The sequence below is a fragment of the Asticcacaulis sp. P4_H10 genome, from assembly GCF_056400965.1.
On the sequence record NZ_JBFUKH010000014.1, the window covers coordinates 1 to 56,674 of the forward strand.

General features: G+C 61.2%; 50 protein-coding genes, 1 tRNA gene, 1 other RNA gene and 1 pseudogene (1 of these 53 cut by a window edge). 33 read left to right on the top strand and 20 right to left on the bottom strand.

Features of this window, described 5'->3' with window-relative positions:
• Positions 1–180 (top strand): annotated as a pseudogene (locus tag AC1DON_RS21435) (IS481 family transposase); the annotation flags it as partial.
• Between the two features lie 82 nt (positions 181–262).
• On the opposite strand, the gene ybaK reads toward AC1DON_RS21435, so the two are convergent.
• The gene (ybaK, locus tag AC1DON_RS21440; RefSeq protein ID WP_476936869.1) at positions 263–736 is read right to left on the bottom strand and encodes a Cys-tRNA(Pro) deacylase; all 474 of its coding nucleotides are present in this window, start codon (positions 734–736) and stop codon (positions 263–265) included.
• A gap of 50 nt (positions 737–786) precedes the next feature.
• Here ybaK and AC1DON_RS21445 point away from each other — a divergent pair, with 50 nt between their 5' ends.
• A complete protein-coding gene (locus AC1DON_RS21445; RefSeq protein ID WP_476936870.1) occupies positions 787–1,665 on the top strand; it encodes a 2-dehydropantoate 2-reductase in 879 nt (292 codons plus the stop codon).
• A gap of 61 nt (positions 1,666–1,726) precedes the next feature.
• Here AC1DON_RS21445 and AC1DON_RS21450 read toward each other — a convergent pair whose 3' ends face one another.
• Positions 1,727–2,746, bottom strand: a complete 1,020-nt coding sequence (locus AC1DON_RS21450; RefSeq protein WP_476936871.1) for a threonine aldolase family protein — start codon at positions 2,744–2,746, stop codon at positions 1,727–1,729.
• 4 nt (positions 2,747–2,750) lie between these two features.
• Positions 2,751–3,071 (bottom strand): DMT family transporter, encoded by a 321-nt coding sequence (locus AC1DON_RS21455; RefSeq protein WP_476936872.1) that lies wholly within the window; start codon positions 3,069–3,071, stop codon positions 2,751–2,753.
• Positions 3,072–3,521: 450 nt separating this feature from the next.
• Here AC1DON_RS21455 and AC1DON_RS21460 point away from each other — a divergent pair, with 450 nt between their 5' ends.
• Genes AC1DON_RS21460 through AC1DON_RS21470 form a run of 3 tightly spaced genes read left to right on the top strand, consistent with a single transcriptional unit; the run spans position 3,522 to position 7,791 of the window.
• Positions 3,522–4,163: a cupredoxin domain-containing protein gene (locus AC1DON_RS21460; RefSeq protein ID WP_476936873.1), complete on the top strand. Its 642-nt coding sequence runs from the start codon at positions 3,522–3,524 to the stop codon at positions 4,161–4,163.
• A 9-nt stretch (positions 4,164–4,172) separates the two neighbouring features.
• Complete coding sequence (locus AC1DON_RS21465) at positions 4,173–6,545, top strand: putative bifunctional diguanylate cyclase/phosphodiesterase (protein ID WP_476936874.1); 2,373 nt, start codon at positions 4,173–4,175, stop codon at positions 6,543–6,545.
• Position 6,546: 1 nt separating this feature from the next.
• Positions 6,547–7,791: a hypothetical protein gene (locus AC1DON_RS21470; RefSeq protein ID WP_476936875.1), complete on the top strand. Its 1,245-nt coding sequence runs from the start codon at positions 6,547–6,549 to the stop codon at positions 7,789–7,791.
• On the opposite strand, the gene AC1DON_RS21475 is transcribed toward AC1DON_RS21470, so the two are convergent.
• The 3 genes from AC1DON_RS21475 to AC1DON_RS21485 are packed head-to-tail and all read right to left on the bottom strand — an operon-like array spanning position 7,781 to position 9,266.
• Positions 7,781–8,251, bottom strand: coding sequence for an SRPBCC family protein (locus AC1DON_RS21475; RefSeq protein WP_476936876.1), 471 nt, complete (start codon positions 8,249–8,251; stop codon positions 7,781–7,783). The genes AC1DON_RS21470 and AC1DON_RS21475 overlap by 11 nt on opposite strands.
• Positions 8,252–8,587 carry an ArsR/SmtB family transcription factor gene (locus AC1DON_RS21480; protein WP_476936877.1) on the bottom strand — a complete coding sequence of 112 codons (336 nt, stop codon included), beginning with the start codon at positions 8,585–8,587 and terminating at the stop codon, positions 8,252–8,254.
• Positions 8,577–9,266 (bottom strand): glutathione S-transferase family protein, encoded by a 690-nt coding sequence (locus AC1DON_RS21485; RefSeq protein WP_476936878.1) that lies wholly within the window; start codon positions 9,264–9,266, stop codon positions 8,577–8,579. The genes AC1DON_RS21480 and AC1DON_RS21485 overlap by 11 nt, the downstream gene beginning before the upstream one ends.
• A gap of 179 nt (positions 9,267–9,445) precedes the next feature.
• Between AC1DON_RS21485 and AC1DON_RS21490 the strand changes: the two genes are divergently transcribed.
• The 6 genes from AC1DON_RS21490 to AC1DON_RS21515 all read left to right on the top strand — a co-directional run bounded on the left by AC1DON_RS21490 (position 9,446) and on the right by AC1DON_RS21515 (position 16,299).
• On the top strand, positions 9,446–10,063 hold the full coding sequence (locus tag AC1DON_RS21490) for a PepSY-associated TM helix domain-containing protein (RefSeq protein ID WP_476936879.1): 618 nt from the start codon (positions 9,446–9,448) through the stop codon (positions 10,061–10,063).
• Between the two features lie 65 nt (positions 10,064–10,128).
• A complete protein-coding gene (locus AC1DON_RS21495; RefSeq protein ID WP_476936880.1) occupies positions 10,129–10,650 on the top strand; it encodes a DUF2271 domain-containing protein in 522 nt (173 codons plus the stop codon).
• A gap of 169 nt (positions 10,651–10,819) precedes the next feature.
• Positions 10,820–11,650: a DUF4198 domain-containing protein gene (locus AC1DON_RS21500; RefSeq protein WP_476936881.1), complete on the top strand. Its 831-nt coding sequence runs from the start codon at positions 10,820–10,822 to the stop codon at positions 11,648–11,650.
• A 148-nt stretch (positions 11,651–11,798) separates the two neighbouring features.
• Complete coding sequence (locus AC1DON_RS21505; protein ID WP_476936882.1) at positions 11,799–14,081, top strand: catecholate siderophore receptor Fiu; 2,283 nt, start codon at positions 11,799–11,801, stop codon at positions 14,079–14,081.
• 71 nt (positions 14,082–14,152) lie between these two features.
• Positions 14,153–14,833, top strand: a complete 681-nt coding sequence (locus AC1DON_RS21510) for a Fe2+-dependent dioxygenase (protein WP_476936883.1) — start codon at positions 14,153–14,155, stop codon at positions 14,831–14,833.
• Positions 14,834–15,030: 197 nt separating this feature from the next.
• Entirely contained in the window at positions 15,031–16,299 is a 1,269-nt protein-coding gene (locus tag AC1DON_RS21515; RefSeq protein ID WP_476936884.1) for a spinster family MFS transporter, read from the top strand.
• A 145-nt stretch (positions 16,300–16,444) separates the two neighbouring features.
• Here AC1DON_RS21515 and AC1DON_RS21520 read toward each other — a convergent pair.
• Positions 16,445–16,534 (bottom strand) — tRNA-Ser (locus AC1DON_RS21520).
• Between the two features lie 380 nt (positions 16,535–16,914).
• Between AC1DON_RS21520 and AC1DON_RS21525 the strand changes: the two genes are divergently transcribed.
• From AC1DON_RS21525 to aguB, 4 genes are all read left to right on the top strand, one after another.
• On the top strand, positions 16,915–18,153 hold the full coding sequence (locus AC1DON_RS21525; RefSeq protein ID WP_476936885.1) for an OmpA family protein: 1,239 nt from the start codon (positions 16,915–16,917) through the stop codon (positions 18,151–18,153).
• Between the two features lie 497 nt (positions 18,154–18,650).
• Complete coding sequence (locus tag AC1DON_RS21530; RefSeq protein ID WP_476936886.1) at positions 18,651–22,001, top strand: TonB-dependent receptor; 3,351 nt, start codon at positions 18,651–18,653, stop codon at positions 21,999–22,001.
• A 157-nt stretch (positions 22,002–22,158) separates the two neighbouring features.
• Positions 22,159–23,190: an agmatine deiminase family protein gene (locus AC1DON_RS21535; protein ID WP_476936887.1), complete on the top strand. Its 1,032-nt coding sequence runs from the start codon at positions 22,159–22,161 to the stop codon at positions 23,188–23,190.
• A gap of 56 nt (positions 23,191–23,246) precedes the next feature.
• The gene (gene aguB, locus AC1DON_RS21540) at positions 23,247–24,128 is read left to right on the top strand and encodes an N-carbamoylputrescine amidase (protein ID WP_476936888.1); all 882 of its coding nucleotides are present in this window, start codon (positions 23,247–23,249) and stop codon (positions 24,126–24,128) included.
• A 12-nt stretch (positions 24,129–24,140) separates the two neighbouring features.
• Here the strand turns inward: aguB and AC1DON_RS21545 are convergent, their stop codons facing one another.
• Positions 24,141–24,536 (bottom strand): hypothetical protein, encoded by a 396-nt coding sequence (locus AC1DON_RS21545; protein WP_476936889.1) that lies wholly within the window; start codon positions 24,534–24,536, stop codon positions 24,141–24,143.
• A 98-nt stretch (positions 24,537–24,634) separates the two neighbouring features.
• On the opposite strand from AC1DON_RS21545, the gene AC1DON_RS21550 reads away from it, so the two are divergent.
• Positions 24,635–25,240 carry a TetR/AcrR family transcriptional regulator gene (locus AC1DON_RS21550; RefSeq protein ID WP_476936890.1) on the top strand — a complete coding sequence of 202 codons (606 nt, stop codon included), beginning with the start codon at positions 24,635–24,637 and terminating at the stop codon, positions 25,238–25,240.
• On the opposite strand, the gene AC1DON_RS21555 is transcribed toward AC1DON_RS21550, so the two are convergent.
• The 4 genes from AC1DON_RS21555 to pelA form a co-directional block, all read right to left on the bottom strand.
• Positions 25,232–25,930 (bottom strand): pseudouridine synthase, encoded by a 699-nt coding sequence (locus AC1DON_RS21555; RefSeq protein WP_476936891.1) that lies wholly within the window; start codon positions 25,928–25,930, stop codon positions 25,232–25,234. The two genes, AC1DON_RS21550 and AC1DON_RS21555, sit on opposite strands and share 9 nt — an antisense overlap.
• Entirely contained in the window at positions 25,927–26,952 is a 1,026-nt protein-coding gene (locus AC1DON_RS21560; protein ID WP_476936892.1) for a class I SAM-dependent methyltransferase, read from the bottom strand. The genes AC1DON_RS21555 and AC1DON_RS21560 overlap by 4 nt, the downstream gene beginning before the upstream one ends.
• A 208-nt stretch (positions 26,953–27,160) precedes the next feature.
• Positions 27,161–28,792, bottom strand: coding sequence for a glycoside hydrolase family 13 protein (locus AC1DON_RS21565; RefSeq protein ID WP_476936893.1), 1,632 nt, complete (start codon positions 28,790–28,792; stop codon positions 27,161–27,163).
• Positions 28,793–28,807: 15 nt separating this feature from the next.
• Complete coding sequence (pelA, locus tag AC1DON_RS21570; protein WP_476936894.1) at positions 28,808–30,106, bottom strand: pectate lyase; 1,299 nt, start codon at positions 30,104–30,106, stop codon at positions 28,808–28,810.
• Positions 30,107–30,224: 118 nt separating this feature from the next.
• On the opposite strand from pelA, the gene ffs reads away from it, so the two are divergent.
• Positions 30,225–30,320, top strand: an RNA gene (gene ffs, locus AC1DON_RS21575) — signal recognition particle sRNA small type.
• 38 nt (positions 30,321–30,358) lie between these two features.
• On the opposite strand, the gene AC1DON_RS21580 is transcribed toward ffs, so the two are convergent.
• On the bottom strand, positions 30,359–31,084 hold the full coding sequence (locus tag AC1DON_RS21580) for a metallophosphoesterase (protein WP_476936895.1): 726 nt from the start codon (positions 31,082–31,084) through the stop codon (positions 30,359–30,361).
• A 216-nt stretch (positions 31,085–31,300) separates the two neighbouring features.
• Between AC1DON_RS21580 and AC1DON_RS21585 the strand changes: the two genes are divergently transcribed.
• Positions 31,301–33,259 carry a methyl-accepting chemotaxis protein gene (locus AC1DON_RS21585; protein ID WP_476936896.1) on the top strand — a complete coding sequence of 653 codons (1,959 nt, stop codon included), beginning with the start codon at positions 31,301–31,303 and terminating at the stop codon, positions 33,257–33,259.
• Here the strand turns inward: AC1DON_RS21585 and AC1DON_RS21590 are convergent, their stop codons facing one another.
• A complete protein-coding gene (locus AC1DON_RS21590) occupies positions 33,260–33,487 on the bottom strand; it encodes a hypothetical protein (protein WP_476936897.1) in 228 nt (75 codons plus the stop codon).
• A 140-nt stretch (positions 33,488–33,627) separates the two neighbouring features.
• Between AC1DON_RS21590 and AC1DON_RS21595 the strand changes: the two genes are divergently transcribed.
• The 4 genes from AC1DON_RS21595 (at position 33,628) to recR (ending at position 37,762) form a co-directional block, all read left to right on the top strand.
• A complete protein-coding gene (locus AC1DON_RS21595) occupies positions 33,628–34,773 on the top strand; it encodes a carbohydrate porin (RefSeq protein WP_476936898.1) in 1,146 nt (381 codons plus the stop codon).
• Between the two features lie 146 nt (positions 34,774–34,919).
• Positions 34,920–36,728 (top strand): DNA polymerase III subunit gamma/tau, encoded by a 1,809-nt coding sequence (locus tag AC1DON_RS21600; RefSeq protein ID WP_476936899.1) that lies wholly within the window; start codon positions 34,920–34,922, stop codon positions 36,726–36,728.
• The gene (locus tag AC1DON_RS21605) at positions 36,728–37,057 is read left to right on the top strand and encodes a YbaB/EbfC family nucleoid-associated protein (protein WP_476936922.1); all 330 of its coding nucleotides are present in this window, start codon (positions 36,728–36,730) and stop codon (positions 37,055–37,057) included. The genes AC1DON_RS21600 and AC1DON_RS21605 overlap by 1 nt, the downstream gene beginning before the upstream one ends.
• A 105-nt stretch (positions 37,058–37,162) precedes the next feature.
• Positions 37,163–37,762, top strand: a complete 600-nt coding sequence (recR, locus tag AC1DON_RS21610) for a recombination mediator RecR (RefSeq protein WP_476936900.1) — start codon at positions 37,163–37,165, stop codon at positions 37,760–37,762.
• A gap of 131 nt (positions 37,763–37,893) precedes the next feature.
• Here the strand turns inward: recR and AC1DON_RS21615 are convergent, their stop codons facing one another.
• On the bottom strand, positions 37,894–38,355 hold the full coding sequence (locus AC1DON_RS21615; protein ID WP_476936901.1) for a YaiI/YqxD family protein: 462 nt from the start codon (positions 38,353–38,355) through the stop codon (positions 37,894–37,896).
• Between the two features lie 104 nt (positions 38,356–38,459).
• On the opposite strand from AC1DON_RS21615, the gene AC1DON_RS21620 reads away from it, so the two are divergent.
• Both AC1DON_RS21620 and AC1DON_RS21625 read left to right on the top strand, forming a co-directional pair.
• The gene (locus AC1DON_RS21620; protein ID WP_476936902.1) at positions 38,460–38,873 is read left to right on the top strand and encodes a CopG family transcriptional regulator; all 414 of its coding nucleotides are present in this window, start codon (positions 38,460–38,462) and stop codon (positions 38,871–38,873) included.
• Positions 38,874–38,899: 26 nt separating this feature from the next.
• Positions 38,900–40,045: an extracellular catalytic domain type 1 short-chain-length polyhydroxyalkanoate depolymerase gene (locus tag AC1DON_RS21625; RefSeq protein ID WP_476936903.1), complete on the top strand. Its 1,146-nt coding sequence runs from the start codon at positions 38,900–38,902 to the stop codon at positions 40,043–40,045.
• Positions 40,046–40,055: 10 nt separating this feature from the next.
• On the opposite strand, the gene AC1DON_RS21630 is transcribed toward AC1DON_RS21625, so the two are convergent.
• On the bottom strand, positions 40,056–40,604 hold the full coding sequence (locus tag AC1DON_RS21630; protein WP_476936904.1) for a VUT family protein: 549 nt from the start codon (positions 40,602–40,604) through the stop codon (positions 40,056–40,058).
• A gap of 106 nt (positions 40,605–40,710) precedes the next feature.
• Between AC1DON_RS21630 and AC1DON_RS21635 the strand changes: the two genes are divergently transcribed.
• From AC1DON_RS21635 to truA, 4 genes are all read left to right on the top strand, one after another.
• On the top strand, positions 40,711–42,000 hold the full coding sequence (locus AC1DON_RS21635; RefSeq protein WP_476936905.1) for a DNA recombination protein RmuC: 1,290 nt from the start codon (positions 40,711–40,713) through the stop codon (positions 41,998–42,000).
• 111 nt (positions 42,001–42,111) lie between these two features.
• Positions 42,112–42,642, top strand: a complete 531-nt coding sequence (gene def / locus AC1DON_RS21640) for a peptide deformylase (RefSeq protein ID WP_476936906.1) — start codon at positions 42,112–42,114, stop codon at positions 42,640–42,642.
• A 63-nt stretch (positions 42,643–42,705) separates the two neighbouring features.
• Positions 42,706–43,635 carry a methionyl-tRNA formyltransferase gene (gene fmt, locus AC1DON_RS21645; RefSeq protein WP_476936907.1) on the top strand — a complete coding sequence of 310 codons (930 nt, stop codon included), beginning with the start codon at positions 42,706–42,708 and terminating at the stop codon, positions 43,633–43,635.
• A gap of 189 nt (positions 43,636–43,824) precedes the next feature.
• Positions 43,825–44,607: a tRNA pseudouridine(38-40) synthase TruA gene (truA, locus tag AC1DON_RS21650; protein ID WP_476936908.1), complete on the top strand. Its 783-nt coding sequence runs from the start codon at positions 43,825–43,827 to the stop codon at positions 44,605–44,607.
• Here the strand turns inward: truA and dapE are convergent.
• On the bottom strand, positions 44,556–45,713 hold the full coding sequence (gene dapE, locus AC1DON_RS21655) for a succinyl-diaminopimelate desuccinylase (protein ID WP_476936909.1): 1,158 nt from the start codon (positions 45,711–45,713) through the stop codon (positions 44,556–44,558). The two genes, truA and dapE, sit on opposite strands and share 52 nt — an antisense overlap.
• Positions 45,714–45,786: 73 nt before the next feature.
• On the opposite strand from dapE, the gene AC1DON_RS21660 reads away from it, so the two are divergent.
• Positions 45,787–47,082, top strand: a complete 1,296-nt coding sequence (locus tag AC1DON_RS21660) for an MFS transporter (RefSeq protein WP_476936910.1) — start codon at positions 45,787–45,789, stop codon at positions 47,080–47,082.
• 8 nt (positions 47,083–47,090) lie between these two features.
• Here the strand turns inward: AC1DON_RS21660 and AC1DON_RS21665 are convergent, their stop codons facing one another.
• The 3 genes from AC1DON_RS21665 to AC1DON_RS21675 all read right to left on the bottom strand — a co-directional run bounded on the left by AC1DON_RS21665 (position 47,091) and on the right by AC1DON_RS21675 (position 50,499).
• On the bottom strand, positions 47,091–48,401 hold the full coding sequence (locus AC1DON_RS21665; RefSeq protein ID WP_476936911.1) for a hypothetical protein: 1,311 nt from the start codon (positions 48,399–48,401) through the stop codon (positions 47,091–47,093).
• 127 nt (positions 48,402–48,528) lie between these two features.
• Positions 48,529–48,939 (bottom strand): DUF1801 domain-containing protein, encoded by a 411-nt coding sequence (locus AC1DON_RS21670; RefSeq protein WP_476936912.1) that lies wholly within the window; start codon positions 48,937–48,939, stop codon positions 48,529–48,531.
• A 63-nt stretch (positions 48,940–49,002) separates the two neighbouring features.
• Positions 49,003–50,499: a peptidoglycan DD-metalloendopeptidase family protein gene (locus AC1DON_RS21675; RefSeq protein ID WP_476936913.1), complete on the bottom strand. Its 1,497-nt coding sequence runs from the start codon at positions 50,497–50,499 to the stop codon at positions 49,003–49,005.
• A 663-nt stretch (positions 50,500–51,162) separates the two neighbouring features.
• Here AC1DON_RS21675 and AC1DON_RS21680 point away from each other — a divergent pair.
• From AC1DON_RS21680 to AC1DON_RS21695, 4 genes are all read left to right on the top strand, one after another.
• Positions 51,163–54,507: an intermembrane phospholipid transport protein YdbH family protein gene (locus AC1DON_RS21680; protein ID WP_476936914.1), complete on the top strand. Its 3,345-nt coding sequence runs from the start codon at positions 51,163–51,165 to the stop codon at positions 54,505–54,507.
• Positions 54,508–54,707: 200 nt separating this feature from the next.
• Positions 54,708–54,890, top strand: coding sequence for a YnbE family lipoprotein (locus AC1DON_RS21685; protein WP_192619184.1), 183 nt, complete (start codon positions 54,708–54,710; stop codon positions 54,888–54,890).
• A 10-nt stretch (positions 54,891–54,900) separates the two neighbouring features.
• The gene (locus AC1DON_RS21690) at positions 54,901–55,287 is read left to right on the top strand and encodes a YdbL family probable chaperone protein (protein WP_476936915.1); all 387 of its coding nucleotides are present in this window, start codon (positions 54,901–54,903) and stop codon (positions 55,285–55,287) included.
• A gap of 327 nt (positions 55,288–55,614) precedes the next feature.
• Positions 55,615–56,674 carry the 5' portion of an acyltransferase family protein gene (locus tag AC1DON_RS21695; RefSeq protein ID WP_476936916.1) on the top strand. The gene runs 32 nt beyond the window's last position, so 1,060 of the gene's 1,092 nt are visible here — the first part of the coding sequence; the start codon lies at positions 55,615–55,617; its stop codon lies beyond the right edge, outside the window.

The following is a 56,674-nucleotide window of genomic DNA, read 5'->3' on the forward strand; positions in this document are numbered from 1 at the left end:
TCCGACATCGTCAGGAAAGTCCCCAAAGACCTTGGCGCTATCAGTTTCAGGAACAGGCAATGGCGCGTACCGAAAGCCTTCAGAGGAGAACACGTCGCTGTAAGGCCTACCGGACAGAACACCTATGACATCTGCTTCGGAGCGAAACGCATCGCGACTATTGACCTCACATCAACATAGGCTCACCAAATGTGTAACCTATGTCTCCGAACATGTGTCACCCATGTCTCCGGTCCGTATACCCATAAAAAGGGGAGGAGGGTTACGCCATCAAACCCACAAAACCAGCATTCAGCACTTTCGCTGCATCATCTGGCGCGATGCTGAGCAGCAGTCCGCGCTGGCCAGCATTGATATAGACCGTATCGAACAACTGTGCGGTTTCGTCGATCGCGGTCGGCACCATCTTCTTCTGCCCGAACGGCGAAATGCCGCCGACCTTGAACCCGGTCAGCCGTTCCGCATCCGGCACCTTCATCATATTCGCCGACTTGCCGCCGAAATGCGCGGCCAGCTTTTTCATGCTGACCTCTTGTGGTGACGGGACGACGACACACACCGGCTTGCCGTCCAGTTCCGACATCAGCGTCTTGAACGTCTGGTCCGGATCGATGCCGAGCGCTTCCGCCGCCTGAAGTCCGACGCGTGGCGCATCCGGATCGTAAGGGTACGGATGCAGGTCGAAAGCGATGCCGGCCTGGGTCAAAAAAAGGGTCGCGGGTGTGGTCTTGGACATAGCTCGCCTTTTAAGGTTATAACGCGGCCCAATTCAACTCGTGAGTCGTCATGGCCACCATCACTCTTATCGGACCCGGCGCCATCGGCCTGACCGTCGGCATGGCCTTACTCAGCGCCGGTCACGACGTCACTTTCGTCGCGCGTGAGCCGTTCGATATGCTGAGCGTGACCATGAGTGACGGCGAGGTCCGCCAGCGCCCAGTGCGCGTGGTGACGGCGGCCCAGACGCCGTCCGCAGACTGGGTGTTTCTGTGCCTCAAGGCGCATCAGGTGGCTTCGGCCGAGGAGGCGCTCAACCGCGCCATCCAGCCCGGCACGCGTATCGCCGTGCTGCAGAACGGCGTCGAGCACGTCGAAAACACGGCGCTCTATGTGCCCATAACGACGCTGATCCTGCCGGTCATGGTCGATATTCCGGCGTCGAAACTGGGCACTGGCCGGGCAGCCTGGCGGCGCAGCGCCAACATGGTGGTCGAGGATTCGATCGACGGCCAGGCCTTCCAGGCCTTGTTCAGCGGCACCTTTGTCGATGTGGCGCTGACGAACGACATGAAGACGCGTCTGTGGCGCAAGCTGCTGGTCAATGCCGGCGGCGGCGCCATTCTGTGCCTGAGCGGCAAGCCGATGAAGGTCTTTCACGAGCCGGGCATTATCGAGCTGGCGCGCGGTATCCTGCATGAATGCGTCGATGTCGGCCGGGCCGAGGGCGCGAAACTTACCGAAGAGATGGTCGAAGAACAGATCGACGCCTGGCTGGCGGCCGGGCCCGAAGAGACCAACTCGATGTACGACGACTTCATGGCCGGCCGGATGACCGAATGGAATGCCCGTAATGGCGTCGTGGTTCGCAAGGCGGAAAAGCACGGGATCTCGACGCCTATAAGCTGGGTATTGGTGCCGCTGCTGGCAGCGCAGAGCCGGGGTTAGCCCAGCGCTTTCCCCAAAAGTGTAAAGCGGTTTTGGGTTAGAAAGCGCGAAAAGCCAAGACCTAGCGGCAGTCGTTGAGGAATTCGGAGACCTCGGCTTCTGTGGTCGAGAAGCTGGTCACAAGGCGGTAGGCATCGTCGCCTTCGTTGGGCCACGCATAGAAGCGATGCCCCTTGGCGATCAGCCGGTCGGCCAGCGGCTTAGGCAGGGTAATGAACAGCTCATTGGCTTCGACCGGATGCAGCAGGCCGGCGACGTCTTTCAACCCGTCGCGAAGGGTTTGCGCCATCGCATTGGCGTGTGCGCCGAGCTTGAGCCACAGGCCGTCGTCGAGCAGGGCCTGCAACTGCGCCGAGACGTAGCGCGCCTTGGACGGCAGTTGCCCGCCGCGTTTGTGGATATAGGCAAAGTTCTCGATCAATGAAGCATTGAAGATAACGACGGCCTCGGCCAGCATGGCGCCGTTCTTGGTGCCGCCGAAGCTCAATATGTCGATACCTGCCTCGTGCGTTGCTTCCGCCGGATGACAGCCGAGATGAGCAATAGCGTTGGCGAAACGCGCCCCATCCATGTGCATGTAAAGGCCATGCGCCCTTGCGACGTCCGACAGAGCGCGGATTTCGGCCGGGCTGTAGACCGTTCCCAGCTCGGTCGCGTTGGTCAGGCTGATAGCGCGCGGCCGCGAGGTGTGCGGCGCATGTTCCAGCGTGCGCTCTACCAGGCTGCCTATACCGTCCGGCGTCAGCTTGCCGTGCACGCCGTCCAAAGCCACGATCTTGCCGCCGGTAAAGAACTCGGGCAGGCCGCATTCGTCGTTATTGATATGGCTTTGGCGGTGGGCAAGGATCGACTCGTAAGGCCGGATCATGGCGGCCAGGGCCAGGCCGTTGCACGCCGAACCATTGAACACCGGAAAGACGCGCAAGTCCTTGTGCCGGAAGGTCTCGCGCAAGGTGTCCTGAAGCCTGGCTGTCACAGGATCATTGCCATAGGCCGGCACGGCACCGTCATTGACGGCGCCCAGGGCAGCCATGACGGCAGGGTGGACCGGGGCGGTATTGTCGCTTGCGAAACTGGCCATGGATTTAGTTCGGAGTGGCGATCTTCATCAGGATGAGACCGGAAATGATGAGAGCCGCCGCCAGGACGCGGGTAAAGCCTAAGGGCTCACCCAGCACGGCGGCGCCGACGATAAAAGCGCCCACGGCGCCGATACCCGTCCAGATGACATAGGCCGTGCCCAGCGGCAAGGTGCGCATCGACAGCGACAGCAGCCCGAAGCTGGCGATCATGGCGACCAGGGTGACGATGCTTGGGGTGAGTTTGGTAAAGCCTTCCGACGACTTCATCGCGTAGGCCCAGACGATTTCCAGAAATCCGGCGCAGACAAGATAGATCCAGGCCATACGGCCCTCCTGAAGAGAACCGGGTCGTCCCGGGGAAACGTGCCCATAATGGGCCCCAAAAAAGGGGGAGGTCGTCCTCGCCGCCTGACATAGTCGGTCGGAGCAAAAATGCCAAGGCCGCGCCGCGCAAGCCCGTCGCGGTTTTTCATACAATTGTTCGAAATTTCTCGAAAAACGCCGTTCGTCAGGTTTGCGGCCGTGCAAAAAAGCGTTCGTAAAACAACGTTTGCATACCGCACTGTTAATAAATTCCCGCTTAAGGAGAATCCGGCAAAAAGATGCGGTGTGCCTTTGATGTCATGGCTTTCCGGTAAAAACAAAAAACGGAGAACGCTGATACTTCACCGCGAATGTAAACACTCCGCACAGAGCCATTTGCACTGTGCTTGATGCCCTTTAGCAAAGGCAGGATTTACCGACTCTTATATTTGTTATGATACACGATCGGGCATGAAGATTGTTTTCACGCGTCTGTTTGTCCTTGCTGTGTGCCTGTTTGCCGCGCCTGTCTGTGCCTTTGCGGCCGACCTGGTCGTCTCGGTGACGGATGCTGCGGGCAAGCCTGTGTCTTCGGCCGTCGTGACCTTCACACCGGCCGGCGGGGCAGCGGTGCCGGCTGGGCTCAAGACAGCCGTCTATACCCTGACGCAAAAGAGTCTGAAGTTCGCGCCTTACGTCCTGGCCGTGCCGGCCGGCGCTACCGTGAACTTTCCCAACCAGGACCGCGTCAACCACCACGTCTATTCCTTCTCCAAGGTCCAGCCCTTCCAGTTTCCACTGTACGGCCAGGGCAAGACCCGCACCATGAAGTTCGACCACGCCGGCACGGTCGCCGTGGCCTGTAATATTCATGACTCGATGAGCGCCTACATCCGCGTCATCGATACGCCCTATTTCGCCATGACGGATATATCCGGCCGCGTGACGCTTAAGGGCGTTCCGGATGCAGCCGGTACGCTGTCGGTGTGGCAACCCTTGATGGATGCACCGGAACATACGGTGTCGCGCGCTCTGAACGCGGGAAAGTCCCCTGCCCAAACCTTTTCGGTCAAGGTCAGGGACGGCGGTTTCCCCATAAGTGGAGCATATTAGGTCTTGCCTATGGCTTTTAAACGTTTGAGCACCAAGCTGGCGGTAATGTACGGAGGGCTGTTTTCCGCGGCCCTGCTGGTCATTGCCGTTGCCTGCTACCTGGCGGTCATTTCCTATGCGCGCGTATCGGTGCAAAAGGAACTACAGGCCAATGCCGAAGTCTTCAAGCGCATCTGGACGCTCAATTCCGAAGCCCTGCAGACCAATGCCGGGCTGCTGTCGCGCGATTTTGGCTTCAAGCAGGCCCTGGCGACCCATGACAAGGCGACTGTCGAATCGGCCTTCCTCAATCTTCAGGGCCGCCTGAACGCCGACGCCGGCGTGATCCTGGGCGCCGATGGCCAGCCCGTGGCCGGCGATCATTCCGCCCTGTCGCAGACCGTGACCTCAGCCCTTGCCGGGCGCGATGCCTGGCAGCCGGTCTCCGGCATTGTTGCCGTCGACAACCGTCCGTGGCAGGCCGTGGCCGCGCCCGTCATGGCGCCTGACCGCCTCGGCTGGGTCATCTTCGCCTCGCGCCTTGACGAGGCCGAAATGCGTGGGATGGAAACCCTGTCAGCGATTCCTATTCGTGCCGTTGTCATGACCCAGACGCGCGGCGGCCTGTGGCAGGGACCGCAGGAACAGACGCGTGACTTCAAGACTGACTCCTTAAGCTTCGTCATCGACCAGAGTCTGCAGACCAAGGCCGCCAGCATGGTCGACAGCGCCAAGGGCTCCTTGATCGCCGTGGCCACACCGCTGCCGTCGCTGGATGGCCGCCAGACCAGCGTCCTGCTGCTCACCTATCCGCTGGGCCATGCGCTCAAGGCGTATCAGCCGCTGCTGACCGTGCTGCTCGGTATCGGGACGCTGGGCCTGATTCTGGTCGTCGTCGCCAGTCTCTATCTGTCGCGGTCGCTGGTGCGGCCAATCCTGGCGCTCAAGGACGCTGCCTTCAACCTCAAGGCCGGCCGTTCAGGCCAGGTCCGCGTCGACAGCAGTGACGAAATGGCCGATCTGGCCCGCGCCTTCAACGCTATGGCGATCTCGATCGAAGACCGCGAGCGCGACATCACGCGCCTGGCCAAGACCGACGTGGCGACCGACCTGCCCAACCGTTCGGCCTTCGAAGACTACATTACCTCGGTGCGCGACCGCTCGGGCGAAAACGGCATGGTTGTCATCGCCATCGGTATCGAACGTTTTGCGCACATCCGCGCCGTCTGGGGCGTCGCCTATGCGCACACCCTGGTGTCGCGCCTGCAGTCGATCCTGGCCAGTATATTCGACCGCGCCTATATCTCGCGTCTGTCCGCAGACACGCTGGGCATGACCCTCAACCCGTGCGCCGCCGAACAGGCCCTGCCATTGGCCCGTGCCATCCAGGCGCGTCTGGCCAAGCGCATCAAGGTCACCGACGACCAGAGCCTCGACGTAAACGTCACGCTGGGCGTCTACCATATCGGCACGTCGCGCCCGACCGCGGACGAAATGATCGAACGTTCGCTGATCGCGTTGGACCAGGCACGCGCCTCGAAGTCGTCGATCGTCCTGTTCGACCCGCGGATTTATTCGGAGCTGGCCGATAACCTGCTCCTGACCGACCAGCTCTACGCTGCGCTTCAGCAGAAGCAGATGGAGGTCTGGTATCAGCCCAAGTTCTGCTACCGCAGCGGCCGCATCACCGCCGTCGAGGCCCTGGTGCGCTGGCAGCACCCGGAACGCGGCTTCGTCTCGCCGCAGCGTTTCGTGCGCATCGCCGAGGAAACCGGCTGTATCCGCGACCTGACGCTTCAGGTCTTGCAAACCTGCCTGTCGGACCAGTCGCGTCTGAAGGCCGTGGGCATCGAACTCGATATCTCGATCAACTATTCCGGCCGCCTCCTGAGCGACGAGCAGTTCAATGCCCGCACACTTGCGATGTGCGATGACGCCGTCGGCGGTATCTGCCTGGAAATCACCGAAACGGCGGTTATCGAAGACCCGACGATCGGTCTGGCGGCGATCAACACCTTCGTCAGCCACGGCCTGGAAATCTCGATCGACGATTTCGGCACGGGCCTGTCGTCGCTGAGCTACCTCAAGCAGATCCCGGCACACGAACTGAAGATCGACCGCGCCTTCATCATGGAAATCGAAAGCGGCCAGCGCGATGCGCTGCTGGTGCGCTCGTCGATCGACCTCGCCCACGGTCTGGGTATGAAGGTGACCGCCGAAGGCGTCGAAACCGCTGCCGCCTTCGGCCTGCTGCAGGCCATGGGCTGCGATATGGCCCAGGGCTACGGCATCGCCAAGCCGATGTCCTTCGACAAACTGGTGCCGTTTATCGAGGACTTCTCGCGCAAGGGCATCACTGCCGTCCTGCCGAGCCTGGTCGCGCCGCAGAAGGCTGCCAGCTAATATGAAGGCTTTTTGCCTGGCCATACTGCTGGGGCTGGGGGCGGCGGCCGGCGCGCAAGCCGAGACGCAACTGTTCGATCGTGAAAACATAGACCTCTGGGTCGATATCCGCGCCATCACCGCCGATGGTGAACGCGGCTGGCTGGACGGCGGTTTCGGTAAGCTGCGCTACGGTAATGACAGCCGCCTTGCCGTTGCACAGGCCGCCCTTGTGTGGAAGCCGCGCCTTGGCGACACCGTCACGGGCTACATGGTCGCGCAATATACGCCGGACGCCGTGAACCTATTTGGTGTCGAAGAAGCCTTTATCAAATGGAAGCCCGTACCGGTTTCCGATCTGAAATATTCGGTGCGGATCGGCCAGATGTTTCCGCCGGTCTCCATGGAACACGACGGCGCCGGCTGGTCTGTGTCGCGGACGCTGACGCCGTCAGCGGCCAATAGCTGGATCGGCGAGGAGGTCCTGGTCGATGGCATCGAAGGTTCGGTGCAAAAGACCGTTAGAGGCCATGTGCTCGGTCTGACCGGGGCGCTCTTCACCGGCAATGACACGTCGGGCACCATCCTGACCTGGCGCGGCTGGGCAATGCACGACATGGCTTCCAACCGCGACAGCCGCCTGCCACTGGCCAAGGGACAAAAGGGCTGGGCGCAGATTTTCGATGATGGCATGCAGGCGCCGTTCACTGATATTTCGGCTGAGATCGACAGTAATACCGGCGAATATGTCCGGCTGGATTGGCGGCCGCCGGCGCCGGTCGCCGTCAATTTGGAGTACTACGCCAATGACGCCGACCCGGAAGCGATGCGCCACGACCAGTGGGGCTGGGATACGCGCTTCTGGAATCTGGGCGTGCAGGCGCGGCCAGTCGGCAATGTCGAAGTTCTGGGCCAATACATGAGCGGCACGTCGGTCATGGGTTGGCGCAGGTCTGACGGCTGGGCCTTTGACGTCGCATTCGACACGGCTTATGTGCTGGCGACGCGCGTGTTGCGTAATGGCGCCAGACTGACGGGCCGGGCGGACTACTTCGCCGTCAAGGACCGGTCGTGGCGCAACAAGGACGACAATACCGAAAAGGGCTATGCGGCAACCGTCGCCTATATGCGCCCGCTCAATGCCCATCTCGATCTGGCGGTCGAAGCACTGCACGTTGTCAGCAACCGCCCGTCGCGCAGCTATCAGTCGCTGGCGCCGCGCCAGGCGCAGACCCAGGTGCAACTTGCGCTCAAGGTCAGGCTTTAGGCGGGCCGTCCATTAATTCCAATTCCAGCCGGTCGAGCCCTTCGTCGGTGCCGCGCCGACGTTCGTCGCGATCCTCATGCCCGTCGAGATAGGCCAACTGCTCCGTCAGGATTAGCCGCGTGCCATCGCCGTCCTGATGGAATTCGACTGTCACCAGCGAGGCCGACAGTGACCTGTCATTGGCCGCCATGGCGTAGGCGAAAATGATGCGCGCATCCGGCACGATCTCGAGAAACGTCTTGTCGACCGTCATGCGTATGCCGTCGGCAAGCGTGGCGCGGTACAACTCCTGGCCTCCCGGCCGGAAGTCGAGACTGTATTCGGTCGTCCCCATCTCGGCGTGGCAGTCTGACCAGCGTTGCTTGGCGTCCGGATCGGCCCAGGCGTGGAAGACCCGCGCGGGCGATGCCTTGAAGTGGCGGTCGAGCACGAAATCGGTGTGGCTGGCGGATCGCTGCATTTACGCATCTCCTTCGAGGAATTTTTCCAGGCGGTCGAACGACTGGTTCCAGCGCGCCTTGCGGTCGGCGACCCACGCCTCAAGCCCGCCGAAGGCATTGGTAGCCATTGAATAGGTCCGGGTCCGGCCGATCTTTTCGGAGCGGATCAGCCCGCCGTCTTCGAGTATGGCCAGGTGTTTGAGCGCCGAGGGCAGGGCGATGCCCAGCCGCTGCGCCAGGTCGGACATCGAGGCCGGCCCGCCGCTCAGGTGGTCGATCATGGCGCGCCGGTTGCCATCGGCCAGGGCCGTGAACATCCGGTCCATGCTGTGAGATGACGACACTTCAGACCGCATCGCCATCCTCCGGCCGGTATTGCGCCGGCAGGGCGTGGCGCAGTGGATAGTACTGGAAGAAGGGCAAGGCCTCTTTGATCGTGCGCGCCACCGACGGCCGGGCCATCAGCCGTTCGAAATAGGTGCTGAGGCGCGTGTGCTCCGCCGCGAACGGTTCGATGGTCGCAGCGTAGAAAAGCGATGCCGCCGCGGCGCAGTCGGCCAGGGTGAAGACCTCGCCCGCAGCCCAGCTCCGCGCGCCGATCCTTGTATCGATCAGGGCGTAGGCGGATGCGAGCGAGCGCCGGGCGTTTTCGAGTTCGCGGGCATCACGCTCAGCCTCAGGGCGCAGGTGCTGGGCGACGAAGCGCTGCATCGGGTCCATGACGTAGGTGTCGAACACCCGGTCCCACAACCGCACTTCCAGCTGCGCGTCCGGCGTGCCCGGCAGCATGAGGGCCTGGCCTCGATGTTTGTGGTCGAGATATTCGATCATGATCGAGGTCTCGGGCACGACCCGGCCGTCGTCTTCCAGCAGGGGTATCTTCGCCGTCGGCCACAAGGCTTCGAAGGCTGCCCGGGCATCAGGATTGCCCAGATTTACCATGCGCGCCTCGAACGGGATGCCCTTTTCATAGAGTGCGATCAGGACCTTCCAGCAATAGGCGGCCAGGGGATGAGAGTGCAGGATCAACGACATGGCGGCCTCAATAGTTTCCGTATTGGCTAAGTATCAAAGTGTCCCAAAGGCGGCAACAGAAAACTTTCCAATTTGGCTAAGTTTTTGCGGCCGGGCAATTGCCACAACAGCGGCGACAATTTTGCTAGTTGATAATAATTCTCATTGTTATACTTCGCCGTGGATGCTAATGGGCGGACATGTCGCGCTTTCAGCTTTCTCCCAACTTCTGGCGCATCCAACTGCGTCAATGGCATTGGATCAGTTCGGCCATCTGTATGGCGGGCCTGCTGCTGTTCGCGGTGACGGGTTACACGCTCAACCATGCCGCCGATTTTGAAGCGCAGCCCAAGACGGTCCGCGTCGAGAAGGTATTGGGCGCTTCAGCCTTGAAGGCGCTGGAACGCGCGAAGGACAAGTCGCCCCTGCCGGGCGTGGTCGTGGCAGCGGTCAAGGCTGAGACCGGCGCGGATATCGCCAAGCGGCCAGCCGACGTCTCCGAGGACGAGATATTCGTCGACCTGGCCGGACCGGGCGTCGGATCATCCGTCACCATCATCCCTGAAACCGGCGAACTGATCTATGAGCGCACGACGCGCGGTACGGTTGCCGTGCTCAATGACCTGCACAAGGGCCGTCATACTGGCCTCGTCTGGTCGTGGTTCATCGACATTATTGCCGTCGCCTGTGTGGTCTTTTCGCTCACGGGCCTTGGCCTGCTCTGGGTCTATTCCAAGAACCGCGCCATCACCTGGCCGCTGATCGCGGGCGGCATCGCGCTCCCGCTTATCCTATTCCTCCTGTTCGTACATACTTGAATTTGCCGCGCAATTTTCCGGAAACCGGATTCCACTTTCCGGATTGCGCTTTAAAGGACTGCACAATGGCATCGAAATCCCTGATGTGGGGCGGCAGCGCCCTGATCCTTACCGCAGCGCCCGTAGTGGCGCAGGCCGGTCAACTGGCCGTCGAGCTGACTATTCCACAACAAAAGGTCGCCGAGTATCACAAGCCCTATATCGCCGGCTGGCTGGAAGACGCCAGTGGCAAGGCCGTTAAGACCGTGTTCGTCTGGTATGACGTCAAGAAGCGCGAAAATGCTGGCCAGAAGTGGCTGCCGGATGTGCGGACCTGGTGGCGCAAGGCTGGCCGTGAAATGACCTTGCCGGTCGATGGCGTCACGGGCGCCACGCGCGCGCCGGGCCGCCAGACCCTGACGGTCGACAGCGTGGCTTTGAAAGGGCTGTCCGCCGGCCAGTACAACTTCGTTGTCGAAGCCGCCCGCGAGAGCGGTGGCCGCGACCTGGTCCGCGTTCCTGTCGCCTATAATCCCGCCAAGGCCGTGACGGCCCAAGGCAAGGGCGAGGGCGAGCTGGGGGCGGTATCATTCGCCTACAAGCCATAATGGCAAAATAATGCAAATCATTCGCAAGAATCTTGTTGCGAATGATTTGCACGAGTGCTAACCCAACCGCAACAACGACAGGTCGCCGATTGCCGGCCTGTCACAAGAACCGGGCACACAGATGATGACCAAGGGGCTGAATTTCAAAAGGTTGCGCATGGCATGCGGCATGGCCGCGCTGGCGATCGCCGCCTTCGCGCCGATGAGCGCCGAGGCGCACCGCCAGTGGCTCAAGCCGTCGGCCGCCCAGGTCGAAGGCAAGGCGCCTTGGGTGACGGTCGATGCTGCCAGCTCCGAAGGCATTTTCGACTTCGACCACATGCCTGTTCGCCTTGATGGCCTGGCTATCACCGGGCCCGACGGCCAGCCTGTCGAAGCCCAGAACAAGTGGACCGGCAAGATGCGCTCGGCCTTCGATGTCGAGCTGAAGACGCCCGGCACCTACCGCATCGCCGTCGTCAGCGGCGCGGTCATGGGCAGCTATACGCTGAACGGTGAAACCAAGCGTTTCCGCGGTACCGAAGCTGATTATCAAAGCCAGGTGCCACAGGGCGCGGCAGATGTCCGCATTTCGCGCAACTTTAGCCGCATCGAGACCTTCGCCTCGGCGGGCAAGCCGAACGACGCTGTCCTTCAGCCGTCGGGCAAGGGGCTCGAGGTCGTGCCGCTCACCCACCCCAGCGAGCTGTTCGTCGGGGAGGCCGCCAGGTTTCGTTTCCTGCTCGATGGCAAGCCGTTGGGGGGCCTCAGCGTCACTGTCATTCCCGATGGCGGCCGTTTCCGCAACGGGCTGAAGGAAATCGTCGCCACGACCGATGCGGCCGGTGAAGTCTCCGTCACCTGGGAACTGGCCGGTTTTCACCTGCTGACCGCCAGCTATCCGCCGCGCCGCCAGGGTGGGCCGGGTGAAGGCCAGGGCCAGGCTGGTCCGGCTGGACCGCCGGACATGCCCGTAGTCCGCTATTCCTATACGGCAAGCTTCGAGGTCATGCCGAACTAACAATGCGCAGCCCGCCGCGCATCCCGGCGGGCTGTTTTCTGATCTATCGGTGCAAATGATACCTATTCGCAGCTGAGGGGGCATCCTTGGCATGCTTCCTCCCCAGGGCGCCCGAGTGGCGCCCCCATGCAACCCAAGGACTAAGACTATGAGCCATATCCGCAGCCGCAAGCACGCGGTTACTCCCTACCTCGCCGCGCTGGCCGCACTGGCTGTGGCCGTGCCCGCCGCCGCCGTCGCTAATGACGTCGCCCATGACGAGGAAGAAACCGTCATCCACGGCCAGCGCGAAGGCTATCGCGCCACCGAGGTTTCGTCGCCGAAGAAGACCCAACCCCTGCTCGACACGCCGCAGACCATGAGCGTCATCGGCCGCCAACTGCTCGACGAACAGAACGCTTTTTCGCTGACGGATGCCCTGCGCAACACGCCAGGCATCACCATGCAGCTGGGTGAAAACGGCAATACCGCCTCGGGCGACACCTTCCAGATGCGCGGCTTCTCGACCCAGACCTCGCTGTTCCTCGACGGCATCCGCGACCTGGGCGCCATCAGTCGCGACGTCTTCAATGTCGAACAGGTGGAAGTCGCCAAAGGCCCGGCAGGCGCCGACATCGGCCGCGGTGCGTCATCGGGCTATATCAACCTGGTGTCCAAGCTGCCGAACCTGTCGGGTGGCACAACCGCTGTCGTCAGCGCCTTCAGCGAAGGCGGCGCGCGCGCCACGGTCGACTCCAACATTCGCCTCAGCGGCTCCAGCGCCTTCCGCCTGAACCTGATGACACAGGACGTCGATGCGCCGGGCCGTTCGTATGTCAAGAATTCCGGCTATGGCGTAGCCCCGTCCTTCGCCGTCGGCCTTGGCACCGACACGACCTTTTACGTCTTCGGCCAGTACCTTAAGCAGGACAATGTCCCCGATGGCGGCCTGCCGTCGATTGGCCTCAAGGGATTCTATAATGCCACTTCCGCCCTGGCGGCGGGGCCGAAGGTCGATCGCGAGAACTACTATGGCAGCCCGAACGACTATGAAGACGTCGAGGCCGTCATGCTGTCGGGCAAGATCGTCCACCATTTCCGCAGCGGCGGTACGCTGACCAATACCTCGCGTTACGGCAAGACGACGATGGACCGCATCCTGACGGGTATCAATGCGCTCAACCCCGCAAACACGGGCGTGATCCTGGCGAACCCATCGACCTGGACCGTCGCCCGCACCCGCCAGCGCGTCGATCAGGAAAACACCATCCTGTTCAACCAGACGAACTACAGCTTCGCCATCGAGTCAGGTAGTGTACAGCACGATCTGTCCGTCGGTTTTGAAGTGGGTCACGAGGGCCAGAGGAACCTGACCTATGTTACGCCGACCACCGGCACGCCCCCCGTTGCCGTGACTATTCCGGCAGCGAACCTGTACGCTCCCAACGTCAACGACGTCCTGCCGACACCGGTTCACAACGGCGTCTATACAGACGGCGAGGGCACCACCCTGGCGGCCTATATCTTCGACACGGTCAAAATCGGGGAGCAATGGCGCGTCAATGGCGGTATCCGCCTCGACAGCTATACCATCGAAACCGTGGGTGCTTCGCTGTCGACCGCGATTACCCATCCGTCTCTGCCCGTTGGCACGCTGGTACCGAACACGCCGGTTGAAGGTGACGGCACGCTCGTCAGCTGGAACCTGGGCGTGATCTACAAGCCGACGCCGGCCTCAAGCCTCTATGTTGCCTATGGCAACGCGCTGACGCCTCCGGGTGGCACGAACTTCTCGCAAAGCGGCACGGCCTCCAGCGCCGCCAATCCGATCTTCGACCCGCAGGAAACGGCCAGCTTCGAAGCCGGCGGTAAATGGGACGTCAGTCGTCGCCTGTCCCTGACCGCTGCCTATTACAACACGGTCGCCAGGAACGAACTGACCCAGGAAGAGCCCGTCGGTTCGGGCCTCTACGTTCAGGTCGGCGAGCGCAAGGTCTCGGGCTTCGAGTTCAGCGCCACCGGCATCATCATCCCCAACTGGCAGATTTCGGCCGGCATCCAGACGATGAAAACCGAGATCGAAGAGGGCACGACGGGCAACAATTCGGCCGGTGCTTCCACCCGCTGGTCGCCCGAGCTGACCGGCACCTTCTGGACCAGCTACAAGTTCACACAGAAGTTCAGCGCCGGCATCGGTGGGCAGTACGTCGGCGAACAGAAGCGCGTCATCGACCCGGCGGCCAACCCGGCGGCGCAGAACATGCCAAACATCGACGGCTACTTCGTCGCCAACGCCATGGCAACCTATGACCTGACCAACCGCGTCGCCCTGCAGCTCAACGTCAACAACCTGTTCGACGAAGACTATGTCAGCACGCTCAACAACTCAGGCGCCCGCCTGGTCCTGGGCGCGCCGCGCACCGCGACCCTGACGGCGCGCATCCGCTACTAGTTCGGAACACGGTTCCGGTCAGAGTGGCCCCGGTTTCGCACCGGGGTCTTTTCATATATGGAGTGCGCATCATGATGCTCCACATCCCTCAACTTCTAACCGCTGAAGAGCTGGCCTCCGTGAACGCCGGACTGGCGTCCGCGCCGTGGCGTGACGGCGGCATGACCGCCGGCGCGCAGGCCAGCAAGCTCAAGACAGCCGAGCAACTGCCTTATGAAGCCCCGGCCAATCTACGTTTGAGTGCTGTCGTGGCAACGGCCCTGAAGCGCCATCCCATGTTCCAGTCGGCAGCCCTGCCGAAGACGATCCTGCCCCCGCGCTTCAACCGCTATTCCGGTGGCGGCGCCTTCGGCAACCATGTCGATAGCGCGGTGCATCTCGACCCATCGACCGGTTTGAGCGTTCGCACCGACATATCGACGACGGTCTTTCTCACGGCTCCCGAAGACTACGATGGCGGGGAACTGATCATCGAGGACACCTATGGCGCCCACGAGGTCAAGCTGCCGGCCGGCGACGCCATTCTTTATCCTTCGACCTCGCTGCATCGCGTCGAACCGGTGACGCGCGGCATGCGGACGGTGTCAGTGCTGTGGACGCAGAGCATGGTACGTGACGGCGTGCGCCGCCAGATGCTGTTCGACCTGGACATGACGATCCTCAGGCTGAGGGCGCGCCTGGGCGATTCGGAAGAGGTGGTGGGGCTAACCAGTCACTATCACAACCTGATACGGCAGTGGGCCGAGTTATGACACGGCTCTAGGCACCGAAAAGCCGTAAGGCCCAGTGATGATGGTGGGGTCTTACGGCTTTTGGCTAGGATCTGGTCGTTAGAAACAAGACCACTATAACCGCTTGCGCCTAAGGAACGGATCGGGTTTCTGGCGCTTCGTCTAAGGAAGCTGTAAAAGAGCTCCGGGCGATGTGTGCGACAACGGGGACAAGTGGAATGACTGACGACCGAACGGGTGAGACGGCAACGCGTGGCCGCTGGCTGATGCTGTTCATGCTGTTTGTCGTCTACGCCGTCAACTTTCTCGACCGGCAGATACTGAGCATCCTGAAAGAACCGATTGCCGCCGAACTGGGCTTGAATGACGAACAGTTGGGCCTGATGGGTGGGCTGGCCTTCGCGCTGCTTTATACCACGCTGGCTGTCCCTGCCGCCTGGCTGGCCGACCGGACATCACGCGTCTGGATCATTACAGGCGCGCTGACCCTGTGGTCGGGCTTTACGGCCCTGTGCGGCCTGGCGACAAACTTCTGGCAGCTGTTCGCGGCGCGCATGGGGGTAGGGGTTGGTGAGGCGGGCGGTGTGGCGCCTGCCTACAGCCTGATCGCTGACTATTTTCCGCCACGCCTGCGCGCCCGGGCCATGGCCATCTTCTCGTTCGGCATACCTGTCGGCAGCGCCTGCGGTGTCCTTGCCGGTGGCCTCCTGGCCGCGCATGTCGACTGGCGCTGGGCATTTTTCGCCATGGGCGCCGGCGGGCTGCTGCTAGCCCCTCTGTTCCGCCTGGTGGTAAAGGAACCGGTTCGCACCCGACCGGATGCCGCGGCGTCGGAATCGATGCGATTCGGCGCGGTCGTCCGTCTGGCGGCTTCGAAATCGTCCTTCTGGCTGATGTCCCTGGGTACGGCCTGCGCTTCGATGGTGGGCTATGGCATCATGTACTGGATGCCGACCTTTCTCGCCCGATCGCTGGGCATGGATCTGGTCAGCCGGTCGTGGCTGTTTGCCGGCATTTTGCTGATCGGCGGCGTAGTGGGCATGACCCTGGGCGGCCTCCTCGCTGACCGCCTGGGCGCAAAGCACAAATCTGCCTATGCGCTGGTTCCGGCTGTGGCCTTCCTGGCTTCGGCGGCGCTCTATCTGTTGGGGGTAATGGCGCAGACGCCGGTACAGGCTTTTCTGCTATTCCTGGCGCCGCAGGCTCTCGGGCTTGTCTGGCTGGGGCCGGTTGTAGCGGCCGTGCAACACCTCGGGCCGGCGTCGTCACGCAGCCTGATGTCGTCGCTGTTCCTGCTCGTCAACAACCTGATCGGTATTGCGCTGGGGACCTACGCCTTTGGCAAGCTGTCGGAGCTTCTGAAGCCGCATTACGGCGCCGAATCGATTCGGTACGCATTTCTGTACGCGCTGAGCTTTTACGTAGTGGCGGCGGGGCTGCTGATTCTGGCGGCTGGGCGGCTGAAGCAGGACTGGGTCGAGGAGTAGGGAGTTTTATCGTCTTCGTTCGAGCCCATTCTACGCAACTTGGAACGAGGGTGGGATTGGCTTCTCTGCGCTTCGCCGAACCCGCATTTTTGCTTTTACCGTGGGTTCTAGTCCCACCCCGAGGGGGCGGGTGTATATAAATGAATGGCGGAGAGGGTGGGATTCGAACCCACGGTAGGCTTGCACCTACGCCGCATTTCGAGTGCGGTACATTCGACCACTCTGCCACCTCTCCGTATTCAGGGGCTCCGGCCATTTCTGGCTTCGGTCAGCGGCCGGTAAGGGCCGTGGGTCGTCAGGAGGCGTGTTCCTACTCATAGGATTCGGAATTCGCAAGCCTTTTATCGGTACTTATAGGATTTTTATTCGCCTGTTGCGGCGCGGGATGGCTTTTTTACCTCGGAACACGGCCTAAATGCGGCGATGTAGAGGCATCGACGTAAGGCGTGGCTTTCAGGTGTCAGTCACAACCAAACGGTACTAAATGCGCACAAATTTAACCAAACGCGCAATTCGGTGCTATGCAAAATGGCTTCGTAAAGTTATGAAAGCCTGTTCTTTATGTATCAGCCAGGGTATCGGCTGGTCGATTGATGGCCAAGAGAGGGCAAGAAGATGAAACTCAATCTGCTAGCGGGCGCTGCGCTCGCTGCACTGGCGGTTGCGACTGGCGCATCCGCTGAACAAGCTAACGGGTGGTACGGCGCACTTGATGCCGGCCTCAACTCGATGGGTGACTACAAGGCACGCTCGGCCAACAACATGGTCGATGGCGGTCCTTTCGTTTATGACATTTCGACGGAAGATACCTGGGCCGGCTTCGCTCGCCTCGGCTATCGCTACAGCCCGAACTGGCGCGTTGAATTCGAAGGCGGCTACCGTCCTGGCGACGTCGACACCGCAATCGGCTTCCCACGTACCTATCCGGGTCTCGCCGGCACGCGCGATACCGCTCTCTGCACGCCGACGGTGATCCGTACGGCTTCGACGGAATGCGGCGGTCCGGAAGGTTCGCTGACGCAAACAAGCCTGTTCGTCAACCTGATCTATGACATCCTGCCGGAATCGACCTTCCACCCGTTCGTCGGCGTGGGCGTTGGTCTGAACCAGGTTAAGGCAAAGATGATTGGTCAATATTCGACCAACCCGGCTGGCCGCGTTGATCACCTGACCATCGAAGGCACCGACACGGTTCCGGCCGTGCAGCTGCTGGCTGGTCTGGCGTGGGAACTGTCGGAGCGTCTGAGCCTCGACCTGACCTATCGTTACGCTGCCTCGGAAAAGGCCTCGTTCGACTCAATCTCGTCCTATCCGGTCGCGTCGGTTCCGGGCACCAGCGGTGGCTGGAACCCGGGTGAATTCGAAGGCAAGCTGAACGATCAGACTCTGTCGGTCGGCCTGCGTTGGGCCTTCGGCCAGGAAGCTGCGCCTCCGCCGCCGCCTCCTCCTCCTCCGCCCCCACCGCCTCCTCCTCCTCCGCCGCCCCCTCCGCCGCCTCCTCCGCCGCCTCCGGCGTATGAAGCGCGCGAATTCACGGTCTACTTCGAATTCGACAAGTCGGACCTGACTGCTGACGCGCAAGCCGTTGTTTCGGCAGCCGCTGACTACGCTAAGGCCGGCAATGCCGCCCGTATCGTCGTCGTCGGCCACACCGACACCTCGGGCTCCGCGGCCTACAACATCCGCCTGTCGGAACGTCGCGCCAAGACTGTCGCTGACGCCCTGGCTGGCCTGGGTGTTGACGCCACGAAGCTGGCCGTTGACTGGAAGGGTGAAGCTGAGCCTGCGGTCGCTACCGGCGACGGCGTGAAGGAACCGCTGAACCGTCGTTCGACGATCGACATCACGTTCTAATCGAACGCTGTCATGCTAAAACTGAAGCCCGGTCTGGAAACAGGCCGGGCTTTTGTTTTGCAAAACGGTGCTGACGATATCTTTCGCGCTGCAATATAAAGTGACGTAATCACGGTCTTTTTTGTTTTCTTCTCGGAAGCAATCCACACTTCATGCGCTTCAGATTCATTGCAATGGAAACCATATATATGGGAAAAGGCCTTTATATCTGCATACATATGGTGGTTTATCGCCCGTTGAGCGAATTGAAATGTGGCAAAATGCGACCGTTTTCTTGCCAGATTGTGTGGCAATAAGGCAGCAACGGCCTGTTTATCGGCGCAAAGTCACAAAAGCTTCGCACTTTTCGCTCAAAAAGTGACCGAAAACCTACTAAGGGATTAACAACTTAATCCACGGACATTTGAAACGAGTTGCGCCCCCGAGTCGCAGTCTCAAACGCTTGTGCGCTGCGGTAGGTTTAGTGTGCTTTGAACCTGGAGAGGGGATACTCCCGAATGAATACCTTCCTTAAATATTGCGCCGCGGCTTCGGTGTTGGCGCTTATGTCGGCCGGAGCTGTGTACGCTCAGGAAACGACCGGTGGCATCAAGGGTTATGTGACGAACGAACAGGGCGCTCCGGTAGCCGGCGCGACCGTCACCGTCACCCACCTGTCGACCGGCAGCACCGTCACTACGACGACGGACTCGACCGGCTACTACGTTGTCGATCAACTGCGCGTCGGCGGCCCTTACCAGGTCACGATCAGCTCCACCGGCGTCGAAGCCGCACCGACCGAAGTGGGCTATGTCAACATCGGCGAACCCACCGAAGCCAATATCAACGCCACAACGGCGTCTTCCACCCAGGAAGTCGTGATCCGCGGCAACCGCCGCGAAGTCGTTGCCGGTCGTACCAAGATCAGCACCGAGCAGCTCCAGACCTTCCCGACGCTGAACCGCGACATCCGCGATTACGCGCTGAAGTCGCCGACAGCCTATATGGACCCGACGAACGCGAACGCGCTCAGCCTGGGGGGCATGAGCAACCGCTCGAACGCAATCCTGGTGGATGGTGTCCGTCAGGGCGACGACTTCGGTCTGAACGCCAACGGCATGCCGACACAGCGTTCCATGGTGTCTCCGGACGGCATCGAATCGGTCAACGTCGATATCGCCCCCTATGATGTCGTGTACTCCTTCTTCCAGGGCGGCGTCGTCAACCTGGTCACCAAGTCGGGCACCAACCAGTTCCACGGTGGCGCCTTCTACGAATACACCAATGACGACCTGCGCGGCGATGTCTTCGTGTCGCGCAACACGGCCGGCCAGATGGTCACGACCAGCGTTCCGCGCACCGTCGACGAAAAGACCTGGGGCGCCAACTTCTCGGGCCCGATCGTAAAGGACAAGCTGTTCTTCTTCGGCCTCTATGAAAAGTACGAAAGCGGCGCGGCCGTTGAATTCGGCCCAGATGGCTCTACAGCTCCGCGTCCGATCGTTGGCGTGTCGCAGGCGAATGTTGATCGTATCACCAACATCCTGAAGACGAAGTACAAGTTCGATCCGCTCGGCTGGCAAGGTGGCAATGCTCCGATCCTCGACGAGAAGATCCAGCTGAAGTTCGACTGGCAGGTCAACGACGATCACCGCGCTGTTCTGGCCTACACGGACACCAAGAGCAGCCGCGTCAGTGACGTCGGCAATTCGCAGTCCGCCACGGTCGGCCAACTGGGCCTGATGTCGAAGTGGTATACCCTTCAGTCGAACATGAAGGTCTATAAGGGCCAGCTGATTTCGCGCTGGAACGACCAACTGTCGACCGAAGTGAACTTCTCGCGCAAGGAAGTCATCAACATCTCGAACCCGTTCGGTGGCTCGGACTTTGCTGAATTCCGCGTCTATATCAATCCGGGCGCGAACAACAGCGTTGGCGGCCCCAGCGTCTGGGCTGGTCCGGACTTCTCGCGTCAAGCTAACGAGCTGACCAACGACGTCGATCACCTCGACTTCAAGGCAAAGTATCGTACCGGCAAGCACACCCTGTCGTTTGGCGCCGAATATGAAAGCGTCGACGTCTTCAACCTGTTCGTTCAGGCAGCTAATGGTTCCTACGTCTTCCGGACCATTGACGACCTGGAAGCCGGTAAGGCAGCGTCTGTGACCTACCGTAGCGCTGCGACCAACAACAAGGACGATGGCGGCGCCAAGTTCAACTATACAACGACGACCCTGTATGCTCAGGATCAATGGCGCGTCACTCCGCGCCTGACGGTCACGGGCGGTCTGCGCTACGATGCCTATGCTTCGAGTGATCTGCCGAAGTACAACCCGGCCTTTGAAGCACGTTATGGTTTCACTAATGCCAAGGGCCTCGACGGTCTGAGCGTCTGGCAGCCACGCGTCAGCTTCAACTGGCGTCCGTCGATCGACGACACCCTGACCGTCTACGGCGGTATCGGCAAGTTCCAGGGCGGCAGCGCCAATGTGTGGATTTCGAACTCCTACACCAACACGGGTAACCTGCTGGGTAACGTCACCTGCTCGCGTAACTTCGGCACCAATGTCACCGCCTGCGGTGGTGTCACGACTGCCGGAGCTTTGGATAACATCGATGGCTTCAACGTCTCGACGACTTTGAAGAACCTGAACACGGCGTCGGCCAACACCGGTGTCGGCGACAGCAACGCCCTGGCTCCTGATTTCGAAGTTCCGGCGGTATGGAAGGCGTCTTTGGGTGCGACTAAGCTTGTTGACCTCGGCAGCCTTGGCAGCGACTATCGCTTGACGGTCGAATACACCCACGCCCAGTTCGACTCGCAAGTTTACTGGCGCGACCTCTATCAGGAAAAGGCCTACTCCGGCACTGCGCCTGATGGCCGTCCCGTGTTCTTCGGCAAGGTGGATGGTGTCAACCGCGCCAACCGTTCCGACATCGTCCTGTACACCACTGACGTCGGCAAGTCCGATACCTTTACCATCGCTGCCAGCAAGGCCTGGCGCGACGGTTGGGCACAAGGCCTGAGCATCGATGCCAGCATCGCGCTCAATGACGCGACGGAAGCCAACCCGCTCGGCAGCTCGACAGCTTTGTCGAACTTCCGTGGCGTGTATACGACCGATCCGCGCGTGCCGATCGAAGCGACTTCGAAGTTCCAGATCGATCGTATCACCAAGGGTACGATCAGCTATGAGCGCAAGTTCTTCGGCGACAACGCGACCCGTATCACGCTGTATGGACAAAGCCGTAGCGGGCCGCGCTTCTCGTATGCCTTCCAGGACGTGACCTCGTCCTTTACGGGTTCGACCAACGGTGCCTCGGTCGGTATGTTCGGCGAGCAAAATGCGACTGCCGCGTTTAACCGCCAACTGCTTTACGTGCCGAAAACCGATGCCAACGGCAACGTCACGCGTACGTCGGACTCGATCGTGACCTACGCCGCGGCCTTCAACGTGGATACGTTCAATACGTTCCTGCAGGACTCTGGCCTGATCAAGTATGCCGGTGGTGTTGCGCCGCGTAACGCCTTCAAGGCTCAGGAAAATTTCCTGTTTAACCTGCACCTCGAGCAGGAGGTTCCGGCCTTCTTCCCGAGCAAGTCGAAACTGCTCGTGTATCTTGATGTTCAGAACATCTCCAACGCGATCAACGACGAATGGGGCGTATACACGAAGTACAACTTCGACGAACGCACGGTTGTAAGCGCCCGTAACTGCCAGCAGCCGGCGCTGACCGCCAACAACCAGACCTGCGTCGCTGGCGCAGGCAACTACTACCAGTACGACGCTTTCAACCTGGGCAACGACTTCGACGACTTCAACACGTCGGTCTATCAGGTCAAGGTGGGCGTGCGTTACCGCTTCTAAACCTTACGGTTTGAGGGCTAAGATAGCGGCCTCCGGAGTGATCCGGGGGCCGTTTCTTTTGCGCAAAAACATAGTCAAAACAATCCGGCCTGTGGTAAGAGCAGGCGAACGTGAAGCCCATAAGTCGACGAGGCTTCGTCAACCTCCAGGAAGTGACATGACACGATTGGTTCCCGCCGAATGGGAAGCGCACAAGGCCATGTGGCTCGGCTTTCCAAGCCACGAAATCCTCTGGCAGGAAGATCTGATCCCGGCCCAGGCTGAGGTCGCGGCCCTGGCGCGCGTGCTGGCCGAAATGGGTGATGAACACGTCAAGCTGATGGTCATGGGCGAAGACGCCCATAAGGCGGCACAGAGCCTGCTGGGCGACGTCGAACGCGTCGAAATTGTCGATGGCCGCTTCGGCGACATCTGGTTCCGTGACACCGGTCCCGTCTACGTCGCCGACGATCCCGATGAGGACGACCTGCACCAGGCCAAGCCGATTGGTTTCCGCAACAACGGCTGGGGCGGCAAGTATTCGCTGCCGCACGACGACGAGGTTTCGGCCCAAATCGGTGCGTCCGACGGCATCAAAGGCGAGCTTCAGGACTTTATCCTCGAAGGCGGCGCCATCGATCACGACGGCCACGGTACTATTCTTACGACACGTCAGTGCCTGCTCAACCCCAACCGCAATCCTGGCTGGACCGAGGAAAAGGCCGAAGCCGCGCTGAAGGCGGCTTTGGGCGCGCGTAAGGTCATCTGGCTGGGTGACGGCATGCTCAACGACCACACCGATGGCCACGTCGACAATCTGGCGCGCTTCGTGGCGCCGGGTGTCGTGGCCTGTCCGGTGGCGTTCGGCCGCGACGATCCCAATGCCGATGTCTATGACAACACCGCGCGCCTGCTGGCCAGCCAGACCGATGCGCGCGGCCAGAGCCTTCAGGTCGTGCGTATTCCGTCGCCAGGCAAGGTGACGGATGAAGATGGCGAGATTATCCCCGCCTCGCACATGAATTTCCTGATCGCCAATGACTGCGTCGTCGTGCCGATCTACAAGGAGCGGCCGGGCGAACTGGCGGTCGAGGCGCTGCAAAGCCTGTTCCCTGAACGCCAGGTCGTCGGCCTGTCGTCCAAGGCCATCCTGACCGGCGGTGGCAGCTTTCACTGCATCAGCCAGCAAGTGCCTTTGATCAAGGCTTGAGAATCTTCAAGCCGTTCCCATCTGCGAACAGCTAATTTATTTCTGGAGTACCTGCCATGACCCGCACGGTGAAGGTCGCAGCGCTGCAAACCGCCTACGGTCCGGACATGGACGCCAATATCGCCAAAACCGAAGCGCTGGTTCGCGATGCGGCGGCGCAGGGCGCGCAGGTCATTCTGCCGTCGGAGCTGTTCCAGGGCGAATATTTCTGCGTCAGCCAGGAAGAGAAGTGGTTCGCCACCGCCTATCCGTGGCGCACGCATCCGGCGGTCCTGGCCATGCAGAAGCTGGCCAAGGAACTGGACGTCGTCATTCCGACCTCGATCTATGAGTCGGAGGGGCCGCACTATTTCAACAGCCTGGTCGTCATTGACGCCGGCGGCGAGCTGCTCGGCGTCTATCGTAAGAGCCACATTCCAGACGGTCCCGGCTATCAGGAAAAGTACTATTTCCGCCCCGGCGATACCGGCTTCAAAGTGTGGGACACGAAATACGCCCGCATCGGCGTCGGCATCTGCTGGGACCAATGGTATCCGGAAGCCGCGCGCGCCATGGCGCTGCTGGGTGCTGAAATCCTGTTCTACCCGACCGCCATTGGCTCGGAGCCGCACGACGATTCGCTCGATACCGCCGCGCCCTGGCAGCGCGTCATGCAGGGCCACGCGGTCGCCAATGTCATCCCCGTCGTGGCGTCGAATCGTATCGGCACCGAAAGCCTGATCTCACCGCAGAACGGCTGCGGCCAGACCTTTTACGGTCATAGCTTCATCGCCAACCATCGTGGCGACAAGGTCCAGGAATATGGCGCGAAGGAAGAGGGCATCCTGGTCGCGGAATTCGACCTCGATTACCTGAAGACGCACCGTGCCGCCTGGGGCTTCTTCCGCGACCGCCGGCCGGAGTTTTACGCGCCGCTGAGCAATCCGCGCCCGGCGTAAAGCCTTAAGGGCTTAAACGAACCGCGCGATGACCATACAGATCAGGCAGACGCCCAGAAGGCCCGATGCGACGCGGTGCGCGCCGGCGGCGGTTTTGCGTGCCTTGGCGTCGCTGTTTTTGAGCTTACGCAGGTTCGGCGCGACCAGGACAATCTGCGTTATGGCGGCCAGCAGGGCCAGGCCCGCGCCGGCCGCCAGAGTCTGCTCATAGGTACCGAACCCACCCGCGTGGAGTTGGCTCCACAAAAACCCACCTGTCAGCACCACAATGACAATGCCTGCCAACTGCCACGGAAAGAGCACTTCCGCCATCTGCCCGCCGCTTCGGCCGAGGGTGCCAGACGATCCCATCCAGAACACCGCCGATAATACGTGCAGAATCAGGGCTATAATGATGAGGATTTGCATGGCGCTCTCTTTTGCGGCAGTCTTGAAAGGCAATTCAGTATACGCATCGTTCACTGAAATATAGATATACATAGTGTAAACTGAACTTCAAGCGGAAAATGCCCGATCTGCCCCCACGTCCCTATGTCAGCGCCAAGCGTGATGCCGCCGCTGCCGAAAAACGCCAGAAGGTGCTGGATGCGGCTGCGCGCCTGCTGGATGGCGGACCTGCCATGCTGTCAATGGAAGCGGTCGCGAGGGCTGCCGGTGTGACACGCCTGACGGTCTACAAACAGTTCGGATCGCGGCGTGGATTGCTGGAGGCGGTGTTCGACGAGAACGCCCGGCGTGGCGGTATCATGCGCATGGCCGAAGCGATGCAGGCGGAGGTGCCGCGCGAAGGGCTAAACCACGCAATAGACGTCTTGTGTGAATTCTGGGGCGACCACATGTTTTTCGCGCAGTTGCACGATGCCGCCGCCACCGACCCGGAATTTGCCGAAGCCATTGCCGAGCGTAATGCCCGTCGCCGGATGGTTTTTGATACCCTGCTTGGCCGCATTGCGGGGCCGGAGGCCGGGCGCGCTGAGTGCAGCGACCTGATCTTCGGCCTGACCAGCATGGGGATGTTCCGGTTGCTCAGCGAGAGACGCACGCCCAATCAGGTCGCCGCCACGCTCAAAGCGACGATTGCCACGCTTCTGGACGCGAATGGGCTAAACTAACAAGCCGTCGCGCTCGGCAGGTGTCAATATGCGCCACTGGCCGGGTTTAAGGTTGCCAAGCGTCAGCTCCGCCATCTGCGAACGGTGCAGGGTTTCGACGTGGTTGCCGACGGCGGCGAACATGCGCCGGACTTGGTGATAGCGGCCTTCATAGAGCGTCAGCCGGGCAGTCATCTCACCGGTTATTTCCAGAAACGCCGGTTTAAGTGCGTCCTTCTCGCTTTCGAGCACCAGGGTGCCTGCGGCGAAAATCTCTTTATATTCAAGCTGTATCGGCCGTGCGCACGTCACTTCATATATTTTGGAAACGTGGTTTCTCGGCGAGATGATGCGGTGCAGATAATCGCCATCGTCGGTAAACAGCAGCAGTCCCGACGTGTCCGAATCGAGCCGGCCGATGGTCGATAGCACCGGCTTGCGCAGGGCAAAGCGTTCGGGCAACAACTCGTAGACAAGCTGGCCGCGGTCCTTGAGCGAACAGACATAGCCGGTCGGTTTGTTGAGTATCAGCACGACGCCGAAGTCGGGGTCGAGCGGCTTGCCGCGATAACGGATATCGTCATGCGCGATCGTGCTGTCCTCATCGATCGTGGCGCCGGCGGCATCGGTGAACTTGCCCATGCGCAGGAGCTTCTGGATCTCCTTGCGGCTGCCGTAACCGAGATTGGCGAGGTGCTTGATCAGCTTCATTTGCGCTTATTTTGCGGACCGATGGCCTGGATAATCTTGTAGCCGCCGGTGTCGGCCAGCATCTTCACCGACTTGAAGACAGCCTTGAGCGTCTCTTCGTACGGCAGGTGGCGGTTAGCGACCATGAACAGCTGGCCGCCGGATTTTAGCGCGCCAGCGGCTGCGCGAATAAAGGCCTGGCCGATATCGCTGCGGTCTTCGCGGTCGACGTGGAAGGGCGGGTTTGAGAGGATGACGTCGTATTCACCGGTGACGCCGCGGGTCACGTCAGCCCAGTGGAACTGGGCGCGGTCGCCGTAACCGGCCAGGTTCTCGCGCGCCAGATCGAGCGCGCGTTGTTCGGCTTCATAGAGGTCAATGTGAGTGAGTTTCGGGCATCGCTTGAAGGCTGCGTCGGCCAGGAAGCCGAAGCCAGCGCCCAGGTCGGCGGTGCGGCCGGACAGGTCGGTGGGCAGGTGGTCGATCAGTCTTTGCGAGCCGGCGTCGATGCGATCCCAGGCGAACAGGCCCGGGCGGCTGAGATAGCCTGCGTCATTGCGGCGTGGAGCATCGTTGCTGAGCCACGTTTCCAGTAAGTCAGAATTGACCTGGCTGCGATCGATGCGCGCCCAGAAGACGCGGCACTTGTTCTTGGACAGGCTGGTGACGTTGCCAGCCAGGGCTTCCAGCTCGGTCTCGAACGTCTTGGCGCCCTGGGTATTGGACTGCGACGCCATGACGATGCCGCCATCGCGCGTCGCCTTGATGGCCTGGGCCAGCAGGGCGCGGTTTTCGTCGCGCTGGCGCTGGGGCGAGACGAGGGTCAGGCCAAAGGTGCGCGCATCACCAGGCTCGCGGACGGTGAAGCCTGAACGAACCAGGGCGTCGTGCGTCGGCCGGAAGCTTTGTTCGCAGACGATTTGGGCGACGGGCAGGGACGGGAAGCCGGTTCGCGCGCGCAGGAACAGGGCGCCGTCTTCGGGCAGGGTGATGCTGCCGTCTTCGATGGGCAACAGCAGGGTTTCATAAATCGGATCATTCATCGGCCGGGCTTGTGACACACAAGCGCGGAAAAGGCAAAGTAAGTCCTTCTCCCTGCTTGCGGGGTATAGCGCCAGCGAAAGTATAGCTTTCGCCAGCGCTGGGTGGTCCAACTCGCTGGACCGGATGAGGGGCATTCCGACTTTTCAGCGCGCGGCAACTTTGGTTGCCCCTCATCCTCGCCCTCTCCCCGCTAGCGGGGAGAGGGGATTAGAAGCGATACACTCGCGCTTCCCAGCCGCGCAAATGAGTAGTGGTGTCGTTGTAATTGCTGAACGCGACCTCATCCGGCAACTCACACACCTGCGTCTCGGCGGAGAAGTTCAGTGCCACGACAAAGCCCTTGCCGTCGATCGTCCGCTCATAGACGAACAGATGCGGATGATCCGGCATCCGGTCGCGGAAATCGCCGTAGATCAGGGCGGGCTCAGCATGGCGCAGGGCGATCAGGCGGGCGAACGCGTCATAGAGGTCGCGTGAGGTCTGCGCGTTGACCTGGCTGTAATCCGGATTGACCGCCAGCCATGGCGTGCCCGTCGTAAATCCACCGTTTGGCGCATCCGACCACTGCATCGGCGTGCGGGCATGATCGCGGCTGACCTTGTTCTGGTTGAACAGAAAAGCCTCGGGCGTCACGCGGCCGCTATCGACCTCCGCGCGCCAGGCGGCCTTGGTCCACAGGTCATCGAACTGCTCAGGCGCCGTGAATGGAAAGTTGGTCATGCCGATCTCGTCGCCCTGGTACATGAAGGGCGTACCCTTCATGGTCAGCAACAGTGTTGCCATGACCTGGGCTGATTTAATCCGCCATTGTGGGCTGTCGTCGCCATAGCGCGACACGACGCGCGGGTTGTCGTGGTTGGAAAAGAAGACGGTCGGCCAGCAATGCTTGTCGAGCGCCGCTTCATGGCGGGTAAAGATGCGTTTCAGGTCGGGCAGGGGCCACTTTTTCCACTTCCCGTCAGGCCCGCGATCGACTTCGACCGTATCGAACTGGAAGATCATGTCCAGTTCGCCGCGCCGTTCGTCGACCAGCAGGGGCGTCTGGTCCAGAGTCACGCCAAACGCCTCACCCACCGTCATGGTGTCGTAGGGCGCCAGCGCTTCCCGACGCATTTCCTGCAGATATTCATGAAGCTTCGGGCCAGTCGTATAAGCGAACTGCGGCTTGGCCTGTTGATCTGCAAGGAGATCCTTGAATTCCTGATCTTTGGAAATGAAAGGAATGACGTCCATGCGGAAACCGTCAACGCCCTTGTCGAGCCAGAAGCGCATCAGGTCGTGGACTTCATGGCGGACCGCCGGGTTCTCCCAGTTGAGATCGGGCTGCTTGCTGGCAAAGAGGTGCAGGTACCAGTCGTCGCCGTCTCGCGTCCACGCCGGGCCCAGGAAGATCGAGGCCCAGTTGTTGGGGGGCTGGTCGCCGTGTCCTGGCCGCCAGATATAGTAGTCGCGATAGGGGTTATCCCGGCCCTTGCGGCTTTCGGCGAACCAGATGTGCTCGTCGCTGGAATGGTTGACCACCAGGTCGATGATCAGCTTTATGCCGCTGGCGTGGATGGCGCCGAGCAGCGCATCGAAATCAGCCATGGTGCCGAACTCGGCCATCACGCTGCGATAATCGCGGATGTCGTAGCCATTGTCAGCATTGGGCGAGTCGAAATGCGGGCTCAGCCAGATAACATCGACGCCCAGGCCCTGGATGTGCGGCAATTTCTCAAGAATGCCGCGCAGGTCGCCTATGCCGTCGCCATTGCTGTCGCAGAAGGAGCGCGGATAGATCTGATAGACGACCGCTTCCTTCCACCAGCGCCGGCTGTAGCCGTTGAGTGTGTCGGGCACAGGTGACCTCCGCTGTTATTGCGGATGAGTCTGGCTCCATTTGGCATAGGCGTCCAGCGCCTTTTGCGGCGTCGTATTGTACCACGAATAGCCGCGGCGGCGTTCCTGGCTGATCTCACTGACCGTGTCGTGGATCGACTTGTCGCGGTCGCCGAAAATCGGCTTGCCGGTCTTGAGGTCGTAATAACGTGACCACAGAAGCGGCGCGCCCGGCTGGGCCTGCAGCACGCGGTCATCCGGAATCTTGACCCAGGCGACATCCTTGAGGGCTGCGGCCTTGAGCCAGGCGACTCCGGCGTGCACCGAGGCGACGATGGGCGGCGATGGATTTTTGATCTGCATCAGGTAGACCAGCAGACCGGCGCTCTCACTGCTCGACAGCGAGGGCGGCTCAAAATTGCGCGCCGAAGTTGGCTCGAGGGTGAGGGCGTCGTGTTGCTGCCCCCACACGGTCAGCTTGCCGTCGATGCGGACCTGGCTGGCGAGGATGCATTCGACGGCGCGTTCGACCGCCATGCCGGCGCGATCGCGAAGACCCTGTGGCACGAAGGCGAAACCATTGCGGCCTTCGGCGGCGAAGGTCAGGACCTCAGTCACATCCCCTAAGGCGTCATCATTATAGGTGACCGCGTCGTGATAGCCGCCCTGCAGCGGGAAGACCTGCGGCCAGCCGCCATTGGGAAACTGCGCCGTCAGCATGTATTCAAGCCCGCGCAAAGCGGCCTTGCGATAGGCATCGCCGTCGGCGCCCGGATTGGCGGCTGCGATCAGCGCCAGGTATTTCAGCTCGGTCGTCGTGGCGCCATTGTCGAAGGTGCCGACATAGTTCCAGTTGCCTTCGGCCGGGGCGTCATTGTCGCCGGGCTTCAAAAAGGCCGAAACATTGTCACCGGTGTAGGACTGGCCGCGTTCACGCACGGGTACGTCGCGCAGCATGTTCTTGCCCCAGCCCCCGGCCGGCGTCTGGAAGCTGACGATCGTGTCGGCGACGCGACGGGCATCCGGCGTGGCGTACCACGCGTCCGGATTTTTCAGTGGCATCGTCTTGGCGCTGTCACCGTGGGGCGACGGCTTGGGCAGGGTCGCCAGGCCTTCGCGCTCGGCGGCGAGCGCGGCCTTATCTGCCGCTTCAAGGGTAGTTGACGTCTTGATGTAGCGCGCCCAGGCGCCGCGGCTGGCCTCGGGCAGGGTCGCAATGCGCTCAGCCGTCAGGGGCAAGGATGGCACGTTCTGGCCAATCACCTCGGCAAGGGCCGGGCTGCTGAGAAGCGCCGCCGAAAGGACAAAAGTGGTAAGGAGCGTACGCGAAATCATGTCTGTATTCCCTGTTTGCGGCGACCTTGCCATGAGGCAGACGGCAGGGCAAGTCACTTTGACACCGGTGGCATTTGAAAATTCTCTTGCACGGAAGATGCAAAATACGCATATAGGCCGTGAGACGGTGCGGGCGGAGGCCTCGCCAACCTGGTCAGGGCCGGAAGGCAGCAGCCACAACGAATTCACCTTCGGGTCGCACCGTCTCACCTTGATACCGCTCAGATGTCGCGGACAACGATTCCCCCGAAATCAGATATCGCCCTCGACACTGAGGAAGCTGCGCGTCTCACCGTGAAGCCGCACGGCCGTCAGTACGCCGTTGAAGTAGATGCCGGTATCCACTCCAACTCGCCACGGCGTGTTGGACGGTTCGTCTTCCGGCGTGTGGCCATGGACGACGACATAGTCGCAGGCCTTCTCGGCGCGCAGGAAGCGGCCGCGAATATACATCCATGTTTCCGGCCCTTGTTCCGTCAGCAGCCTGTCGGGATCGACGCCAGCGTGGACAAACAGATAGTCGTCGGCCTGATAAATCGCCGGTAGCCGCTCCAGCATGGCGCGGTGGGCCGGAACGATAGTGGCCGCAAACGCTACGCTGACTTCTTGCCAAGTCTCAATCGTGTTGGTGAGGAACGGCATGGCGACGCCATAGCTGGCGAGTGTCGCGGCGCCGCCCCAGGTGCGCCAGGTATCACCGAATTCCGGTTCATCGAGAAAGCGCAACAAGGCATCTTCGTGATTGCCCTTCAGCGCGACCAGGTCGCACCACGGCGCGGCTTCCAGGCGAAGAATGCGCTCCAGGACCTGCCTGGATGCTGGTCCCCGATCGATATAGTCGCCCAGGAGCACGATGCGCGGCTTTTCACCGGTCTGCTCGGCATCGATGCGAATGCGATCGATCAGGCGCTCGAAATGGCTGTCGTAACCATGAATGTCGCCGATGGCGTAGGTGAGGCGGGAAATACGGGAAGGCATGACCCTAATGTAGGGTGGTGATCGCGCGATGCGAACCCGCTTTGGTAAATAAAGCCAACCTGTTGCCGCTTACCGCACCGTGCTTTTGTTCAACTGACAGGCGAGGACTTAAGGCCGCGTTAAGCATAACGCGGGTACATAAGTGCACAGTCGCACCGATCATCTCGCCCCAGGCGCAGTGGCCGGAAGGGGGCGCCTTGCGGTTGGAGTAAGAGTATGAATTTGCGCACGAAATTTGTCGGCCTTGGCGCCACCTGTGCCTGCCTGGTCATGGCGGTCGTCGGCGTCAACTGGCATTCGTCGAACCTGACCGAAGCACATTTCAAGCAGTCCTCAACCATTACCGCCATTACGCAAAGGCACATGGAAGGCGACATGATGCACGACGCCATGCGCGCCGACGTGCTGGGCGCCATGGTTGCGCAAACGGCCGGAGATGCCGAAGGCGTCGCCGCCGCGCAAAAGGATTTTGAAGCCCATGCTGCCAATTTTCGCAGCAATCTCGAAAAGAACCGCGCCGAGAACCTGCCGCCCGGCCTGAAAAAGAGCTTTGACACCAGCCTCCAGGGAATTGAGGCCTACAAGGCCGCCGGAGAGACGGCCATGGCTGGCATTGTCGCCGGCAATGGCGTAGGGGCTGTGGCAGAGTTCATACCCCACTTCACCCAACTGGAAGGCGGCCTTGAGTCGCTGTCCAACGAAATCGACGGCTGGATGAAAAAGGCGGATGCCGACGCCGTCGCGGCCAGCGCGCAGATGCAACTGATCGTCAGCATTCTCTCCGCCCTGGCGATCTTCGGAGTCGTGCTGATGGCGTGGCTGCTGTGGCGCGATATTCTGAAGCCACTGAACGCCATGGCCGGAACCATTACCTCCATCGCCAGGGGTGACACGGACATCGACATCGACTATCTGCGCCGGCGCGACGAAATAGGCATACTGGCGCGCGCGACCGAGACCCTGCGCGGCAATGCGCGTGAGGCCTTCATGGTCAACCAGATGGTCCAGAGTATGCCGACCTCGGTCATGTCGGTCGACGTGCGCGACAATCTGCGCGTCAACTATGCCAACACGTCGACCATGGACCTGCTGCAGCGTCTAGAGGCGTATATGCCGATCAAGGGCGGTCAAATCGTCGGCCAGTCCATCGACGTCTTCCATAACCATCCGGAACATCAGCGCCGCCTTCTGAGTGATCCAAAGAACCTGCCGCACCGGGCCAAGATCACTCTTGGCCCGGAATCGATCGACCTGCAGATTTCGGCCGTCCGCGACCAGAAGGGCGAGTATGTCGCCGCCATGCTGGTCTGGGACGTGGTGACGGCCAAGACGCACCTGGCACACGAGTTCGAAAACAACGTCCAGCACGTTGTATCGGGCCTGGCGGCGTCCGCCGAAGAGCTTTCGCGCGTCGCATCAAACATGACTGACGAACTGAAGCGCAGCGCCGGCCTGGCCGTATCGGCTTCGTCAGCGGCTAGCCACGCGACGTCGAACGTCCATACGGTAGCCGCAGCCGCCGAAGAGATGTCAGCCTCGATCCGCGAAATCTCCAGCCAGATCCAGGTGACCAACGACCTGGTGCGCGAGTCCTATACCAAGGTCCAGAACGCCGACCTTTTGGCGCAGAAGCTGGCCAAGGCGTCAGAACGGGTTAATGAAGTCACGGCCGTTATCGCCGGTATCTCCAGCCAGATCAATCTTCTGGCGCTCAATGCGACGATCGAGTCGGCGCGTGCCGGCGACGCCGGGCGCGGTTTTGCGGTCGTGGCCGGTGAGGTCAAGAACCTTGCCAACCAGACCAACCGCTCGATCGGCGAAATCAACAGCGTGATCGAAGAGATGCGGCTGGCATCCGGCGACATTATCGGCGCCCTGTCGGACATCAAGACCTCCGTCGACAACATCACTCAGGCGACAACCTCGGTCGCTTCGGCGGTCGAAGAACAGTCGGCGACGACCCAGGACATCGCGCGCAACATGGCATTGGCCGCTGAAGGCACGCAGATGATCAGCGATAACCTGCAAGACGTATCGAACGTGACGACGGAAAGCGGCGATGCCTCGGCCCAGCTCTATGGCTCGTCGCAGGACCTGTCCGAGCAGGCGAATGTCTTGCGTGGCCGCGTGGCGGACTTCCTGACCAAGATGAACGGCGTGACCGAGGCTGCCTGATTAGCGGCTGGCGCGGCAGGCGGCGCGCAGGCGAGTGACCTCGGCGTTATAACCGTTGAGCAGGGCGCGCTTCTCGCGCACCGACCCGTTGCGATAGGCCGAGCTGCCGGTGATCGGCCGCAGGGCGTCAGCAAGGCAGGCGCGATAGGTGTCTGACGCCGGCGCTTTTGCCAGAACCGGGACCGGCAGGGCGAGCAGGGCGACAAGTCCGAGGGCAAAGAGTTTCATAATAGCACGCGTTCCATAAAGATACGTGTCGACCGGCAAGAACCGGGCCGACGTTTACTGCTGGTTAAGCATGCCCGTGAACCTTAATATAGCAAGGTTATGTTACGTTCGAAGCAAGTAGAATGCTGGGAATCTGTAACATGGCGCGTATCTGTGGTAACAATATACTGGTAAGAAGTCTGGCCATTTGTTTGGCTCTTGGCTTCGCCGCGCCGGCTTGTGCCGAGACGGCCTTCGATGCTGTCCTGACCACGGATCTATTGTCCAATACCCAGGGCGGACTGCGCGAAGGCACGCGCGTCATGGCTAATCTCGACCTGTCGGCGGCATGGACCGGCGACACTGGCTGGGAAGCGTTCGGCTATGTGCTGGCCGATGCAGGCGGCGGCTTCTCCGAAACCTATAGCGGCGACGCCCAGGTGGTTTCCAATATCGATGCGCCTCCAGGCGTACGCCTGTTCGAAGCCTGGGTACGCAAGACCTCGGCCGACGAGCGCTTCGTGCTGACCGCAGGCATCGTCAACCTCAATGGCATATTCGACGTCCAGGAAGCCGGTGGGCTGTTTCTCAACGCGTCGCATGGCATTGGCGCCGAGTACGCCCAGTCCGGGCCGTCCATCTTCCCGATATCGGGGTTGGGCGCAGTCGCCGAATGGCGCGTGACTGACGAGACCCGCTTGCGCGCTGGCGTCTTCGATGGCGTGCCGGGCGATCCTGGCAATCTTAAACGCTTTGTCGCCCTGCGCTTCGACAAGGGCGATGGTGTGCACTGGGTCGCCGAACTGGAACACAACTTCCCGCGCGGCTATGTCAAGCTGGGCGCGTGGTCGTGCAGCGCACTGGCCGACCGTCTCGACGGGCAGGGTCAGACAAAGGGCAATGACGGCGCCTATGCCCAGATCAAGTATGACTTTATCCGGGAAGCAGGAGACGACGGCCAGGGGCTGTCAGGCTGGCTGCGCGCGGGCCAGGCCAATCCCGACATCCATGCCGTGGAAACCTATGCCGGCGGCGGGCTGGTCTATACAGGGCCGTTGGCCGGCCGCGATTCCGACGCCGTGGGCATTTCGATCGCCCACGCACGCTTTGGCCGTCCCTATGCCGACAGCCTGGGTGTCGATCTCGAACCCGAGACGATCGTCGAGCTGAGCTATCGCTTTGAGATCCGCAGCGGGTTCTCGGTCCAGCCGGACGTGCAATATATCCGCAACCCGTCGGGTGATCCGTCGGTCAAGGACGCGGCGGTCGCTGGCGTGCGCTTCCGCTTGGGGCTGGAAGCCTTGTAACCTGCCCTTGTCGGCGGGCGACTGATGAAACATATAGGTAGGTGTCGCAGCCTGCGGCAACGGAACCGTGGACAACCGGTTAGCCGGTTGCCGGCGAATCGCGCTTTATGGCTGTTAAACTGTGTGTTTCCGACTATAAATCGCCCATGTCCGATAGTCCCGACCTTGATGATCCTTTTGCTGACGCCGCCATCGAAGACGCGCGCGACGATTTGACGGCGGATATTTTCGGCGAGTCGACGCCGGTGCCCAATGCGCCGGCGCAGACGACGGCCAAGTCGGAATCCTACACCGTCCTGGCGCGCAAATACCGGCCGCGCACCTTCGAGGACCTTATCGGTCAGGAGGCCATGGTTCGGACGCTGACCAATGCCTTTGCCTCCAACCGCATCGCCCACGCCTTCATGCTGACCGGCGTGCGCGGAGTGGGTAAGACGACGACCGCCCGTCTCCTGGCGCGCGCGCTCAATTATGACACCGACACCGTCCATCAGCCGAGCGTCGAGCTCAAAGTCATGGGCCGCCACGACCAGGCGATCATCGATGGCCGCCATATCGACGTACTCGAACTGGATGCTGCCTCGCGGACCGGCGTCGACGCCATGCGCGAACTGCTGGAATCGGTGCGCTATGCGCCTGTCGAGGCGCGCTACAAGGTCTACGTCATCGACGAAGTCCACATGCTGTCGACCGGCGCCTTCAACGCGCTGCTGAAGACGCTGGAAGAGCCGCCACCCCACGCCAAGTTCATCTTTGCGACGACGGAAATCCGCAAGGTTCCGGTGACCATCCTGTCGCGGTGCCAGCGTTTCGACCTGCGCCGCGTCGAGCCCGAAACCTTGATGCCGCATCTGGAAAAGATCTGCGGTCTGGAAGGCGTCAAGATCGAACCCGATGCCCTGGCCCTGATCGCCCGGGCCGCCGAAGGCTCGGTGCGCGACTCGCTGTCCCTGCTGGATCAGGCCCTGGTCCAGGGCAATCCGGGCGAGACGGTCGGTACGGAATCGGTGCGTGACATGCTGGGCCTGGCCGATCGCTCGGCGACGCTGGGGCTGTTCGAAAACGTTATTTCCGGCCAGATGAGCGAAGCCCTGCTGGCCTTCCGCACGCTTTATGGTTTTGGCGCCGATCCGGTCCAGTTGATGGGTGACCTGCTCGAATATTGCCACGCCGCCTCGGTGGCCAAGGTGCTGGGCGCCGACGCCACGCGCCTGCCCAAGGCCCAGGCCATGCGGATCACGGCCCTGGGCTCGCAGCTGTCAGCAGGGACCCTTTCGCGGCTGTGGACCCTGATGCTCAAGGCGTTCGAGGAACTGCGCCGCGCGCCGGACACCAGTGCGGCTTTCGAGATGGCGCTGGTGCGCATGTGCTACGCCTCCGACCTGCCCGGGCCCGAAGTCCTGATGAAGCGCCTGCAATCGGGCGAGCCCCTGGTCGGTGGACCGGGCGGTGGCGGTGGCATGCCGCAGGGCACGCAGATGCGCGGTTCGGCGATGGTCCGTCCGGCGCCGGCGCCCGTAGAAGTGCCCAATCCGCAGACCTTCGCCGAAGTGCTGAGGATGATCGAGGACAAGCGCGATATCGGCCTGCGCGTCGATGTCGAGCGCTATGTCCGGCTGGTCTCGTTCCGGCCGGGTGCGATTACCTTCGAACCGGCGCCCAATGCGCCGATCGACCTGGTCCGCAAGCTCAGCATGAAGCTGAAGGAGTGGACGGGCCAGCGTTGGCTGATCGCCACCGAAGGGCAGGGCGGCGCCGAAACCGTCTATGAGCGCGACCAGCGCGAAACCGCTGCGGCCAAGGCCAAGATCCTGGAAAGTCCGTTCGTGGCGACACTGCTTTCGACCTTCCCGGGGGCGGAGATCACCGCGATCCGCGCCCGCATTAAACCCATGGCGCCCGATGTTACGGTGGCTCCTGACGAAAACGACGACGAAGACAAGGATGATGAGTGATGGATTTCCAGGCATTGATGAAGCAGGCACAAAAGGTCCAGCAGCAGTTCGCTGAGGCCCAGACCAAGATGCACGAAAGCGTCGTATCGGGCGCTTCGGGCGCCGGACTGGTGGCGATCGAGGTCAAGGGCACGGGCGAAATCGCCACGCTCAAGATCGATGACAGCCTGATGAAGGAAGGCGATTCCGAAGTGCTGGCCGACCTGATTATGGCGGCGCACAAGGACGCGCAGAAGAAGCTGGACGAACTGAACCAGAAGCTTATGGCCGAAGCCGCCGGTCCGCTGGGCGCCAATGGCGGCCTGCCCAATATGCCGAAGTTTTTCTAAGTCCTATCTCATACCTCCCTGGCTTTGCCGGGGAGGGGGACCGCACGACGCGCGAAGCGCTAGATGCGGTGGTGGGGCTTCTTACTTCCTTTGCACAGAGACCCAATGGCCGGAGCCGGACCTGAAATCGAACGCCTCATGGCGCTGCTGGCCAAGCTTCCTGGCCTCGGGCAGCGCTCGGCCCGGCGCGCGGCGCTGGCGCTGCTGAAGCGTCGCGAACAACTCCTGCTGCCGCTGACCGCCGCCATGCAGGATGCTGCCGACAAGGTGACGACCTGCCGCATCTGCGGATCGCTGTCGACGCAGGACCCTTGCGCCATATGCTCGGATCCGGCGCGCGACCGCGCCATGATCTGCGTCGTCGAAGAAGACAGTTCCTTGTGGGCCATGGAGCGCGTCGGCGCCTTTTCCGGCCGCTATCACGTGCTGGGAGGGCTGCTGTCGGCGCTCGATGGTGTCCGGCCCGAAGATCTGCGCATGGAAGGGCTGATCGAACGCATCAAGGCCGGGGGGATCACCGAGATCGTCATGGCATTGCCCGCGACCGTCGAAGGCCAGACGACAGCGCACTATATTGCCGACCGCCTGAAATACCATGACAACAGCCTGACGATCTCGCATCTGGCGCGCGGCGTGCCGGTCGGCGGCGACCTTGACTGGCTCGATGATGGGACTATAGCGCACGCCTTCCGCTCTCGCCGGTAAAAGTCCCACCTTTTGGCGATCTGCGTCGCAGTCGTTGCTTGCAGGTATTATCAATACCTACTGCGCTAGCCGGCTAGCATCTCATCCAAAATCTGGGCTTTTACACGGCGAGAGTCGCGCGCGTGGCCCATTTAAGACCGGCTCAATCTCTGCTGCCGCACAATAATCTGATCCAGCACCTGCAGGAATTTCGAGCGGTCGGCATTGGCGAACGGCGGCGGGCCGCCGGTGATCTCACCGGTCGAGCGGATATGTTCCATGATCGATCGGTGCGCCAGGGCGGCGCCGATGGAGTCAGGTGTAAAGGCCCGGCCATTGGGCGCCAAGGCGTGGGCACCTTTTTCCAGCACGCGGCCAGCCAGCGGAATGTCGTTGGTAATCACCACATCGCCAGCAACGGCGTTTTCGGCAATCCAGTCATCGGCAATGTCCGGGCCGGCATCGACGATCATGCGCGCGATCAGCGGTGATTTCGGGATCTGGATAAAGCTGTTCGATACAACGAAGGTCTGGAGCTTGTAGCGCTCCGCCACCTTGTAGGTTTCGTCCTTCACCGGACAGGCATCGGCATCAATATAGAGGGTTATGGTCATGGGCCATGATACGCTAGGGCTTGCGGCAATTCCAGACCATCCGCCTCTTGAAACGCGACGAAGATACGCCATATACCATCCATGTGGATGGCGGGAGGATGGTTATGGACGGTCTGCGCAAAAAGACGAATGTGCCGGATAGCGAGAAGGTTACGATCAACCTCGGCTACGTTGATCTTGGTCATATCGACCTGCTGGTTCAGGAAGGCTTCTACTCTAACCGTACGGACTTTATCCGTACGGCGATCCGCAACCAGCTCGATCGTCATACCGAGGCCGTGCGGCAATCGCTGTCACGGCGGCAACTGGATCTCGGCCTGCGCCGGTTTACCCGCCGCGATCTCGAAGCCGTGCGCGCGGCGGGCGACACCCTGACCATCCAGGTGCTTGGTCTTGCGACCATTGACCCCGACGTCACGCCGGACCTGGCACGCGCGACGATTGCTTCTATTCACGTTCTTGGCGCCCTTCAGGCCAGCGCCGAAGTCAAGGCCGCCCTGGCCGACCGGACCGTCTGATCCTTACCTTGTACTGGAGTACGCGTATGAAACTGCCCCTAAATATCAACATGGCGGAAGCCACACGCCTGACGCAACTCGGCAAGCTGAAGGAAGCCATGGCCGTGCTGTCCGGTAACCCCTTACCGGAAGTAAAAACGCCAGAGAAGGCTGACGGTGTCATCGATATGACGCCACCTGCGGACGGCAATAGCGTCTGGACGGCGGCATCGGCAGGGACAGTTCCGCCTAAGCCGCTCGACGGCCTGATGGATCGCTTGAATGCGCACCTGCCCAAGGGCGGGTTCGGTTCCATGGGCGGGCATGTGGCGAAGCTGGCCATACCCGATGGCGCATCGTTCGAAAGCCACGTATTTGCCAATGCCGCCGGCCAGCGACCGTACAAGCTCTATATCCCTGCTGGGCACAAAGGGGAAAGGCTGCCGCTTGTCGTCATGCTGCACGGCTGCACCCAGTCGCCGGAGGATTTTGCCGCCGGCACACGCATGAACGAACTGGCGGAGGAATTGGGCTTTTTCGTCGCCTATCCGGGCCAGACCCAGGGCGCCAATGCGCAGAAATGCTGGAACTGGTTCAATACCGGCGACCAGAAGCGCGATCAGGGAGAGCCCGCCATCATCGCCGGCCTGACGCGGGAGATCATGCAAACACATGCCGTCGATCCGGATCGTGTCTTCGTCGCGGGATTGTCGGCCGGCGGCGCCGCAGCCGCGATCATGGGCGCGTCATATCCTGAACTGTTCGCGGCGATTGGCGTGCACTCGGGCCTGGCCTGTGGTGCAGCCAAGGACATGCCGTCGGCCTTCGGCGCCATGAGCAAGGGCGCCAGCGGTGTCCGCGCCAATGGCAGGTTGGTGCCGGCGATTGTATTTCATGGCGACGGCGACACGACGGTTCATGCCATCAATGGCGCCCAAGTCATCAACCAGGCGCGCTCGCGGACAAAACTGCGGATCACAGCGTCGCACGGCACCTCGGCGGGCGGCATTCGCTACAGCCGCACGATCGAGACGGACGGCACCGGCACACCTGTGCTCGAACACTGGGTGCTGCATGGGGCGGGACACGCATGGTCGGGCGGTAGCGCGGCCGGATCATACACCGACCCACGCGGCCCCGACGCCAGCCGCGAGATGATCCGCTTCTTTCTGGATCAAAAGCGGGCGGGGTGAGGGCAGGCGCCTATGCGGCCGCTTTGGCTTCCTGCTTTTCGCGCTGGCGCATCAACAGGAAGATGATCAGGCAGGCGACGAAGCGGCTGGCGATGGCGGCGGCGAACGACCACGGATTGAAGATGCCGGGGATCGACTGGCTGGCGATCGCCAGGAAGACCGCCGCATCGATCGGGGCGCTGATGGCGGTCGAGATGAACACCCGGCGCGACAAAGGGATTTTCAGAAAGGTGAACAGCGCCCAGTCGATCAGTTCGCTGATCAGGAAGGCGCAGGTCGAGGCGAACGCCACTGTTGGATCCGACGTCATGTAGGACAGGATCAGGCCTATCCCTAAGAACAGGAAGATATAGTGGCCGACCTCGCGTTGTGCGAAGTCGCGCACCACCAGGGTCAGGCCGGTCACGACCGTCAACGGGTGCCAATCCCCGCCCGTCGGCAGGGGCACGGTCTGGATCTTGTCGAACCCCCAGTTCACGAACGGAATGCAGGCGAGATAGAGGTAGGTCCACGGTGTCTTTGCCGTGAAAACGCGTTTTATAAACGTGTTGAAATCCATCGCCTGATCCCTCTGCTGGCCTCAGCCTGTCATGCCTGCTTTGCACTGACAAGTCTTCGGAAATTTCGACTCGCCCAAATCCCAGAATCCGCTTATAGAACATTGCATGAACATTGAAAGCCTTGTCCTGATCCTTGTAGCGCTGGTCTTTGCGGGCCTGAGCGTGGTGATGTTTTTCGAAAACAAGCGTCTGCGCGGCCGCAATGACGAGCTGAACGACAAGCTGATCACCGGCTCCGGTGAGCTTGAGCGCCTGCGCGAACGCACGCGTAACCTCGAAGATGCGCGCTCGACCATGAGTGAGCAGTTTCAGCTGGCGTCGCACGAGGTGATGCAGAAATCGACGGATTCGCTGCTGAAACGCGCCGAGGAATCTTTCACGGCGCGCGAGCGGCTGGCGCTGGAGCGCATGGACAAGAGCCTGCAGCCGGTGTCTGAGACCCTGACGCGTTTTGAGGCGCAGGTGAAGGCGATGGAAGAGGCGCGTGCTACCGACAAGGGGGGCATGACCGAGCAGATTACCCAACTGCTGGCGGCGTCGAACGAAACGCGCGATGTAACGCAGAAGCTTGCCAATGCGCTGCGTCGCGGCGCCGGCGTGCAAGGCCGTTGGGGTGAAGAAACCCTGCGCAATGTGCTGCAAGCCGCCGGCCTGACGCGCTTCGATTTTATCGAACAGCACAATCTTGATACCGACGAGGGCCGCCGGCGTCCGGATGTTGTCGTGCGCATGCCGGGCGACAAGTCGAACGGCATTTTCGTCATTGATTCCAAGGTCAACCTGACCGCCTTCCTCGAAGCCATGGAAGCTGTGACTGACGAAGCGCGCGAAGCGGCGCAGCAACGTCACGTCAATGCGCTGCGCACCCACGTGCGCGACCTGTCGAGCAAGGTCTATTGGGACCAGTTCAAGGACCAGACTTCGCCGGATTTTGTCGCCCTGTTTATCCCGGGCGATGGTTTTCTGGCGGCGGCGCTCGACCGTTATCCCGGTCTGATGAACGAGGCGATGGACAAGAAGGTCATCATCGTCACGCCAACGACCCTGTTCGCCCTGTGCAAGGCGGTGGTCTATGGCTGGCGTGTCGAAGACCAGATGAAGAATGCCAACCAGATCGCCGAGCTGGGCCGCGAACTCTATGCCCGCCTGTCCGTCATGGGCGGTCACGTTTCAACCATGGGCGATGCCTTGGGGCGGGCGGTCGACAAGTACAATGCCTTTGTCGGTTCGCTGGAAACCAAGGTGCTGACCCAGGCGCGGCGCTTCGAAGACCTTCAGGTCGACCACGAAGGCAAGACCATCCCGGAGCAGAAGCCGGTCGATACCCAGCCGCGTACGGCGACCAAATTGCTCAGCCTCAAGAGCGATGCCGAGGTGGAAAACGAGACCGTCTGATTTCTATTGAAACATTTTGTGTGGTCGCATTTCCTGCGATCACCCGGCTTCCACTTGATCTGGAAATGCTCCAATCTTGATTTTTTAACGATCCGGAATTAGATAGGCCGCATGGCTATTCGTGAAATTCTGACTGTACCCCACCCTGTTCTTAAACAGGTCTCCAAATCCGTCGACGTTGTCACGGACGATATACGTCGTCTGATGGATGACATGCTGGAAACCATGTACGACGCGCCCGGCATTGGCCTGGCGGCCGTGCAGGTCGGTGAGCCGATCCGTGTCATCGTCATGGACCTGCAGGAAAAACCCGAAGACGATCCCGAAGGTGAGGGCGTGAAAAAACCGCTCTATTTCGTCAATCCGGAAATCGTCTGGAAGTCCGAAGAACTGGCGCCCTACGAAGAAGGCTGCCTGAGCGTTCCGGAAGTCTATGACGAGGTCCAGCGCCCGGCGCGTGTGCGCCTGAAATATCTCGACTATAACGGCAATGAAGTCGAGGAAGAGGCCGAGGGCCTGTTCGCCGTCTGCATCCAGCACGAGATGGACCATCTCGAAGGCGTGCTGTTTATCGATCATTTGTCCAAGCTCAAGCGCGATCGCGCTGTCACCAAGGTCAAGAAGCTGCGCAAGGCCGCGTAAGGCTTGCTGAGCTGAGCAATACCGATTAGACCCTCGCGACAACCGTTGCGAGGGTCTAATCATATGCGCCTGGCCTTTATGGGCACTCCCGAATTCGCCGTGAAGGCCCTGGCTGAACTGGTCGCGGCCGGTCACGACATAGTCTGCGTCTATAGCCAGCCGCCGGCGCCGAAAGGCCGTGGTCAGGTTCTGAGCCCATCGCCAGTGCATGAATTCGCGCAAGGCCTGGGCCTTGAGGTGCGCACGCCGAAATCGATGAAGGACCCTGACGCGATTTCGGAATTCCAGGCGCTCGATATCGATGCCTGTATCGTCGTCGCCTACGGCCAGATCCTGAAGGCCGCCGTGCTCGATCATCCGCGCCTGGGCTGTTTCAACCTGCACGGTTCGCTGCTGCCGCGCTGGCGCGGGGCCGCGCCGATCCAGCGTGCCATCATGGCCGGCGACAGCTTTACCGGCGTCGAAGTCATGCGCATGTCGGAAGGGCTCGATGAAGGCCCGATCATCCTGTCCGGCCGCGTTGAAATCACGCAAGACGATACGGCGGGCACAGTCCATGACAAGCTGGCCAATCTCGGCGCATCGCTGTTGCCGGTGGCTTTGGCGGCCATCGACCGTGGTGGCGCCAAGGAACAGGCACAGGTCGGTGAGCCGACCTATGCGAAGAAGATCACGCCGGAAGAGGCGCGGATAGACTGGAACCGCCCGGCCCGCGATCTCGATTTCCATATTCGCGGTCTGTCGCCGTTTCCGGGCGCCTGGACGATGATCAATTCGCCGAAGGGCGAGGTGCGGCTTAAAGTTTTGATGTCGCGCTTCGTAGATGAAAAGAGCGGCGAGGTGCCGGGCACGGTGCTGTTGGGCGGCCTGAAGGTCGCGACCGGCGACGGCGTCATACAGTTGCTGCGTGTCCAGCGCGAAGGCAAGGCGGCGCAGGACGCAGCAGAGTTTCTCAATGGCGCCGGACTGGCGCCGGGGGATCAGTTGTTATGAAGGTCGGACGTCTTCCCTTCTCCCCACGGAGAGGGGAGAAGGTGGTCGAACGCGTTCGACCGGATGAGGGGTTCGACTGCGTCCGCGCGCGCAACTGCCAGACCCCTCAGGCTCGCCGCCCTGTGCCTAACCCTCTCACCTTGAAAGGGGAGAGGGGAGGAAGAAAGCGGGGAGAGGGGATTAATAGCCATGCCTCGCTATAAGCTCCTCGTTGAATATGATGGCCGACGGTACAAGGGCTTCCAGGCCCAGGGCGATCTGCCGACCGTACAGGGATCGATCGAGCGCGCCATCCTGGCCTTCAGTGGGCAGTCGCTGCGCTTGACGGCAGCGGGGCGGACCGATACGGGCGTCCACGCTACCGGTCAGGTCGTTACCTTCGATCTCGACAAGCCCTTCAAGCCCGGTACCGTCCGTGACGCTATCAATGCCTACCTGACGCCTGAGCCGATTGCGATTCTCGAAGCCGAAGAATGCGATCCGGACTTTTCGGCGCGGTTTTCGGCAACGGGCCGCATGTACCTGTTCCGCATCCTCAACCGCCGTGCGCCGCCGGCGATCGACCAGGGGCGCGTCTGGCACGTCAAGAAGCAGCTCGATGCCGAGGCCATGGCCCAAGCCGCGAAAAGCCTGGTGGGGACGCACGACTTCACGACGTTTCGCCATATCGAATGCCAGGCGAAGTCACCGGTCAAGACGCTGGATATCGCCCGCGTCAAACGGATCGGCGATGAAATTCATCTGGTCTTTGCCGCGCGCTCCTTCCTGCATCGCCAGGTACGCTCGATGACGGGCACGCTGGCCGAAGTCGGGATTGGCCGATGGGAAGTGGCAGATGTGGCAAAGGCCCTAGCGGCAAAAGACCGCACGGCCTGTGGTCAAGTCGCACCGCCGGAAGGGCTGTTCCTGACCCATGTCACCTATGAAGATGAACCGAACTTCGAAGCATACGCCTCAATCAAGGCGGTATAGACATCGGTCAGGGCCTCAAGCTCCGCTACCGGTACACATTCGTTGATCTGGTGCATGGTCTGGCCGACAAGGCCGAACTCCACGACGGGGCAGAGATTGCGGATAAAGCGCGCGTCCGACGTGCCGCCGGTCGTTGAGCGATCCGTCTCGATACCCAATTTATCCTGAATCACATCGGCGATCAGGTCGATAAACGGGCCCGGTTGTGTCAGGAAGGCCTCGCCCGAAATGGCGCAGGCAACGTCGATTTTCGCACCCGACCGCGCGGCGTGTTCGGCGGCCACGCTTTCGAACCATTGGCGCAGCTCTGCGCCGGAATGGGCCGGATTGAAGCGGATATTGACCCGCGCAGTCGCCGACTGGGGGATAACATTGGTCGCTGTGTTGTTCGTATCGATAGTGGTGATTTCGAGGTTCGACGGCTGGAACGACTGGTAGCCGTCATCCAGCACGCGGCTTTTCAGCGTGCCCAACACATCGACCAGGACTGGCAGGGGATTGAGCGCGCGCTGCGGATAGGCGACGTGGCCCTGCTTGCCGGTGACGGTAAATGTGGCGTTGACCGAACCGCGCCGGCCGACCTTGATCATGTCGCCCAACTGTGCCGAAGACGATGGCTCACCGACGATGCAGTGGTCGATGACCTCGCCCTGCGTCTTCAGCCATTCAACCACCTTGACCGTGCCGTCCGTCGCGACACCTTCTTCGTCGCCGGTGATCAGGAAGGACAGCGAGGCTGTGACATCGACACGCGAAACGGCGGCGATCCAGGCGGCGATGGCGCCCTTCATGTCGACGGCGCCGCGCCCGATCAAGGCGCCTTCATGGATTTCGGCGCCGAACGGATCATAGCGCCACAGCGACCGCACGCCACCGGGCACGACATCGGTATGGCCGGCAAAGCAGAGGTTGGGCGATGCCGTTCCGCGCCGCGCGTACAGGTTTTCGATTTCGCCGAACTTCAGCCGCGTGCAGGCAAAGCCGAGCGCCGTCAGATGACGTTCAACAATATCCATCGCGCCGGCATCGGCGGGCGTCACCGACGGACGCGCAATCAATTCCTGTGTCAGGGCGACGGGATCGAGCATTTGGACTTTGTGCGACATAGCGCTTCCTGTAAGACCCTTCGCAAACCGGGAAAAGCCAAATCTTTACCAGGTTTTTCATTTGGGGCGCACCGTGACCACTCCGCTCAATACCACCGATACCGGCGCCGGCCTGCCACCGCCGATCGAAGACAACCGCCATCCCTTGCAGATACCGGATTTTCGCGCCTTCTGGCTGACGCGGCTATGCGGTGTGCTGGGCACATCGGCGCAAAGCGCGGCTATAGCCTGGCAGGTCTATGAGGTGGCGCGGCGGACCAATGGCATTGCCGAATCGGCGCTTTATGTCGGCCTGATCGGCCTGGCCCAGTTCCTGACCCTGTTTGCCTTTACCCTGCCGGCGGGGATTGTTGCCGACCGCTATGACCGCAAGGTGATCGTCGCCTGCGTCATGGTCGGGCAATTGCTGCTGTCGCTGGCCTTTCTGGCCTATGCTTTTCTGCCGCATCCGCCATTCTGGGGGTTGTTCGCGCTGTCGGCGGTGTTGGGCGCCTTCCGGGCCTTCAGCGCCCCGGCCAGTTCCGCTATCGGTCCCATGCTGGTGCCCAAGCACATCCTGCCCAAGGCGATCGCCGTCAATGCGATGGCGTTCCAGACCGGCCTGATCGTCGGCCCGGCGCTGGGTGGTGTGCTGGTCGGCTTTTCGCCCAAGTTCGCCTATGGCTTCTGCGCCGTCCTCACACTGGTGGCGGCCGTCATGATCTTTACCATCAAGGCGCCGACCGCGCCGGATGCGCCGTCGGGTTCCAAGACACAGATGCTGCGTGAAGGCATGAAGTACGTCTGGGAAAAGAAGATCGTCCTGGGTGCGATTTCGCTCGACCTGTTCGCCGTGCTGCTGGGCGGGGCGACGGCGCTGATGCCGGTGTTTGCGCGCGACATCATCGTCCAGGACACATGGCTGCCAGCCGGTGTGGCCTTTGGTATTTTGCGCGCTTCGCCGGCCATAGGCGCTTTGGGGATGTCGCTTTACCTGTCGCTCAAACCCTTGCGGCGCAATGCCGGGCCGTGGATGTTTGCTGGTGTGGCGATTTTCGGTCTGGCGACCGTGGTGTTCGGCCTGTCGACCAATGTGTGGATCTCGATCGTGGCGATCGTCATTCTGGGTGCAGCGGACATGATCAGCGTCTATGTGCGCGGGACATTGATCCAGATTGTGACGCCCGACCACATGCGCGGCCGCGTCGCCAGCGTGTCCTACCTGTTTATCGGGGCTTCGAATGAGCTGGGCGAATTTGAAACCGGCGTGATGACGCGGATCATGGGACCGGTGACGGCAGCCCTGTTTGGTGGCGTCGGGTCGCTGGTTGTGACGGGGCTCTGGATCAAGCTCTTCCCCGAGCTGTGGAAGACTGACAAGCTGGAGTGATCCCCGCGTTAAATCGGCGTGAAAATTCTCATTTGTTCCGTGCCCACAGTCGCAGGATCGGAGGCAGGACCTGAGAATTCTACCCAATTTGCGATAAAACCACCGTTGGGCAAGGCTGTGACGGTATTGTTGCCGGTAAGCTTTGAGACTTGGTCAATTGTGAACTCGCCGCCCTTTTTTTCACCATTCGCCGTGAAAACCTGGCCTCTAACGCTGTCGTTCGGCGTCGCTTGTATCAGCGATGAGTCAAACCACGTGACAATAAAATCTCCGGACGTCAGAAGTGCGGCGTGGGAATAGTATTGCGAGTCTTGCAACGTCGTGTTCACACGAAACCGTTCGCCTATTTTTTCGCCGTTATTGTTATATATCTGGCCGTAGACGCTGGAAAGGGAGAGGTCATCTCCTTTTTGGCTAAAGGTGACCACAAACTTTCCGTCTTTAAGTGGGGCGATATTGGCGAGATAAACGGCTTCGGGAAAAATATTGACCAGGATTTCACTACCAATCGGCGAGAGGGTATCGCTGTAAATTCTTATTGATAGACGTTTTTGTTCCGAATGGACGAGTACGGCGACCCTGCCATTGCTCAGATACGCCGGCGAAGGTACCGCTACACCGGTATCGTGTTCAAGAACCGGGGTGAACGACTGCTGAGGTCCGGCTTTTTGTCCGTTGGGCTGTAGGATTTGCAGTTTTACATCACCTGTTATCCAACTGACGACAAACCGGTTGTCCGACGTGGCGACGACCCGAATACTGGAGCCCGGGTCTGCCGTGTCGCAGGCAAAAGGCGTGCCGATCTTTGCGCCATTGTCATCGAATACCTGCGCATATATGTGTCTGCCTGCGGTCGGTAACTGATTTTGATCCCCCCATACGACGACGAAGCCTCCGGAACTCAAGGCGACGATATCGGGAAGGCTTCCGAAAAACGTTGGGCTTGCGGTATTGACGAGAATTTCAGATCCTATTTTGGCGCCTGCAGAGCTGAAAATCTGTACCTTTATTTCGGAGTTGTCGGTTTGCCAGGCTACCGCAATATTTCCGTTCGACAGGATTGCAGGCTTACGAAAATCGGAGGCGTAGAATGTAGCGTTGCGCACGTTGCTCCATGTACCGAACTTGCTTCCGGATGAGAAGGTGAGCCCGGCGCTGCTCGAGCTTGAGGTAGACGAACTGGAAGATGATGTTCCGCCGCCCCCTGAGCCGCCGCCCCCTGAGCTGCTGCCACCGCCGCCGCCGCAGGCATTCAATACCGATGCTATGACAGGTAAGCCAACCGTAGCAGCGAGAAGCTGCCTGCGTGATAGATGCATGATATCCCCCCCTTAAACACCGGACGATATTAGACGAATGAATGGATGTACAGAGCGGTTTCTACTGAAGGCCGTATGAATTCGCCGGTATCTTGTTATGCGATATCGGCGCTTGGCGAACCGCAGGCTAAGTTTTACTGCGGTGATAGGTCAGGGCGGCTGCGATGCAGGTTTTCACGGCTTCTTCCGGTAGCAGCGCGGACAGCGGCATCAGCACAGCCCGATTGCCCTCATAGGTGAAGATTTCCGGAAACAGGCTGCGGAAAGTCTCGACCAGCGTCGTCTGGCAATTGAAGTAGAGCGCACAGACGTCTGGCGAACGCGGCTTCCAGTCCATGCGGATCGTCGTACCGCTGCGGCTGACCGGCGTCAGATAGGCTGGCTCGCCCCATTTCAGGGTTTCTTCCAATGCGCCGACATCGGGCAGTTGTGCTGCCACCTCGAACACAAGCCGGCGCAGGGCCAGCATGTGCGGCCTCGCCATGTCAGGATAATTATCGAAAACAGCCTGAACGCGCGTATCGGGAAACGGCGTCATGGCGTTTGGGCGCGATATTTAGCCGAAAACCGCTGAACACTTTTCGGCATATAGCTTGGGCGGTTACCGCATGCCGCGCGTCGACGACAGGGCCGGCTTGAGCGGCATCAAGTCGTTCTTGCGCATGCGACTGGGCTCGGTCTGGGCGATGAGCGCCGCCTTCTGCACTTCGGGACGGCTGGTCGCGTCCTCGTTCTCGTAGTGATAGGTGCTGGCCTTCATCGCCACGGCATGCGAGATTGACGGCTGGTCCTCGCGCTTGACTTCGGCGGCGGCGATCATGGTGTCGATTTCGCGCTTGCGGGCGCGGAAGGCGATCATGTCCTGGCCAATAAGGATCTTGGACTGCGGCACCTTGGCGCTGCGGGGATCGATTGGGTGGCGGTTGCTCCACACTTCGAAGTGCAGGTGCGGACCGGTTGAACGGCCGGTCGTGCCGACATAGCCGATGACCTCGCCCTGACGGACGCGCTGGCCCGGACGGACCTTGATCGCCGACATGTGGGCGTAGCCGGTTTCCCAGTTTCCACCGTGTTGCAGGCGGACCCAGCGGCCATAGCCGCCCCACCACTTGGCGTCGGCAACGACGCCATCGCCGGCGGCCAGGATAGGCGTGCCGGTCGGTGCGGCGAAGTCCATGCCGGTGTGCATGCGGTTGAAGCCGAGGACAGGGTGGAAGCGCATGCCGAAGCTTGACGAAATGCGCGCGCCATAGACCGGCGTGGTCAGCAGGAAGCCCTTGATATTCTTGCCATTCTCATCGAAGAACTGGACGTCGCGGCTGCCTTGCGGCTGGAAGGAGTAAAAGCGGCCGACGCCGCCCTTGGCCTCGACCTCGGCATAGAGCAGGTTGCCGGCTTCGACCGTGCGGCCGCTTTCGGTCACCTTGCGGTCGAAGACCAGCTTGAAGGTATCGCCGGCCTTGATGTCGCGCTGGAAGTCGAGCTTGTGCGCGAACAGGTTGACGACCTGATTGGTCAGGGCATGCGTGGCGCCGAGTGTGGCGGCCGACGAGAACAGCGAGCCATTGAATTCACCGATGGCGATCAGGCGTTCGTCGCGCACGGCTTCTTCAAGCGCGCGCAGACGCATGGCCCCGTCGCGTGAGGTGGTGAGCGTCAACTGCTTGGCGACGCCGGTGCGAACCGTCAGGCCGACCAGCTGTGCCGGACGCGTGCTGCCTTCTACCGCAGGGGCGATCGCCGCCTCCATCTTGGCGCCGGGCTTCAGCGTGGAAATGTTAAAGGCTTTGGACAGCAGGTTGACGGCGGCCTTGGCTTCGGCTGGGGCGACACCGGTGCGGATAACCGCAGCCGTCAGGTCTTCATTCTTGCCGAGCGCGATGTCCATCTCGATGGGCTGGCTATAGCCGGGGCGCGCGGCGGCTTCGGCATAGGCCTGGGTTTCCAGCGCCAGGGCGGCGGCCGGGTCCATCGGCGCGGCAACGGGCAGGGGCTGGAGGACCTTCCACATCAGGGTTCCAACCGTCAGCGCAGTCGCCGACGCAAACAGCATCGGCGTCAGTCGGACGGGTTGGCGACGGGGATCGAGTTGGGCCATGGTACGCGAGTTACTTCCTGTTGATCGTCGGTGGCTGGCCTTCTGGCCAAGCAAAGGGTCTTCAAAGTCTGCGCCGCCGTTTTTTCCGGCGATCGCGGTTCCTGAGTTCTGCCCACAGTGCGACAGAACGAAAACATCACTTTAAGGTCTTCCGGTTCAAAAGACCCCCGGCGGACAGCTTTAAAGCTGCCATCCGACTATAGCCTCCGGACCATGAGCTGAGTCTCACGTTCACGGAAGGCCCTGCATACGCCGAAATGAGGCGAAAATGAGGCGATTTTGCCCGGGTTCACGGGCAGAAAAGCCTGCCCTTGATATGTGAAACTGGTTAAGATGAGCCTTCGAATGTCCTAATGAAGGGTTAACAGCTCATCCATAGCGAGCAGTGGTGTTCACTGTTATGCTCTAACACCTTCATAAAATATGAAAAATCGCGGCGAAAATAAGGTGCGGCTAAAAAAACACTGTCAATAGGCCCAGCGCCAGATTTCAGCCGCATTCACTATCTTATGCTTTGAAAGTTTTTCGATATGTCCACAATTTTTAACAGGTTTCGTCCATAGTGCGAACTCGAAAGTCCTTACGAGCAGAAGCCCGTCCTGAAATCCGATGCCTGAGAATCGCCCACATCGAGACGATGAAGCCCTATGGTTTCCGGCGCACATGAGCGCAGGCGACAGCTTCCTGCGCGTGACGCGGCCCGATGGTGCGCCTGCGGGCGGCGATGACGATGACGGCATTGGTTTGCCGAACCGCCGGCCGCCCGGTGGTGGCCGTCGTCCTCCGAAAAAAGGGGGTCTGAAGGCGCCGACCTGGCTGTGGGTCGCCCTGGTCGGTACGGCTGCCGTCGGCACCTTGCTTGTGGTCGCGCGCAAGGAAATCGCCGCCGAGATCACCGAAGGGTGGCTGAAAGGGCAGGGCGTTTCTGCCAAGGTCAAGCTTTCCAAGCTGTCCTTAAGCCGTGTCTCAGGCACGATCGTCATTGGCGACGAAAAGCACCCGGACGTCAGCGTCGAACGCTTCGACGCCGAGTACAGCCTGCATCCGTTCGCCGGTAAAGGTCAGCCGCTCTTCCGGCTGAAGACCCTGCACGCCGTCCATCCGCTGGTCGCCGTGGTCATCAAGGACGGCAAGCTGAACTTCGGCAGTATCGACAAACTGGTCCAGACGGCGCTGTCGGCGCCATCGACCGGTGCGCCGCCGCCTGACAGCATTATTCTGGACGACGCCACGGTCCTGCTGCAGACCGACTACGGCGCGCTGAAGACCTTTGGCGACGTCAGGATGCGGGCCGGTCAACTGACCGACCTGTCACTGAAACTGCCGAAATCACAATTTGAAGGCGCCAAGGGGTCTGGTGAAATTACAGGCGGCTACCTGACGGCCAGGGCGGTTGCCGGCAGCCGTCTGGAGGTTCACGCCCGGCTGGAGGCTCCGCGCTGGGATCTGCGCGATGTCGCGGCCAGCGAAGGTTCAGAGGGCCACGATTTCCGTGCCCGCAATGTCGCTTTTGCGCTCGATGGCCATGTCCCATACCGCAAGGCAACGGGGCTGGCCGCACTGGCTGGCAAACTGGACACGACGGTAACCTTAAGCGCCGCGAGCATCGATGGCGCTTTCGGCAACACGAAGAACCTGAACACCACCCTGCGTCTCGACGGCCAGACGAAGGCGAGCGCCAAATATGTAGAATACGAGGGTGCTGCCGCGCTGCAATCGCGTGCGGGAGCACTGAAGACCGCCGATATCGATACGCAAGGTCTGCGCCTCGATGGCCCGGCTCTGGGCCTGCGCGCCCGCTATGACGTCAAGGACGGCCTGACACTGGCAGCCGGCGGTGCGCTGACCGGCGAAGCCGGGGCCTTGCGCCAGGGCGGACTGTCCGTGCGCTCGGCACGCCTGAACCTGACTAGCCTGTCTGCCACGCTGAGTTCGGCTGAGACCAAGGCCGATTTCAAAGGCAATCTGAGCCTCGCGCAGGCATCGGTTTCCGATATCGCCCTGAGCGGCGTGCGCGCGCCGGTGTCGGGCACGGTCAACGCCATTCCCGGCGAATGGTCGGTCAAGCTCAGTTCGGACCTGACCGGTACCGCCAGCTACTCGGGCTTGAAGCCTTTGGCCGACGGCCGTAGTAAAGACCCGAAGACGCCTGAGGGCGACGACATCGTCGCGCTCGACCGCGCCGTCCAGCGCTTTACCCTGCGCGCCCGGGGCCTCAAGGTTTCGCTGATGGGGCAGGCGGCCATGCCGCCGCGCTACGATATCCGCCTGAGCGGCGCGACCGCCGACCTCAACGGCGGCGGCCAGGCCGTCCTGACACCTGAAAAGGCAAAACCCGTTCTGTCGACAGAGGCCATGGGTGGTTTCGGTGTGACCATCGCAGGCGCGGACCTGCCCGAACTGGCCTTGATGGTGTCAAAGTTTGGCTACGCCAATCCGTCAGATCCCTCGCGCCTCAGCGGCGCCTATCGTCTGAACGGCGAGTTGACGACCGTGCCGGTCGAAGGCGTGCGTTTCGACGCGCGTGGCGGCTTTGCCATTGCCGATAACGGCTTTACCGCAACGCTCGATGCGCCGGTCGCCATTACGGTCCGATCGGCCGAACTCGGGACCCACGTCGAAAATGTCGTGGCCACTATTGCGCAAAGAGATGGCGCCTTGGTGCGCGTCTCGCCATCGGGCTGGCGCGTCAGCGGCGCCTATTCGGGGCTGGCCCTGACTGCACCGACCGAAGCACTGAAGCTCAGCGGCGGGCAAGGCAATTTCGACGCCTTCTCGCAAGGTTCGAGCGATGTCCTGGGCCTCAAGCTGACACTGACGGGCGGGACAGGCGCCGATGCCCTGGCCGACGACAAGCGCCGCTTTAACCCCATGCGGCTGAGCGGCACGCTCGACCAGGACACGCGCCGCATCTCTGGCCGGTTCGTCGCGGCGATTCCCGCCGTGGGTGGCGCGCCGCTGCCGGTTATCGCCATCGGCCTCGACAACGACCCGCTCAGTGGCAAGGGCCGCCTGTCCTTCGACACGATCGATCTCAAATTTGCGCCGGGCGCGCTGCAGCCGCATCACCTGAGCCCGCTGGCCAGCACCATCATGACCAGCGATGTGTCGGGTGCAGCCAGCTTTACCGGCCGTTTCGACTGGTCGCCCGCCGGCGGTTCCAGCGGTGGCGTGCTGGTGACCGAAGGCATGAACTTCACCGGACCGGCTGGCATCGCTGAGGGCCTGAAGGCGCGCATCGTCTTTACCTCGCTGGCACCGCTTGAGACCGCACCGAACCAGAAGGTCACGGTCAGCCGTATCCAGTCGGCCGTCCCGTTCGAGAATCTCGATCTCGGCGTCCAGTTCAAGGGCGACCACGTCGCCGTCGAAGGCGCCACCGTCCAAAGCCCCGGCGGCCCTATGCGGCTGGAGGCCATGCGCCTGCCACTCGACGGCGAAACGCCGATCACCGGCGTCGTGGCCTTCAACGGTCTCGACTTCGGCAAGATCGTCGCCGCGACCGACCTGCGTCAGCACATGACCTTCGAAGGCAAGCTGACCGGCCGTGTGCCGTTTACGTTGATCGGCGATCATATGAGCTTTACCGATGGCGGCATGGCGGCCGATGGTCCCGGCCGGATCTCGATCCTGCGTACCGGCGTCGCTGACGTCGCCGCCACGGGTTCGGTCACTTCCGACACGACGGCTGAGGCCGGGCAGACTCCGGCAGAGTTCAATCCGTTCCAGGATCTCGCTTTCCAGGCCATGGAATTCCTGAGCTACGAGCAGTTGGATGCGCGGATCAATTCGCTGCCTGACGGGCGCGTCAATGTGAACTTCCACATCAAGGGCCATTTCGATCCGCCCCAGCGCCAGAAGGCGACCGTGTCGATCAGCGATTACTTAAGCGGCAAGTGGATGCAAAAACCCATCAAGCTGCCGTCCAATACGCCGGTCGAGCTGAACCTCGATATCCCGGTCAATTTCGACGACATCCTCGCCGGCTTCAAGCCGCGCGGCGATTGAAATCCGCCACTTGGAGCCTTGCCCGCTTCAGATGAAGCAGGGCAATGCTCCAGATTCTCATTTTGTTGCATTTCCTGGCGACGAACCGGCATCCACTTCGCCGGGAAATGCTCTAAACTGAACGATAAGTCCGGCTTCCGTTCAGCCACGGTTCAGCCTATATCTGCGATTATATGCGGTATGGAAGAGAGGAACCGGTAATGAAGCACACACTGTTCGCGGCCGTCGCGGGCGCATCGGCACTGACGCTCATGGCCTGCACGCCGTCGGTCAATGTCAATGTCAACCTGGCGCCAATCTACGCCAAGCTCGACATCAACGTGAAGCATCAGCTCGACGAGGACATGAAAGCCCTCGTTCAGCAGAACCCGAACCTGTTCTGAGGGGTATGTCATGACCAAACTGTCTATGTTTAAAGCGATCTGCATCGCCACCGTCCTGGCCGTATCGGCTGTCGGCGCCACCGCGCTTGTTGCCTCGCCGGCCATGGCCGATGTTGCTGCTTCGAAGGCCCTGGTCGATGCCGCCAAGAAGCAGGGCGTCGTTGGTGAAAAGAGCAATGGCTATCTCGGCTTCGTCAAGGCGTCGTCGGATACGGCGCTGAAGGCTGCGGTCGATGAGATCAATGCCGGCCGCCAGACCGTCTATACCCAGGCGGGCGCCAAGAACGGTGTCTCGGCTGACGCCGCTGGCCAGGCGACCTTTGTCAACCTCATCAAGCCTAAGCTGGATGCGGGTGAGTATTACCAGGATGCCACCGGCAACTGGGTTAAGAAGTAAGCCTGTCATCCTGATGGATTGGAAAGCCCTTCGCGATCGTTCGCGGAGGGCTTTTCTTTTTCTTCTCCTCCCCTATCCCCTTCTCCCCACAAAGAGGGGAGAAGGTGGTCCGGAGGACCGGATGAGGGGTTGGTTCAACGCACACGGTATAGACGGATAAAACCCCTCACCCGGTTTGCAAGCAAACCACCCTCTCCCCTCTTCGTGGGGAGAGGGGAAGGCTGAGCAACCTTATTTTCTTCCATTCACCCTATGTTACCGTCCGGCATATATCCTGCAAGGCGAGCCGAGAATTCTCCAAACGGGATAGGTTCAGGGGTTAGGGACATGCCGCAAGACCAGATCAAGCCATTGACCAGCCTGCGTTTTTTCGCAGCGCTGTGGGTTGTCCTCTATACCTATATCCACGAACTGCAGGGCGCAGTCGCTGTTCCTTTGCTGGACAAGGGCTATCTTGGCGTCGACCTGTTCTTTATCCTGTCGGGCTTCATCCTGTCCTATGTCTACCTCGAAGCCTTCGGGGAGGGGCGCTTTGACTACGGCAAGTTCGTCGTCCACCGCCTGGCGCGCGTCTATCCGCTGCATATTGCCACGCTGGGCTTCACCCTGCTGCTGGTCACGGCGGCTGCGATCAAGGGCATCACGCTCGACGGCAATGCCGCCAACTGGGCGGCGCTGCCGGCGCATCTGACCCTGACCCAGGCCTGGGGCCTGGCGCCGACCGCGTCTTTCAACCATCCGTCCTGGTCGATCTCGGCAGAGTGGTTCGCCTATCTCAGCTTCCCGGCTGTTGCCGCCATGGCATGGCCGCTGCGCACCCGTCCGCTGCTGGCCGTCGGCCTGGCGGTGGTCTTCCTCGTCGCGATTAATGCCGTTTTTGCTGCGATTGCCGGCTTTCCGCTGACCAAGGCGACCTTCCACTGGGGCGCCCTGCGAATCGTCCCGACCTTCCTGTTCGGTTCGGCGCTCTATCTCGCCTGGCGGTCAGGCCTTGTGGCCTCGCCCTGGGCGGCGCGAATCGGTTCCGTGGCTGGCATGGGTGTGGCGCTCGCGGCCGCGCATTTCGGCGTGCCGGATGCGCTTGTCGTCATCGCGCTGGGTCTGGGCATGCTGGCCATGGGCGGTCTTGGCCCTGACGGCAAAGGCATCCTGTCATCGAAGCCGCTAGTCTATCTCGGCGAAATCTCGTTCGCGACGTATATGATCTACGTGCCGTGGAAGTGGGTCTATTTGAAGGGGATAGATGTGGTTCTGGGCTTGAACGGGGCTGCACTTCCCGTTATGTGGTGGTTAATCGGCCTTGTGGCCCTGGTGCCCCTGTCAATGCTGGCGCACCATCTGATCGAGCTTCCCTTCCGCCGCGTCGTGCGCCGGTGGGGGGAGCAAC

Excerpts from the sequence above, each read along its gene's own strand:
- ybaK (WP_476936869.1), bottom strand. The coding sequence starts at position 736 with ATGTCCAAGACCACACCCGCGACCCTTTTTTTGACCCAGGCCGGCATC.
- AC1DON_RS21445 (WP_476936870.1), top strand. The coding sequence starts at position 787 with ATGGCCACCATCACTCTTATCGGACCCGGCGCCATCGGCCTGACCGTC.
- AC1DON_RS21450 (WP_476936871.1), bottom strand. The coding sequence starts at position 2,746 with ATGGCCAGTTTCGCAAGCGACAATACCGCCCCGGTCCACCCTGCCGTC.
- AC1DON_RS21455 (WP_476936872.1), bottom strand. The coding sequence starts at position 3,071 with ATGGCCTGGATCTATCTTGTCTGCGCCGGATTTCTGGAAATCGTCTGG.
- AC1DON_RS21460 (WP_476936873.1), top strand. The coding sequence starts at position 3,522 with ATGAAGATTGTTTTCACGCGTCTGTTTGTCCTTGCTGTGTGCCTGTTT.
- AC1DON_RS21465 (WP_476936874.1), top strand. The coding sequence starts at position 4,173 with ATGGCTTTTAAACGTTTGAGCACCAAGCTGGCGGTAATGTACGGAGGG.
- AC1DON_RS21470 (WP_476936875.1), top strand. The coding sequence starts at position 6,547 with ATGAAGGCTTTTTGCCTGGCCATACTGCTGGGGCTGGGGGCGGCGGCC.
- AC1DON_RS21475 (WP_476936876.1), bottom strand. The coding sequence starts at position 8,251 with ATGCAGCGATCCGCCAGCCACACCGATTTCGTGCTCGACCGCCACTTC.
- AC1DON_RS21480 (WP_476936877.1), bottom strand. The coding sequence starts at position 8,587 with ATGCGGTCTGAAGTGTCGTCATCTCACAGCATGGACCGGATGTTCACG.
- AC1DON_RS21485 (WP_476936878.1), bottom strand. The coding sequence starts at position 9,266 with ATGTCGTTGATCCTGCACTCTCATCCCCTGGCCGCCTATTGCTGGAAG.
- AC1DON_RS21490 (WP_476936879.1), top strand. The coding sequence starts at position 9,446 with ATGTCGCGCTTTCAGCTTTCTCCCAACTTCTGGCGCATCCAACTGCGT.
- AC1DON_RS21495 (WP_476936880.1), top strand. The coding sequence starts at position 10,129 with ATGGCATCGAAATCCCTGATGTGGGGCGGCAGCGCCCTGATCCTTACC.
- AC1DON_RS21500 (WP_476936881.1), top strand. The coding sequence starts at position 10,820 with ATGGCCGCGCTGGCGATCGCCGCCTTCGCGCCGATGAGCGCCGAGGCG.
- AC1DON_RS21505 (WP_476936882.1), top strand. The coding sequence starts at position 11,799 with ATGAGCCATATCCGCAGCCGCAAGCACGCGGTTACTCCCTACCTCGCC.
- AC1DON_RS21510 (WP_476936883.1), top strand. The coding sequence starts at position 14,153 with ATGATGCTCCACATCCCTCAACTTCTAACCGCTGAAGAGCTGGCCTCC.
- AC1DON_RS21515 (WP_476936884.1), top strand. The coding sequence starts at position 15,031 with ATGACTGACGACCGAACGGGTGAGACGGCAACGCGTGGCCGCTGGCTG.
- AC1DON_RS21525 (WP_476936885.1), top strand. The coding sequence starts at position 16,915 with ATGAAACTCAATCTGCTAGCGGGCGCTGCGCTCGCTGCACTGGCGGTT.
- AC1DON_RS21530 (WP_476936886.1), top strand. The coding sequence starts at position 18,651 with ATGAATACCTTCCTTAAATATTGCGCCGCGGCTTCGGTGTTGGCGCTT.
- AC1DON_RS21535 (WP_476936887.1), top strand. The coding sequence starts at position 22,159 with ATGACACGATTGGTTCCCGCCGAATGGGAAGCGCACAAGGCCATGTGG.
- aguB (WP_476936888.1), top strand. The coding sequence starts at position 23,247 with ATGACCCGCACGGTGAAGGTCGCAGCGCTGCAAACCGCCTACGGTCCG.
- AC1DON_RS21545 (WP_476936889.1), bottom strand. The coding sequence starts at position 24,536 with ATGCAAATCCTCATCATTATAGCCCTGATTCTGCACGTATTATCGGCG.
- AC1DON_RS21550 (WP_476936890.1), top strand. The coding sequence starts at position 24,635 with ATGCCCGATCTGCCCCCACGTCCCTATGTCAGCGCCAAGCGTGATGCC.
- AC1DON_RS21555 (WP_476936891.1), bottom strand. The coding sequence starts at position 25,930 with ATGAAGCTGATCAAGCACCTCGCCAATCTCGGTTACGGCAGCCGCAAG.
- AC1DON_RS21560 (WP_476936892.1), bottom strand. The coding sequence starts at position 26,952 with ATGAATGATCCGATTTATGAAACCCTGCTGTTGCCCATCGAAGACGGC.
- pelA (WP_476936894.1), bottom strand. The coding sequence starts at position 30,106 with ATGATTTCGCGTACGCTCCTTACCACTTTTGTCCTTTCGGCGGCGCTT.
- AC1DON_RS21580 (WP_476936895.1), bottom strand. The coding sequence starts at position 31,084 with ATGCCTTCCCGTATTTCCCGCCTCACCTACGCCATCGGCGACATTCAT.
- AC1DON_RS21585 (WP_476936896.1), top strand. The coding sequence starts at position 31,301 with ATGAATTTGCGCACGAAATTTGTCGGCCTTGGCGCCACCTGTGCCTGC.
- AC1DON_RS21590 (WP_476936897.1), bottom strand. The coding sequence starts at position 33,487 with ATGAAACTCTTTGCCCTCGGACTTGTCGCCCTGCTCGCCCTGCCGGTC.
- AC1DON_RS21595 (WP_476936898.1), top strand. The coding sequence starts at position 33,628 with ATGGCGCGTATCTGTGGTAACAATATACTGGTAAGAAGTCTGGCCATT.
- AC1DON_RS21600 (WP_476936899.1), top strand. The coding sequence starts at position 34,920 with ATGTCCGATAGTCCCGACCTTGATGATCCTTTTGCTGACGCCGCCATC.
- AC1DON_RS21605 (WP_476936922.1), top strand. The coding sequence starts at position 36,728 with ATGGATTTCCAGGCATTGATGAAGCAGGCACAAAAGGTCCAGCAGCAG.
- recR (WP_476936900.1), top strand. The coding sequence starts at position 37,163 with ATGGCCGGAGCCGGACCTGAAATCGAACGCCTCATGGCGCTGCTGGCC.
- AC1DON_RS21615 (WP_476936901.1), bottom strand. The coding sequence starts at position 38,355 with ATGACCATAACCCTCTATATTGATGCCGATGCCTGTCCGGTGAAGGAC.
- AC1DON_RS21620 (WP_476936902.1), top strand. The coding sequence starts at position 38,460 with ATGGACGGTCTGCGCAAAAAGACGAATGTGCCGGATAGCGAGAAGGTT.
- AC1DON_RS21625 (WP_476936903.1), top strand. The coding sequence starts at position 38,900 with ATGAAACTGCCCCTAAATATCAACATGGCGGAAGCCACACGCCTGACG.
- AC1DON_RS21630 (WP_476936904.1), bottom strand. The coding sequence starts at position 40,604 with ATGGATTTCAACACGTTTATAAAACGCGTTTTCACGGCAAAGACACCG.
- AC1DON_RS21635 (WP_476936905.1), top strand. The coding sequence starts at position 40,711 with ATGAACATTGAAAGCCTTGTCCTGATCCTTGTAGCGCTGGTCTTTGCG.
- def (WP_476936906.1), top strand. The coding sequence starts at position 42,112 with ATGGCTATTCGTGAAATTCTGACTGTACCCCACCCTGTTCTTAAACAG.
- fmt (WP_476936907.1), top strand. The coding sequence starts at position 42,706 with ATGCGCCTGGCCTTTATGGGCACTCCCGAATTCGCCGTGAAGGCCCTG.
- truA (WP_476936908.1), top strand. The coding sequence starts at position 43,825 with ATGCCTCGCTATAAGCTCCTCGTTGAATATGATGGCCGACGGTACAAG.
- dapE (WP_476936909.1), bottom strand. The coding sequence starts at position 45,713 with ATGTCGCACAAAGTCCAAATGCTCGATCCCGTCGCCCTGACACAGGAA.
- AC1DON_RS21665 (WP_476936911.1), bottom strand. The coding sequence starts at position 48,401 with ATGCATCTATCACGCAGGCAGCTTCTCGCTGCTACGGTTGGCTTACCT.
- AC1DON_RS21670 (WP_476936912.1), bottom strand. The coding sequence starts at position 48,939 with ATGACGCCGTTTCCCGATACGCGCGTTCAGGCTGTTTTCGATAATTAT.
- AC1DON_RS21675 (WP_476936913.1), bottom strand. The coding sequence starts at position 50,499 with ATGGCCCAACTCGATCCCCGTCGCCAACCCGTCCGACTGACGCCGATG.
- AC1DON_RS21680 (WP_476936914.1), top strand. The coding sequence starts at position 51,163 with ATGAGCGCAGGCGACAGCTTCCTGCGCGTGACGCGGCCCGATGGTGCG.
- AC1DON_RS21685 (WP_192619184.1), top strand. The coding sequence starts at position 54,708 with ATGAAGCACACACTGTTCGCGGCCGTCGCGGGCGCATCGGCACTGACG.
- AC1DON_RS21690 (WP_476936915.1), top strand. The coding sequence starts at position 54,901 with ATGACCAAACTGTCTATGTTTAAAGCGATCTGCATCGCCACCGTCCTG.